The organism is Streptomyces sp. NPDC001204 (assembly GCF_053598035.1).
The window spans coordinates 115,344-172,726 of sequence record NZ_JBSFJL010000008.1; the positions used below are offsets into that span (position 1 = coordinate 115,344).

Consider the following 57,383-nt stretch of genomic DNA (forward strand, 5'->3'; position numbering starts at 1 on the left):
CCCCGGCTGGCCGAGAAGACCGGCGCGGTGACGGCGAGCGAGGTCCGCGCCACCGGGATCCACTGGGACTTCGCGCCCTGCCTGTGCGTCAGCCGCGACGAACGCTGGGGCCGCTCCTACGAGTCCTTCGGCGAGGACCCGGCGCTCGTCGAATCCATGGAGACCGTCATCCAGGGCCTCCAGGGGCGCGCGGACGGGCGCGACCTGAGCCGCGGCGACAAGGTGCTGGCCACCGCCAAGCACTTCGTCGGCGACGGCGGCACCCTGTACGGCTCCTCCACCACCGGCACCTACACCACCGACCAGGGCGTCACCAGGGTCACCCGGCAGCAGCTGGAGGACATCCACCTGGCGCCGTACCAGCCGGCCGTGGACCGCGGCATCGGCTCGGTCATGCCCTCGTACTCCTCGCTGGACGTCGTCGGCGACGGGCAGGGCCCGGTCAAGATGCACGCCCGCGGCGACATGATCAACGGTGTGCTCAAGGGCCGCATGGGCTTCGACGGCTTCGTCATCAGCGACTGGGCCGCCATCGACCAGCTCCCCGGCGACGCCGCCGCCCAGGTCCGAGCGTCGGTCAACGCCGGCGTGGACATGATCATGGTGCCGTACGCGTACCAGGAGTTCCGGGCGACCCTGATCGCCGAGGTGAAGGCGGGGCGGATCAGCTCCCAGCGGATCGACGACGCGGTCTCCCGGATCCTCACCAAGAAGTTCGAACTGGGCCTCTTCGAGCACCCCTACGCCGATACGGCCGGCGCCTCCCGGATCGGCTCCGCCGAGCACCGCGCCGTGGCCCGGCAGGCCGCGGCCGAGTCCCAGGTGCTGCTGAAGAACAAGGGCGGCCTGCTGCCGCTGAAGAAGAAGGCGAAGGTCTACGTGGCCGGGTCCAACGCCGACGACCTCGGCAACCAGACCGGCGGCTGGACCATCACCTGGCAGGGCGCCTCCGGCACCCACACCCAGGGCACCACGATCCTTCAGGCCATGCGCAAGGCGGGCGGGAACGTCACCTGGTCCAAGGACGCCTCGGCCGCGACGGCCGGTCACGACGTGGGGGTGGTCGTCGTCGGCGAGACCCCGTACGCCGAGGGCGTCGGCGACGTCGGCAACGGGCACGACCTCCAGCTGTCGGCCGCCGACCGGGCCGCCGTGGACAAGGTGTGCGGGGCCATGAAGTGCGTGGTGCTGGTCGTCTCCGGGCGCCCGCAGCTCATCGGCGACCGGCTCGGGAAGATCGATGCCCTCGTCGCCTCCTGGCTGCCGGGAACCGAGGGCGACGGCGTGGCCGACGTGCTTTACGGCACCCGGCCCTTCACCGGGCAGCTCCCGGTGACCTGGCCGAAGTCGCAGGAGCAGCTCCCGATCAACGTGGGCGACACGGCGTACGACCCGCAGTTCCCCTACGGCTGGGGCCTGACCACGCTCACCGGCGTCCCGGCCGGCGGCACGGCGACGCTCAAGGCGCTGGGTCTCGCGGCACGGGCGGCCGAGCGGGTGGGCGCCGACGCCGTGGGCCGCGAGCTGGTCACCAAGGCCCGGCTGATCGTCCAGCAGAAGGCGGACGGGCGGATGAGCGCGGCGGTGGCGAAACCCTTCGCCGACGCGGATCACCTGCTGCTGACCGGACGGTACGGGGCGGCGGTGGAACAGCTCACGAAGGCCTGCTCGGCCGCGTGACCCGTGAATGGTGGGGGCGTCCCGCGCGGGTGCGCGGGACGCCCCCACCATGTGCGCAGCCACGGTCCGGAGAGCCGGTTCTGTCCGCCTTCGGGTAGCTTCGAAGCATGAAGGTCGTCGCCCCGGCCCGAGTTCTTCTGCGCCCGCTGCTCACACTCGCGGCCGCCGTGATGGCCGTGGCGGCGCCGGCCTCCGTCGCGGCGGTGGGACCGGCGGGCGCCGGGACGGAGGCGGCCGGCACCCCCCGGACCGTGACCGCCCCGGTCGTGAACGTCCCGCCCGACGCACCGGTCGTGAACGTCCTGCCGGACGGCGTGGCCCGGGTGCCGGCGCCGGGCGGCGTGCCGCGGGTCTCGGCGGCCACCAGCGTCTCCGCGATCGCCGAGGCGCTCCGCAAGGGTCCGGTCTACGTCGACCCGGCCGCGTCCGCCCAGCTGCCGCCCGCCGACGCCGCCGCGCTCACCCGGCGGATCAAGGACGCCGGAAAACCCCTGTTCATCGCCGTCCTGCCCGCGAACTACCCGACGCGGAACCTGTTCACCGAGCTGCGCACGGCCACCGGCATCACCGGCGCCTACGCCGTCCGCCTCGGCGACCGGTTCGACGCCCGCGCCGATTCCCCGGTGCTGTCGCGCACCGCCGTGAGCAATCTCGTCACCAGCGTCCAGGGCGAGAACGCCCGGACCCAGCTCACCGACTTCACCGACCGGGCCCTGGCCAACATGGGCGGCTCGGCGCCCTCCACCTGGGGCGGCCCCGGGCACGGCGGCACGGTCTCGAACACGGCGCTGATCACCGCCGGCGCGGTCCTGGTGGCGGGCGGTGTGGGCGCGTACGCCCTGGTCCGGCGCGGCAGGAGCCGCCGGGAGGCGGAGCAGCGGGCCGGGCTGGAGAAGCTGCGGGTCGTCGTCGACGAGGACATCACCGCCTTCGGCGAGGAGCTGGACCGCCTCGACTTCCATCCGGCGGAGGCCGGCGCGGACGACGCCATGCGCGCGGACTACGAGCGCGCTCTGGACGCCTACGAGCAGGCCAAGCAGTACATGGCCGACGCCCGCAGGCCGGAGGACGTGCGGGCGGTGACCCAGGCACTGGAGGACGGGCGCTTCTCGCTCGCCCAGCTCGCCGCGCGGCGCGAGGGCCGTCCGCTGCCCGAGCGCCGGCCGCCCTGCTTCTTCGACCCGCGCCACGGTCCCTCGGTGACCGACGCCACCTGGACGCCCCCGGGCGGATCGCCCCGTCAGGTCCCGGTGTGCGCCGCCGACGGGGCCCGCCTGGCCGACGGCCGCGACCCGCACGTCCGCGAGGTCGACACCGACTGGGGCCGCCGCCCCTACTGGGACGCCGGCCCCGCGTACGGTCCCTGGGCGGGCGGCTACTTCGGCGGCGGCCTCCTGCCCGGCCTCCTGGTCGGCACGCTGCTCGGCAGCATGATGGCCACCCCGTCGTACGCGGCCGGCTACGGCACCGGCTACGGCGACTTCGGCGCCTACGACGGCTACCAGGGCGGTGACCTGTCGGGCGCGGACTTCGACCCGGGTGACTTCAGCGGCGGCTTCGGTGACGGCGGGGGAGGCGACTTCGGCGGAGGAGGCGGCGACTTCGGGGGCGGCTTCTGAGCCCGGCTCAGGCGTTCTTGACGGCCGAGATGTCGAAGTTCAGCTTGATCTTGTCGGAGACCAGGACGCCACCGGTCTCCAGGGCCGCGTTCCAGGTCAGGCCCCACTCCGAGCGCAGGATCTCGGCCTTGCCCTCGAAGCCGACGCGCTCGTTGCCGAACGGGTCCTTGGCGGCGCCGTTGAACTCCAGGTCGATGGTGAGCGGCTTGGTCACGCCGAGGATGGTCAGGTCGCCGGTGATGCGGTAGTCGTCGCCGCCCACGGCCTCCGCCTTGGTGGAGCGGAAGGTCATCTGCGGGAACTCCTCGGTCTTGAAGAAGTCCGCGCTCTTCAGGTGGCCGTCCCGGTCCGCGGAGCCCGTGTCGATGCTGTCCATCGTGACGTCGATGGACGCGGTGGACGCGGCGGGGTCGGTGCCGTCCAGGTGCAGGCTGCCGGTGAAGTCGTTGAACTTGCCCTTGACGTTCGTGACCATGGCGTGCCGCGCGACGAAGCCGAGCGTGGAGTGGGCCGGGTCGATCGTGTAGTCGCCGGTGAGCGCGGCCAGGTCGGGGTTCACGGCGGCCGGGGCGGCGGTGGTGGTGGTGCCGGCGGTGTCGTTCTTGCGGCCGAAGATGCCCATGAGGTGCTCCTTGAGGATGGCGGGTCGCTCGGCGCGGAGACAGAGCGCCGAGTAAGTTGAAGATTCAACGAAGTGAACGACTACGACAGTAGACCTATTCCGTTCGACTTTCAACATCATCCGGGGCGTGTTTGCCGGATCGCGCACAGTAATCGCCTACGCCCTCTGGCGGACGCGCGTAGACCTCGGGCACTATCTCCCTGCACCACCTGCACAGCCGCCCCACAGGACGCACGGCCGACAGCAGGAAGGTTCCCCCAATGAAGACCACGAAGGTCAGCAAGCTCACCAAGGCCCGCGCGGCAGTCACCGCCCTCGCCCTGATCGTCGCCCCCGGCGTCGCGGTCATCGGCACGGCCACCGAGGCCTCCGCCGCCACCAAGATCAGCCACGCCACCGCCACCCAGATGTTCCGTGACGTGGGCATCACCTGGTCCTCGTCCGGCAACTGCTCCGACCGCAACGTCTCGACCTGCACGTCCTTCGACCAGCTCAACCTCGCCACCGCGCAAGGGGCCCAGACCCTCAAGCGGGCCAGCGGCTGCGCCCTCAACGTCACCGGCGGCACCGAGACCGGTCACGCCTCCGGCACCTACTCCCACTGGAACGGCTACAAGCTCGACTACGGCAAGAACACCTGCGTGACCAACTACATCAAGAACTACTTCGCCTACATCGGCCTGCGCGGCGACGGCGCCCCCCAGTACCAGTCGGGCTCCGGCAACATCTACGCCGACGAGGGCAACCACTGGGACGTCCTGTACTACAACTGCGGCGGCTGCTGACCCGCCGCCGTCCCGCCCCCGGACGGCGGCTACGCTCTGTGCGAGCCCACCGCCGTCCGGGTCTGCGCGTCACTCCAGCGATGGCATGTGCCTGATCCGAATGTGAGCAGGCTCCCATGTCGTGACTTTGTGGCATCCCCACAACGCGGAAGCCCTCTGAACAGTTGGAAGGGCTGCAAGCCGTCATGGTTCTGTTCAGTGGCACCAGGAAAACGGGTCGGAGACTGTACGGAGTCAACGGCCCGCTTTCCCAGGTGTCCTTCGTAAGGTCGCTACATGACCGTTTTGGAAGAGACGACGGGTGAGCCGGCGGACGCGCGCGGGCGGGTCGCCGAGCTGCACGGGATCCGTGCGCAGGCGGTGGCGGGCCCCAGCGAGAAGGCGACCGCGGCACAGCACGCCAAGGGCAAGCTGACCGCGCGGGAGCGGATCGAACTGCTCCTGGACCCGGGCTCCTTCCAGGAGGTCGAGCAGCTGCGCCGGCACCGGGCGAGCGGCTTCGGCCTCGAGTCCAAGAAGCCGTACACCGACGGTGTGATCACGGGCTGGGGCACGGTGGAGGGCCGGACGGTCTTCGTCTACGCCCACGACTTCCGCATCTTCGGCGGCGCGCTGGGCGAGGCCCACGCCACGAAGATCCACAAGATCATGGACATGGCCATCGCGGCCGGTGCCCCGCTGGTCTCCCTCAACGACGGCGCCGGCGCCCGGATCCAGGAGGGCGTCTCCGCCCTGGCCGGATACGGCGGCATCTTCCAGCGCAACACCAAGGCCTCCGGGGTCATCCCGCAGATCAGCGTGATGCTCGGCCCGTGCGCCGGCGGCGCCGCCTACAGCCCCGCGCTCACGGACTTCGTGTTCATGGTCCGCGAGACCTCGCAGATGTTCATCACCGGCCCGGACGTGGTCAAGGCGGTCACCGGCGAGGAGATCACCCAGAACGGCCTGGGCGGCGCGGACGTGCACGCCGAGACCTCCGGTGTGTGCCACTTCGCCTACGACGACGAGGAGACGTGCATCGCCGAGGTGCGCTACCTCCTGTCCCTGCTCCCGCAGAACAACCGGGAGAACCCGCCGCGGGTGGAGTCGGCCGACCCGGTCGACCGCCGCTCCGATGTCCTGCTCGACCTGGTCCCGGCCGACGGCAACCGGCCCTACGACATGGTCAAGGTCATCGAGGAGATCGTCGACGACGGCGAGTACCTGGAGGTCCACGAGCGCTGGGCGCGGAACATCATCTGCGCGCTGGCCCGTCTGGACGGTCAGGTCGTCGGCATCATCGCCAACCAGCCTCAGGTCCTGGCGGGTGTCCTGGACATCGAGGCCAGCGAGAAGGCCGCCCGCTTCGTACAGATGTGCGACGCCTTCAACATCCCCATCGTCACTCTTCTGGACGTACCCGGCTTCCTGCCCGGCGTCGACCAGGAGCACGGTGGAATCATCCGGCACGGCGCCAAGCTGCTCTACGCCTACTGCAACGCCACCGTGCCGAGGATCTCGCTGATCCTGCGCAAGGCGTACGGAGGTGCCTACATCGTCATGGACAGCCAGTCGATCGGGGCCGACATCACCTACGCCTGGCCGACGAACGAGATCGCCGTGATGGGCGCCGAGGGCGCGGCCAACGTCATCTTCCGCCGTCAGATCGCCGGGGCCGAGGACCCCGAGGCCATGCGGCAGAAGATGGTCAAGGAGTACAAGGCCGAGCTGATGCACCCGTACTACGCGGCCGAGCGCGGCCTGGTGGACGACGTCATCGACCCGGCGGACACCCGCGAGGTCCTGGTCAAGTCCCTGGCGATGCTGCACGCGAAGCACGCCGACCTGCCCTCCCGCAAGCACGGCAACCCCCCGCAGTAACCCAGCGGACGAGCCGCGGCCATCCCGCGGACCCCTCAGCCACGGAGACTGACACCCATGGACAACGTAGACATCCGCGTCGAGAAGGGCCACGCCGAGCCCGAGGAGGTCGCCGCCATCACGGCCATCCTCCTGGCCCGCGCCGCGGCCCGGCCCGCCGACACGACCCCGGCCCACCGCGGCCGCGCCAAGGCCGGCTGGCGCCGGCTGGAGCGCGAGAACGGCTTCCGCGCCCCGCACAGCTGGCACGGCTAGGCCGGCCCGCCGGTAGAGCCGGCCGCCCACGACGGAAGAGGGCCCCTCCGCTTGGAGGGGCCCTCTTCCGTCGTACCCGTGCCGTGGTCGAGCCCTTGCGACGGCAGAAAACAGGCGGCCCTCCCCGTGTGGGAGGGCCGCCTGCCCGTTCGTCCCGAGTGCTAGCGGAGCCGGGCCATGAGGGCGTGTTCCACCAGGGTGATGAGGGCGGACTTGGCGTCGGCGCGGTGGCGGGCGTCGGTGGTGATGATGGGGGCGTCGGGGCCGATCTGGAGTGCTTCGCGGACCTCGTCGGGGTTGTAGGGCTGCTGGCCGTCGAAGCCGTTGAGGGCGATGACGAAGGGCAGTCCGCTGTTCTCGAAGTAGTCGACGGCGGGGAAGCAGTCGGCGAGCCTGCGGGTGTCGACGAGCACGATGGCGCCGATGGCGCCGCGGACGAGGTCGTCCCACATGAACCAGAAGCGGTCCTGGCCGGGGGTGCCGAACAGGTAGAGGATCAGGTCCTGGTCGAGTGTGATGCGGCCGAAGTCCATGGCCACCGTGGTGGTGGTCTTGTCCCCGGTGTGGGTGAGGTCGTCGATGCCCGCCGAAGCGGACGTCATCACGGCCTCCGTGCGCAGCGGGTTGATCTCCGAGACGGCGCCGACGAACGTGGTCTTGCCCACGCCGAAGCCGCCCGCCACCACGATCTTCGCGGAGGTGGTGGAGCGGGAAGGACCGCCGCTAGAGCTTGCGAAGTCCACTGAGCACCCTTTCGAGCAGTGTCACGTCTGGCTGGCCACCGGCGTTCTCGTCGCCGCCGGGCTGATGGATGGCGACCAGGCCCGCCTCCGCCAAGTCGGCGACGAGGATCCTGGCCACGCCGAGAGGGATCGAAAGCAGGGCCGAGATCTCGGCCACCGATTTGATCTCGCGGCACAAATGGCAGATCCGCTGATGTTCGGGCAGCTGGCCCTGCATCTGGTGCGGCTGCGCGGTGGTGTGCACCAGTGCCTCTATGGCGAGCTGGTACCGCGGCCTGGTGCGGCCGCCCGTCATGGCGTACGGGCGCACCAGGGGGTTGTTCGACGCCCCCGCGGGCGCCGGTTCAGGGGTGCGTCGCTGCGGCTGGACCGGCTGGATACGCGGCGCGGGCGGCTGGTCGTACGGTGACGGACCGGGGCCCTGCGGCGCGTATGGCTGCCGGTGGTGGGGGGTGGAGGGGAAGCCGTACGGATTCGCCGAGCCGTCGTGCGTGCCCTGGGCAGGGCCGTACGACCAGTTGCCCGAAGACGAACCGCCTGGGGGTGTTGCCACGTTCTCTCCTCCTCCGACTGTGCCGGGCATCCAACGGGTGGAAGCCGCGTCCCGAAACCTTACGGCCCCGGGACGCCAAAACGCACCGGCTGTCTGTTAGTTGAGAAGGCTCCCCTGGAGTTCCGCACGAAGATCCGGCGTCAGGACCGTGCCCGCACGGTCCACCAGAAGGGCCATCTCGTACCCGATGAGGCCGATGTCCGCATCGGGGTGTGCGAGGACCGCGAGTGAAGAACCGTCGGAAATGGACATGATGAAGAGGAATCCCCGCTCCATCTCCACAACCGTCTGGTTCACGCTGCCGCCCTCGAAGATGCGCGAGGCACCGGCGGTCAGCGAGGTCAGACCGGAGGCGACGGCCGCGAGCTGGTCGGCGCGGTCGCGGGGGAAGCCTTCGGACATCGCCAGAAGGAGTCCGTCGGCGGAGACCACCACGGTGTGGGACACCCCGGGGGTGTTGTCCACGAAGTTGGTGATCAACCAGTTCAGGTTCTGCGCCGCCTGGCTCATCGGGCTCACACTAACGCTCCTGGTTGTAGGTGCTGTCAGGACCACTGTGTTCATTCCTTGTGGCCTGGCCGTTCTTGTCAATTCCTGCGCTGCGTCCCCGTTGGACGCCCCGGCGCAGGTTGCTCAGCCTGCCCCGGATGTCCTCGGGGGCGCGGGAGACCTGTGGGCCTCCCTGCGGGGTTGATTCCGCGGTGCCTTCGACCAGGTTGGCCTTGGGCACACGCCGCGGCAGCCCGGAGGAGGTCACTCCGCCTGCCTTGGGCTTGCGGAGCTGCGAGGCCTGCTGCCAGCGCTTGTCGTTCGCCGAACGCCAGGCGTCGCCGTCGCTCTCCGGAGTATGGGTCGGTGCTTCCTGGTCCAGGGGCCCCGCGCCGTTCGAACCGCTCGCGACCGATCCGCGGCGGGGCAGCCCGGCGTCGGTCAGCTCGTGGACGGCGGAAGGGGCCGGTCCCGGACGCTCGAAGCCTACGCGGTCCGCCTCGGTCACGTCAGCGGCCTGCGAGGATTCCGCTTCCGGAGCGTACTGGTCCGGGTAGCCGTTCCGGTACCCGTCCCGCTGCGGCCAGTCGTCCTGGTAGGACTGCTCCTGGAAGCCGGCGAACGCCTCCGGCGCCGCGGCGTGCGCCGACGCGTGCTCCTGCTGCCCGGGCTCCGCATAGCCGGGGTCGGGGTAGCCGCCGTTGGACGAGTAGGCATCGCCCTGCGGCGTACCGCCGTTCGGCGCGTAGTACCCCTCGTCGTACGCAGGCCGGCCCTGCTCGCCGTACGCCGTCTGCTGCTGGTCGTACGCAGAGTGCCGCGGTTCCTCGTACGACGTCTGCGGGTCGTACCCGCCCTGCTCCGGGAAGGGCATCTGCCCGGTGTCGTACTGCGGTTGCTGCCCGGCGTGCTCGTCGGGGAACCCGGCCGGCTCGGCCGTCTCCGGGCCCGCCGGCCGGTCGTGCGTCTGGGCCTCCAGGGCGGCGCGGCGCTCCTCGCGCTTGAGGGAGCGGCCGACGGGGTCCAACTCCCGGGACCCGTCCGGCGCGTCGGCGTACCGGCTGTCGTCGAAGCCGAGCTCCGCGGCGGTGAGCATCGGCTGGGGAGCGCCGAAGTCCTCGCCCTGGAACTCCTGTTCCGGGATGATCTGCGAGACGGTGAAGTCGTCGCGGTCCAGCGCCTGCTCGCCGCCACCGCCGTGGGTGATCGCGTCCGGCAGCATGACCAGCGAGGTGGTGCCGGCCTGCTCACCGGAGGGGCGCAGCTGCACGCGGACGCCGTGCCGGTCGGCGAGGCGGCCGACCACGAACAGACCCATGCGCTGGGAGATCGCGGCGTCCACGGTGGGCGGATTGGCCAGCTTGTGGTTGATGTCCGCGAAGTCCTCGGCGGTCAGGCCGATGCCCTTGTCGTGGATCTCGATCATGATCCGGCCGTCGGGCAGCCGGGTCGCGGTGACCCGGACCTTGGTCTGCGGCGAGGAGAACGTGGTGGCGTTCTCCAGCAGCTCGGCCAGCAGGTGCACGAGGTCGGTCACGGCGCGGCCGTGGATCTCGGCCTCGGGCACGCCGGACAGCTCGATGCGCTCGTACTGCTCCACCTCGGAAGAGGCGGCGCGCAGCACGTCGACCAGCGGGACCGGCTGGTCCCAGCGGCGGCCGGGCTCCTCGCCGGCGAGGACGAGGAGGTTCTCGCCGTTGCGGCGCATACGGGTCGCCAGGTGGTCCAGGCGGAAGAGGTTCTCCAACTGGTCCGGGTCGGCCTCGTTGTTCTCCAGGTCGGTGATCAGGGTCAGCTGGCCCTCGATCAGCGACTGGTTGCGGCGCGAGAGGTTGGTGAAGATCGCGTTGATGTTGCCCCGCAGCAGGGCCTGTTCGGAGGCGAGCCGGACGGCCTCGCGGTGCACCTGGTCGAAGGCGCGGGCGACCTCGCCGATCTCGTCGGTCGAGGTGATCGGGATCGGCGCGACCCGGGTGTCGACGCGGCCGGGGTCGGTGCGCGAGAGCTGGTCGACCAGCATCGGCAGGCGCTGCTCGGCGATGCCGAAGGCGGCGTTGCGCAGCCGGCGCATCGATCGGCTCATCTGACGGGCCACCAGACCGGCCAGGATGAAGGCGGCGAGCAGGGCGACCAGGACGATCGCGCCGGTGATGAACGTCGACTGCTTGGCGTTGTCGGCGATCGAGGCCGCCTCGTTCACCGCGGTGTCGGCCATGTCCGACTCGATCTGGCGGTAGGCGTCGAACTTGAGGGTGTTGACCGCCCACCAGTTCTCGGGCGTGATGCCCTGCTGTGCCAGAGCCGCGCGCTCGGCCGGGTCCGTGCTGCCCAGCGTGGCCAGCGCCGTGACCATCTGGGTCGGGTCCTGCGGCGGGGCCACGTAGTTCGGGTCCTTGGCCTTGGCCTGCTGGGCCATGGTGGCCGCGTTGGCCTGGATCTCCTTCTTCAGCGCGTCCAGCTTGTCCGCGTCCTCCTGGGTGCCGCCGCCGATGTACTCCTCGACGGCGATGCCCTCGAGGTAGGCGTAGGAGGACAGGGCGACGCGCTGCCCGGCCAGACCGGCGGCGTCGGGGCCGGGCTTGATCAGCAGGTGCATGCCGATCGAGCGCTCCAGCGACAGCGCGGCCTTGGTCAGCGAGATGGCGTAGACGGTACGGCCGTAGGAGGTGATGTTGCCGGTGCCCAGGCCGAGTTCGTTGGCGAACTCCATCAGCGGGTGGGCGACCTTGACGTAGCCCTCCTCGGTCTGCACGCCGGGCAGCTTGGAGCTGAACGCCGCGGCACGCAGCTTCTGCAACTCGGGCTCGGCGTCGCGGAACAGCTTGAGCCGGCGATCCAGACCGGCCTTGTGCGGCATGGACTGCGCGGCCCGGTCGAAGGCGTCCGCGGCCTTGTCGGTGACCCCGCGGGCCTCGGCGACGGTCGGGTCGTTCTGGCCCTTGCCCTGGAGCAGGGGGGCCGCGCTGACGTCGCGCTCGTGATACAGGGCGTCGGCGTAGGCCAGCGAGGCCTGCACCAGGCGAGCGGTGTGCTCGGCGTCCTGCGCGTCCTGCCACGTGTTGATCGAGCTGTTGACCTGGAAACCGCCCATGACCAGGCCGACCAGCACGGGCAGGAGCAGGATGGCGTTCAGCCGGGTCGGCACCCGCCAGTTGCGCGGGGAGAACCGGCCACCGCTCGCGGTGGGCGCGGCCGTCGGTTCCGAACCGGGCACGCGCGCGGGCGCCGCACCGCGCGGCGGCGGGGTGAAATTGCCCCGGGCCGACGGCTCGGGGCCGTTCTTGCTTCGCCTCACTCGACCAACAACCTCTCGGCGGTCGGCACCTACGTTGTGCCGCAATGTCTCAGAACCCTGTCCGCCATAGGCGGCCCACTACCGGTGAGTACGTCTTTGACCATTGGGTAGTTCAGGCATTCCAGCACGTCGACATGCGCTCTTCCAAACAGTGGAAACGGGTGGTTCCACGTGACGCACGTCCCACATAAAACGGGCATAAACAACTAGCCCTGGCAAAAAACCGGGGGAATGTGCGCACAGCGGCACCGTATGTGCGCGACGCGTGGCCATACCACGCGATTCCTCTGCCGAAACGTTATGAACACCGGGGCCGACCATGTCAAAGGACACAGCCGGCTCCGGTGCATCTACGACAACTTCCGTATGGCGCTGCCGATTTGAGGGCTACTCGTGGTGCCTCGGTTACCTCAGCCGGGCCATGAGGGCGTGTTCCACCAGGGTGATGAGGGCGGACTTGGCGTCGGCGCGGTGGCGGGCGTCGGTGGTGATGATGGGGGCGTCGGGGCCGATCTGGAGTGCTTCGCGGACCTCGTCGGGGTTGTAGGGCTGCTGGCCGTCGAAGCCGTTGAGGGCGATGACGAAGGGCAGTCCGCTGTTCTCGAAGTAGTCGACGGCGGGGAAGCAGTCGGCGAGCCTGCGGGTGTCGACGAGCACGATGGCGCCGATGGCGCCGCGGACGAGGTCGTCCCACATGAACCAGAAGCGGTCCTGGCCGGGGGTGCCGAACAGGTAGAGGATCAGGTCCTGGTCGAGTGTGATGCGGCCGAAGTCCATGGCCACCGTGGTGGTGGTCTTGTCCCCGGTGTGGGTGAGGTCGTCGATGCCCGCCGAAGCGGACGTCATCACGGCCTCCGTGCGCAGCGGGTTGATCTCCGAGACGGCGCCCACGAACGTGGTCTTGCCCACGCCGAAGCCACCCGCCACCACGATCTTCGCGGAGGTGGTCGCCCGGCCCCCGTCAGAGCTTGCGAAGTCCACTGAGCACCCTTTCGAGCAGCGTCACATCCGGTGCGCCACCGTTGTTCTCGTCCCCGCCCGGCTGGTGGATGGCCACCAGGCCGGCCTCCGCGAGGTCCGCTACGAGGATCCTGGCCACGCCCAGCGGCATGGCGAGGAGCGCAGAGACCTCGGCCACGGATTTCACCTCGCGGCACAGGTGGCAGATCCGCTGGTGCTCCGGGAGCAGTCCCATCAGCGCTGCCGGATCGGCCGTCGTACTGATCAGTGCCTCGATGGCGAGCTGGTAGCGCGGCCGGGTCCGGCCGCCGGTCATCGCATAGGGACGTACCAGCGGCTGGTCGCCCTCATCCCCGTACGGCTCAGCGTACGGATCATGAGAGGCGGGGGGCGGGGTCATGAATCCTCCGGGCGGGACAGCAAGTCGGTCAGTCAAGCCGTCTGACGGGGCCGGTGGGGGGATTGTGGCGGCCGGACGGTGATTTGGTGAGGTGGATGGTGCCGGAGCCGGTCAGTGCAGCAGACTGCCCTGTAGTTCGGCGCGCAGGTCGGGTGTGAGGACCGCCCCCGCGCGGTCGACGAGCAGCGCCATTTCGTAGCCGACGAGGCCGATGTCGCACTCCGGGTGGGCCAGCACCGCCAGGGACGACCCGTCGGAGACGGACATCAGGAAGAGGAAGCCGCGCTCCATCTCGACGACCGTCTGCGAGACGCTGCCGCCCTCGAAGATCCGGGAGGCCCCCGCGGTCAGCGAGGTCAGACCGGATGCCACGGCCGCGAGCTGGTCGGCGCGGTCGCGGGGGAAGCCTTCGGACATCGCCAGTAGGAGTCCGTCGGCGGACACCACGACGGTGTGGGACACCCCGGGGGTGTTGTCCACGAAGTTGGTGATCAACCAGTTCAGGTTCTGTGCCGCCTGGCTCATCGGACTCAACTAACGCTCCTGCTGGTGAGTGGGGCTGGGGAAACTGCCCGTCTGACCTGTGCCGGCCTGACGGCCCTGTGCGATGCCCCGACGGAGATTGGTCAGCCGGCCGCGTACGTCGTCGGGCGAACGCGAGACCTGCGGACCGCTCTGGTGCTGTTGCTGCTGAGCCGTGCCCGGGACGAGGTTGGCCCGGGGCACCCGGCGCGGCAGGCCGGAGGTGGTGACACCGCCCGCAGCCGGCTGCCTGACACGCTCGGCCTGCCGTACGAGGTCGTCGTTCGGCGAGGTGCGCCAGGCGGAGGCGGCGGGACGCTGGGGGGCCGCAGGAGTCTGCGGCTGCTGCGGCTGCTGCTGCGGCGGCGAGGCCGGAGCCGGTTCGCCGCCCTGCTGCTGCCCACCGCGGAACCAGTTGGTCTCCAGGGTGTCGTACAGCGGTGTACGGCCGTCGCCGGCACTCGGGGCCGGCGGCAGGGCCCAGGCGTCGTCCGGCCGATGCTGCGGGGCACCCGCGTTGCCCGGTTCCGGGCGTGCGGGACGCTGCTGGGGCCGCTGGGCGGCCGGACCGCGCAGTCCGCCGAAGTCGGCGCCGCCCGGGTGGGCGTTGCGGCCGGGCGCACCGTTGTCGTGTCCGGGCTGGGCGAACTGGCCGGTGGAGCCGCTGTCGTGACCGGGCTGGGCGAACTGGCCCGTGGAGCCGTTGTCGTATCCCTGCTGGGCGGCGAACTGGCCGGTCGAGCCGTTGTCGTATCCCTGCTGGGCGGCGAACTGGCCCGTGGAGCCGTTGTCGTATCCCTGCTGGGCGGCGAACTGGCCGGTCGAGCCGTTGTCGTACCCCTGCTGGGCCGCGAACCGGCCGGTGTCGGCGGGGTTGTGCTGCCCGGCCGGACCGTAGACGTCCGAGCGGACGAACTCGCCCGTGCTCTGGGCGTCGTTGGCACCCGGGTGAGGGGCGTTGAAGTCGGGGCGGGGAAATGCCGAGGTATCCGCCGCGGAGCCCGGTCCCTGACGGTCGTCGAAGCGGGGCATCTCGGCCGTCGAACCGGGTCCCTGACGGTCGTCGATCCGCGGCATCCGGGAGGTCTGCGACGGGTCCTGCTCGTCGTGGCCGCGCGGCGCGTCCAGAGCGGCCCGGCCCTGAGCGTTCTCGTCGCCCCAACCCGAGGTACGGGACGGCCCGTTGCCGCCCGGCAGTTCGGCGCGCGGGCCACCGCGCGGCGGCAACTGCGGCTGTCGGCCCGTCTCCGCGCCGTTTCCGCGCTGCGGGGGAACTCCACCGTGTGGGCCGCCGAAGGCGTCCTGGCGGCGTCCGTCGCCGAAGCCCTGCGAGGCGGCCGGGTGCCGGCCGTCGCCGAAGCCCTGCGGAGCGCCCGCACCGGGACCCTGCGGACCCTGCGGACCCTGCGGCCCGCCGGGTGCCTGGCCGCCGAAGCCGCCGGCCATGCCCGGAGCGGCCGGGCGGCCCTGCTGCGGCTGCCCCGGACCCTGCTGGCCACGCGGTCCGTTCGGACCGCCCTGGCGACCGGTGCCGGGCAGCGCGGCGCGCGGACCCTGGCCGGCACCGACCTGGCCGCGCGGAGCGGCTCCGGGACCGAGCCGGCCGGCCCCGCCCTGCTGACCGCCCGCGCCGAGGGCTCCGCCGCCCTGCTGACCGCCCTGCCGGCGGGCCGCTGCGGCGCCGGCGGCGGCAGCCGCGGCCGCCGGACCACCCGCGGACGGGCCGCCGGGCTTGCCCGCGCCCGGCTTCTTGCCTCCCTGGGCGACGTCGACGGGCAGCATGACCAGAGCCGTCGTACCACCGGAGTCGGAGGGGCGCAGCTGGATGCGGATGCCGTGGCGCTGGGACAGACGACCGACCACGAAGAGGCCCATGCGGCGGGAGACCGACACGTCCACGGTGGGCGGCGAGGCGAGCCGCTCGTTGATCGCGGCGAGGTCCTCCGGGGACAGACCGATACCGGTGTCGTGGATCTCGATCAGCACCCGCCCGTCGGGCAGCGCGTGACCGGTGACCTTGACCTTGGTCTGCGGCGAGGAGAACGAGGTCGCGTTCTCCAGCAGCTCGGCGAGCAGGTGCACGAGGTCGTTGACGACCCGGCCGGCGACCTCGGTGCCGGGCACCGAGGCCAGCTCGATGCGCTCGTACTGCTCCACCTCGGACGCGGCGGCGCGGAGCACGTCGACCAGCGGGACCGGACGGGTCCAGCGGCGGCCGGGCTCCTCACCGGCGAGGACGAGGAGGTTCTCACCGTTACGGCGCATGCGTGTGGCGAGGTGGTCGAGCTTGAACAGCGAGGACAGCTGGTCCGGGTCGGCCTCGCGGGACTCGAGTTCGGAGATCAGCGACAGCTGGCGCTGGATCAGACCCTGGGAGCGGCGCGAGAGGTTGGTGAACATCGCGTTGACGTTGCCCCGCAGCAGGGCCTGCTCGGCGGCGAGGCGGACCGCCTCGCGGTGCACGTCGTCGAAGGCCGCGGCCACCTGGCCGATCTCGTCCCGGGAGTGCACACCGACCGACTCCACGGACGTGTCCACGTCCTGCGGGTCGGACTCGGACAGCTGCCGGACCAGCTCGGGCAGGCGGTCCTGGGCGACCTTGGTGGCGGTCTCCTGGAGCCGGTGCAGCGAGCGGATCATGGAGCGGGCCACGACGAAGGCGCCGACCAGCGACACGCCGAGCACGAGCAGGATCAGCGCACCGGAGACGATGGCGTCGTACTCGGTGGCGCTGCGCAGCTCGCGGGCCTTCTGCTCCATCTCCTCGAGCAGCGTGTGCTCGATGTTCTTCATCTGCGAGATTTTGGTGGAGCTGTCGTCGACCCAGTCGCGGTAGGAGCGCTTGTTCGCCTGCTTCAGGCCCTCGGGGTTGTCCAGGACGCGCTTGGCGTAGGTGTCCGCGGACAGGATCGTCGGGTTGCCCTCTTCGATGGGCTTGATGAGCTCCTCGGAGCCCTCCCCGTAGATGTTGCGGAAGCTGTTGAGGTCGGAGGTCTGGCTCTCCAGCGCCTGCTGGGCGTAGAGGCGGTCGTTCTCCGAGAGCTTGCCGGCGCTGGTGTTGTTGGCCGGCAGGGCGGCGGCGATGACGGCGCGCTGGACGGACGCGTACTCCTTGGCGGAGGAGAAGGCGGCCAGCGCACGCGTCCGCTGGATCATCTGCGGGTTGCTGGTCGCCTCGGCCATGTCCTGGGAGAGGGCGAGCAGCTCGGTGATGAGCCGGTGGTAGCTCTCGACCGTCCGGGCCGAGTTCTCCTCGGACTTGTACGCGTCCTTGCGGATCTTGGTGAGGCCGTTGAGGTCGCTCGCCAGGCCGACGAGGGTGTCGCGGACGCCGAGGAGGTTGCCGTCCTTGCTGGCGGCGTCGATCTCCTCGGACGCGGAGACGAAGTTGTCCCGGGCCCGGTCGGTCCGGTCCCGGTAGCCCTTGATGGTGATGGCGGCCGCGCTGGAGCGCTGCGCCAGCGGGCCGGCGGACTGGTCGCGCTCCTCCTGGAGCGCGGCGGCCAGTTCGGTGGCCTGCTTGGTCATCTCCGTCAGCAGCTTCATGTTGTCGAGCTGCTGGATGTCGTCCATGCTCTGGCTGATACGCATCCCGCCCAGCGAGGTCGCAGCGACCACGGGCAGGGCGAGCAGCGACACCAGTCGCGTGGAGATGCGCCAGTTGCGCAGGGCCATGCGCGAGCCGGGGCCCGACGGCCCCTGGCTCCGGGTCTGCTTGGCCGCCGGAGCCTGGCTCGACGACGCCGACGCACCCGCCGGGCCGGTCGTGCCCGAGCGTCCGGGGCGCTCTGCGCCGTCGCCGGCCGGGGCCGGGTTCTGGGCGTGCTGGGGCGAGGAGCTGACGGCCATGGGGCCAGTCCCGCCGTGCGGCTCCGGCTCCGCCGAAGCGCTGCCATCCCTCTTGAAACGTCCCTGCACTAGCGTCGCAACCTCTGGACCAGGCGCCCCTCCGCGCGAGCGGAAGGACGGTGTCGGCGTTGTGGGAAGAGCCCTGAACACACTTCCCGGATGGTCGTGAGTGACCGGCGCTGGTTCCCCCTTCTCACCGCCGCTCGGCGCTGCGTTGCGCCCCCTGCGCCGGCTCGATCCTGCAGCGGTCCGTGGCATTCCAGCACAGTGCTGGATCTCCAACAAGGCATGTGGACCAGGCTGTGACCTCCGTGACAGCCCGTGAGTGACGGATTACCTGATGTGGAAAGTGATCTCCCGTATAGGGGACATTTCGCTACGTACCCGCGAGTCACTTGAGGTGTCCCAGTCGCCATGATCGGGAGCGGAATGATGGCTTCAGTGGGTCAATGTCCGATTCGGCGACAGAGAACGCGCTCATGAATTGTCTGGATTGTCGAGGCGTTCGTGAGCAAACTCACACCGACATCACGGGCTCTTCACGTCTTCGGCCGGGAATTGAATGTTTAGCCTGACGCTTTACAGGGATGGCAAATCCGACAACCGGCGCCCACGCGGGGGTCATGCGGACCTCCCGGTGCCCGAAGACGACAAGGTCTCGTACAACCGTGAAGACGACGATGATGTTCCGCACCATAGCCAACCCCCGGCGCACGACGCTGATGCACCTCGAAGGAGCCGACGCGCTGCCGACGCCGGAGCAGCCGGAGCACTCCGTCTCCCTCCCCGGGCAGACCGCCAACCCCCGGCGCACGGTCCTCATGGAGGCGCCCGTCGCGGCCGCCGTCGCGGAGTAGCACGCGCTCCGGCCGCGCCGGAGATCCAGGGGCGTCCCGCACTCGGGGCGCCCCGCCTTCGTGCCCCGTGCGCCGTAATGGCGCGAGGTCCGGGGCCCCGGCCGCGTTAGCCTGGAGCGTCAGACTCCAGCCGCTTCAGTCAAGGGGCCAAGCAACCCGTGCGCATCGCCAGGTTCTCCATCGACGGGAACGTCGCCTTCGGCGCGGTCGAGGGCGACAAGCCGGACGAACTCGTCCTCGACATCATCAAGGGCATCCCGTTCGCGGACTTCGAGCTCTCCGGCACCAGGGTGCCGCTGAGCAAGGTACGGCTGCTGCCGCCGGTGCTCCCCAACAAGGTCGTGGCCTTCGGCCGCAACTACGCCGAGCACGCACGCGAACTCGGCAACGAGGTGCCCGACGCGCCGTTCGCCTTCTTCAAGCCGTCCACCTCGGTGATCGGCCCCGGCGACCCGATCCAGTACCCCTCCTTCTCCCAGGAGCTGCACCACGAGGCCGAGCTGGCCGTGGTCATCGGCCGCATGTGCCGCGAGGTCCCGCGCGAGCGCGTCAAGGACGTGATCTTCGGCTACACCTGCGCCAACGACGTCACCGCCCGCGACGTGCAGCGGCGCGAGAAGCAGTGGGCCAGGGCCAAGGGCTTCGACACCTCCTGCCCGCTCGGCCCCTGGGCGGAGACGGACATCGACCTCACCGCCGCGGCCGACCTGACCATCCAGCTCACCGTCAACGGCGAGCAGCGGCAGCTGGGCCGCACCAGCGAGATGATCCACCCGATCGAGGATCTGATCGTCAACATCTCCGAGGCCATGACGCTGCTCCCCGGCGACGTGATCCTCACGGGCACCCCGGCTGGGGTCGGCCCCCTCAACGTCGGCGACGAGGTCGCCGTCACCATCGAAGGCATCGGCACTCTCACCAACAAGGTTGTCAAGCGTGGCTAGCGCATCCGACTCCCCCGTACGCGTCCGTTTCTGCCCGTCTCCCACCGGTAACCCCCATGTGGGCCTGGTCCGCACCGCCCTGTTCAACTGGGCGTTCGCCCGGCACCACCGGGGCACTCTGGTCTTCCGCATCGAGGACACCGACGCGGCCCGCGACTCCGAGGAGTCCTACAACCAGCTGCTCGACGCGATGCGCTGGCTGGGCTTCGACTGGGACGAGGGCCCCGAGGTCGGCGGACCGCACGCGCCGTACCGGCAGTCGCAGCGCATGGACATCTACCAGGACGTCGCCCACAAGCTGCTCGAGGCCGGCCACGCCTACCACTGCTACTGCTCCCAGGAGGAGCTGGACAGCCGCCGCGAGGCCGCCCGCGCGGCCGGCAAGCCGTCCGGCTACGACGGCCACTGCCGCGAGCTGACCGCCGCGCAGGTGGAGGAGTACAAGGCCCAGGGCCGGGCGCCGATCGTCCGCTTCCGCATGCCCGACGAGACGATCACCTTCACCGACCTGGTCCGCGGCGAGCTGACCTTCACCCCGGAGAACGTCCCGGACTACGGCATCGTCCGCGCCAACGGCGCCCCGCTGTACACCCTGGTCAACCCGGTCGACGACGCGCTCATGGAGATCACCCACATCCTGCGCGGCGAAGACCTGCTCTCCTCCACCCCGCGCCAGGTCGCCCTGTACAAGGCGCTGATGGAACTGGGCATCGCCAAGGAGATCCCGTCCTTCGGCCACCTGCCGTACGTGATGGGCGAGGGCAACAAGAAGCTCTCCAAGCGCGACCCGCAGTCGTCGCTGAACCTCTACCGCGAGCGCGGCTTCCTGCCCGAGGGCCTGCTCAACTACCTGTCCCTGCTCGGCTGGTCGCTCTCCGCCGACCGGGACATCTTCTCCGTCGAGGAGATGGTCGCGGCCTTCGACATCGCGGACGTGAACCCCAACCCGGCCCGCTTCGACCTGAAGAAGTGCGAGGCGATCAACGCCGACCACATCCGGCTGCTCGACGCCAAGGACTTCACCGAGCGCTGCCGTCCCTGGCTCCAGGCCCCGTTCGCCCCCTGGGCCCCGGAGGACTTCGACGAGACCAAGTGGCAGGCGATCGCCCCGCAGGCACAGACGCGTCTGAAGGTCCTGTCCGAGATCACGGACAACGTGGACTTCCTGTTCCTGCCCGAGCCGGTCTTCGACGAGCCGAGCTGGACCAAGGCGATGAAGGAGGGCTCGGACGCCCTGCTCCGCACCGCCCGGGAGAAGCTGGAGTCGGCCGACTGGACCTCCCCCGACTCCCTGAAGGAGGCCGTCCTGGCCGCCGGCGAGGCGCACGGCCTCAAGCTCGGCAAGGCCCAGGCCCCGGTCCGCGTGGCCGTCACCGGCCGCACGGTCGGCCTGCCCCTCTTCGAGTCCCTCGAGATCCTGGGCAAGGAGAGGACCCTGGCCCGCATCGACGCGGCGCTGGCGAAGCTGGCGGCGTGAGCGTGCGGCGCTGACACGGATACGGCTGTCACAGGTACGCGCGAGGGGCGGCACCCGGCCGGGGTGCCGCCCCTCGGCGTTCGGCGCCGCTGCCGGGAACGGATCTTTCAGCGGCCCGCCCCCGCGCGGCCGTCCGGACGGTACCGTCGGTGGCATGGCGATCAGAGCGGTCCTGTGGGACGTCGACGACACCCTCTTCGACTACACGACCGCCGACCGGGCCGGCATGCGCGCGCACCTGGTGGCCGAGGGACTGCTGGACGGGTACGGGACCGCGGAGGAGGCCCTGGCCCACTGGCGGCGGATCACCGAGGCGCAGTGGGCGCGGTTCTCGGCGGGGGAGGCGACCTTCGAGGAGCAGCGGCGGGACCGGGTGCGGGACTTCCTCGCCCGGCCGGAGCTGACCGACGACGAGACCGACGAGTGGTTCGAGCGCTACCTGGGCCACTACGAGGCCGCATGGGCGCTCTTCCCGGACGTGCTGCCCGTCCTGGACGCGCTCGCCGCCAGCCACCGGCACGCCGTGCTGTCCAACTCCAGCATCCACGTCCAGGAGCGCAAGCTGCGCTCCCTCGGCGTGCGCGACCGCTTCGAGACCGTGCTGTGCGCCGCCGAACTCGGGGTGTCCAAGCCGGAGCCGCGGGCGTTCCACGCGGCCTGCGAGGCACTGGAACTCGGCCCGCACCAGGTGGCGTACGTCGGCGACCACCCGGAGATCGACGGGCGTGGCGCCGCCGAGGCCGGACTGCTTTCGGTCTGGATCGACCGCGCGGGCGTGCACGCCGGAGACCACGACGGCGCGGGCCGGCACCGGATCGCCTCGCTCGCCGAACTGCCCGCGATCCTCGGCTCCGATACTCGTTTTGGAGCCCCGTCCACCTTCAGGTAATGTTCTTCCTGCGCCGCGGGGCGCGGGCCGAAGGTCCGGAACCGCGGGTGCAACACTAAAACAGGATCCCCACAAGATCTTGCTTTTCAGTGGCCTATGGTGTAATTGGCAGCACGACTGATTCTGGTTCAGTTAGTCTTGGTTCGAGTCCAGGTAGGCCAGCTCGCAGAGCTCATCTGCACCGCGGATTTCATCCGCAGGCCCCCGTTGTGTAGCGGCCTAGCACGCCGCCCTCTCAAGGCGGTAGCGCCGGTTCGAATCCGGTCGGGGGTACAGATCCTTCTCGCGGAGACAATCCGGGTCGCACCCGTTGTCGCCGATGCAGGATCGCTAGGGCCCCCGTTGTGTAGCGGCCTAGCACGCCGCCCTCTCAAGGCGGTAGCGCCGGTTCGAATCCGGTCGGGGGTACGACTGGTCTAAACCATCATTGGTCTATGGTGTAATTGGCAGCACGACTGATTCTGGTTCAGTTAGTCTTGGTTCGAGTCCAGGTAGACCAGCTCGGACCTGCGGAAACGCAGTGTCCACGCCCCCGTTGTGTAGCGGCCTAGCACGCCGCCCTCTCAAGGCGGTAGCGCCGGTTCGAATCCGGTCGGGGGTACGCAGTCGGAAGGGCCCTCCCTCGGGAGGGCCCTTCGGCGTTTCCGCAGAGTTCCCGCTCCCCGCCCCCGTGGGCTGCGGAGGGGCGGGTGCCTGCTCGTCGTGGGTCTCGGCCGGAGCGGTCGGTGGGTCGGCGGGTGGGGGAGTCGTGCCGGAAGGGCCTGCCGCGGCGTTGAGGCCGGCCCTCGCGGTTTCTCGCGTCAGCCGGAGCGGCGCAGGGCCTCCGACAGGCGCGCGGCGGCGTCGATGACCGCCTGGGCGTGCATGCGGCCGGGGTGGCGGGTGAGGCGCTCGATGGGGCCGGAGACCGAGACGGCGGCCACCACGCGGTTCGAGGGGCCGCGCACGGGCGCGGAGACGGACGCGACGCCCGGCTCGCGCTCGCCGATGGACTGGGCCCAGCCGCGGCGCCGTACGCCCGACAGGGCCGTCGCCGTGAAGCGGGCGCCCTGGAGACCGCGGTGGAGCCGCTCCGGCTCCTCCCAGGCCATCAGGACCTGGGCCGAGGAGCCCGCCTTCATCGTGAGCGTGGAGCCGACCGGGACGGTGTCCCGAAGGCCGGACAGGCGCTCGGCCGCGGCGACGCAGATGCGCATGTCGCCCTGGCGGCGGTAGAGCTGCGCGCTCTCGCCCGTCACGTCCCTCAGGTGCGTGAGCACCGGCCCGGCGGTGGCCAGCAGACGGTCCTCGCCCGCGGCCGCGGCCAGTTCCGCGAGGCGCGGGCCGAGGATGAACCGGCCCTGCATGTCGCGCGCCACCATGCGGTGGTGTTCCAGCGCCACGGCCAGCCGGTGGGCCGTGGGTCGTGCCAGTCCGGTGGACGCGACCAGGCCCGCGAGGGTGGCCGGACCGGACTCCAGAGCGCTCAGGACAAGGGCTGCCTTGTCCAGAACGCCGACGCCGCTACTGTTGTCCATGCAACGATACTTGCGTCTCACTCTGTGAAACGCAAGTTCAATTTTCCGTGGAACACGCCACTCTGGAAGTCATGGCGGCCCGTGGACCGACGGGCTCGGCGGCGGACGCCCGGAGGGGGGCGCGGGTGCCGCATCCTCAAGATCTCTAGTTGGGCCGGCGCCCTTGGCGTCCGGCCGGAGGGAAAGCGATGGGTAGGACACTCGCGGAGAAGGTCTGGGACGACCACGTCGTCCGGCGCGCCGAGGGCGAGCCCGACCTCCTCTTCATCGATCTGCACCTGCTGCACGAGGTGACCAGCCCCCAGGCCTTCGACGGCCTGCGCAAGAGCGGCCGGACCGTGCGCCGGCTCGACCTGACCATCGCGACCGAGGATCACAACACCCCGACCCTCGACATCGACAAGCCCATCGCGGACCCCGTCTCCCGTGTCCAGCTGGAGACGCTGCGCAAGAACTGCGCCGACTTCGGGGTGCGGCTGCACCCGCTGGGCGACGTCGAGCAGGGCGTCGTCCACGTGGTGGGACCGCAGCTGGGCCTGACTCAGCCGGGCACCACCGTGGTCTGCGGTGACTCGCACACCTCCACGCACGGCGCCTTCGGCGCGCTGGCGTTCGGTATCGGCACCTCCCAGGTCGAGCACGTGCTCGCCACCCAGACCCTGCCGATGGCCCGCCCGAAGACCATGGCGATCACGGTCGAGGGCGAACTGCCCGAGGGCGTCACGGCCAAGGACCTGATCCTGGCGATCATCGCGAGGATCGGCACCGGCGGCGGCCAGGGCTACGTCCTGGAGTACCGCGGCTCCGCCATCGAGAAGCTCTCGATGGAGGCCCGCATGACCATCTGCAACATGTCCATCGAGGCCGGCGCCCGCGCGGGCATGATCGCCCCCGACGAGACCACCTTCGCCTACCTCCAGGGCCGCCCGCACGCCCCCCGGGGTGAGGACTGGGACGCCGCCGTGGCGTACTGGAAGACCCTGCGCACGGACGACGACGCCGTCTTCGACGCCGAGGTCGTCATCGACGCCGCCGCACTGTCCCCGTTCGTCACCTGGGGCACCAACCCCGGCCAGGGCGCACCGCTTTCGGCCGCCGTCCCCGACCCGGCTTCGTACGAAGACGCATCGGAGCGCCTGGCCGCCGAAAAGGCCCTGGAATACATGGGGTTGGCGGCCGGACAGCCGCTGCGTTCCATCAGTGTGGACACCGTCTTCGTAGGCTCCTGCACCAACGGCCGCATCGAGGACCTGCGCGCCGCCGCCGAGATCCTGCGGAGCCGCAAAGTCGCCGACGGCGTACGGATGCTGGTCGTCCCAGGCTCCGCGCGCGTGGGTCTCCAGGCCGTCTCCGAGGGCCTGGACGTGGTCTTCAAGGAGGCCGGCGCCGAATGGCGGCACGCGGGCTGCTCGATGTGCCTGGGCATGAACCCCGACCAGCTGGCCCCCGGCGAGCGGTCCGCCTCCACCTCCAACCGCAACTTCGAGGGCAGGCAGGGCAAGGGCGGCCGCACGCACCTGGTCTCCCCGCAGGTCGCCGCGGCCACCGCGGTCCTCGGCCACCTGGCCTCCCCGGCCGACCTGTCCGACGCCCCCACGCCCGCTGGAGTCTGAGAATCATGGAAGCCTTCACCACCCACACCGGCCGGGCCGTCCCGCTGCGCCGCAGCAACGTCGACACCGACCAGATCATCCCTGCCCACTGGCTCAAGAAGGTCACCCGCGACGGGTTCGAGGACGGGCTGTTCGAGGCCTGGCGCAAGGACCCCGGGTTCGTGCTGAACCGTCCGGAGCGCCACGGCGCCACGGTCCTGGTCGCCGGCCCCGACTTCGGCACCGGCTCCTCCCGCGAGCACGCCGTCTGGGCGCTGCAGAACTACGGCTTCAAGACCGTGATCTCCTCCCGCTTCGCGGACATCTTCCGGGGCAACTCGCTGAAGAACGGTCTGCTGACCGTGGTCCTGGACCAGAAGGTCGTGGATGCGCTGTGGGAGCTCACCGAGAAGGACCCCGAGGCCGAGGTGACCGTCGACCTGGTCGCCCGCGAGGTGCGCGCCGAGGGGATCACCGCCTCCTTCGAGCTGGACGAGAACTCCCGCTGGCGGCTGCTGAACGGGCTGGACGACATCTCCATCACCCTCCAGAACGAGAGCGACATCGCCGTCTACGAGGCGAAGCGCCCAGCCTTCAAGCCGCGCACCCTGCCGGTCTGATCCAGGGCCCCGGCCGATGACCGGCCGCCGGGCCGGACACCGCTCCCCGGCGCCGTGACAAGTCGACTTTCGGCCACCGTACGACCCCGCTGTACCCCCGATCGAGGCGATCGGGGGTACAGCCGTTTTGGCGCCCGTACCACCCGGCGCGCCGCCGTCGAGGCACTCAACTTCCCACGTTAAGCGGGTGATTGCCGGGGTAGACGAGGTTCCGGCCCCCGCCCGCCGCAGCCGCCCGGATGGCCGTCACAGGCGTCAGTTGCCCCCCAGCGCAGGCGACAACTCGCCCCAGATGGCACAATCTGTGCATGGACAACGACGGCCAACTCGAGCTCTATACGGCGGTCGCGGCCCAGCTCAAGGAAGCGCACGAAAGAGTGCGCGCACTGCAAGTCCCGGAGAGCGTACGGATGGCGCTGACCCGGAAGCTGCTGGTCATTACGGCCGCGGCCAAGCACGATCTCGCCGGTGCGACAAGGCGTCTGGAGCGGTTCACGGCAGACCTCGACCAGGGGCGAATCCCCGGCGGGGAAGGCTGAACAGCCCGAGGCTGTCGAGTCCGTTGCGGCACAAGGGTGATTAGCCCGTTTCGTGTTTGATTTGCGGTATATATCTGCCTAACGTGCGAAAACGCTTGAACACTTTCGTTCTGGCAAGGTCTCCGAAGGGGAAGACGTGAACAAGGCGCAGCTCGTAGAAGCGATTGCCGACAAGATGGGCGGCCGCCAGCAGGCCGCCGATGCGGTGGACGCGGTTCTGGACGCCGTCGTCCGCGCTGTCGTCGCGGGAGACCGGGTCTCGGTCACCGGCTTCGGGTCCTTCGAGAAGGTCGACCGTCCCGCCCGTTACGCGCGCAACCCGCAGACGGGTGAGCGGGTGCGGGTCAAGAAGACCTCCGTTCCCCGCTTCCGGGCCGGCCAGGGCTTCAAGGACCTGGTGAGCGGCTCGAAGAAGCTCCCGAAGCACGACATCGCGGTCAAGAAGGCGCCCAAGGGCAGCCTGTCCGGCCCGACCGCCACCATTGCCAAGGCCGTCGGCAAGAAGACCGCGGCGAAGAAGGCCACCGCGGCTGCGAAGAAGACCGCGGCGAAGAAGGCCACCGCGGCTGCGAAGAAGACCGCCGCCAAGAAGGCCACCGCGGCTGCGAAGAAGACCACGGCGGCCGCCAAGAAGACGACGGCCACGAAGGCCGCCGCCAAGAAGACCACGGCCAAGAAGGCGCCGGCGAAGAAGGTGACGGCCAAGAAGGCCCCCGCCAAGAAGTCGACCGCCCGCAAGACCACCGCCAAGAAGACCACCGCCCGCGGCAAGTAGCGGCGCAGGGTACTCACGCGCCGGGCCGGACTCCCGAGGGAGCCCGGCCCGCGGCGTGTTCGGGCACGCTCGGCCCGGTCCGCCCGGTGGGGAAGGCCTCTCGCGCCGACCGGACGGCCTTCCTGCCTGGTCAGAAGGTCTGCAGCGTCACCAGGGTGATCCGCAGGCCGTTCCCCTCGCCCTCGGTCTCGATCCGCACTCGCTGCCCCGGCCGCAGCAGCCGCAGGCCGCCCGCGTCGAACGCCGGCGCGTCGAAGGGCACCGGGGTGCCGTCGTCCAGGAGCACCTGCCCGCTGCGGCTTTCGGGGTCGTACGTGTATGCGGTCGCGTGCATGACGGCAGCCTACTGTCCCGGGACCGGCAGTCGCGCGGCGGCGGCGGCCGTCCGCGGTCCCACGCCGAGGGCCAGCGCGGCCCGCAGGTCGTGCCCGGTGTCCACGTCCCGGCGCACGGATTCCACCGCCTGAAGGGACAGTTCCACCGCGCCGGACGCCCGGTGGCGGGCCCGGGAATCGGCGCCGAAAGCCGGGAGCAGCGGATGCCCGGGGGACGCCGCCAGCAAAGTCGTGCCGATGGCCGCGGAATCCGCGAGAAATGCCCGTGGGAATTGCGCGGCCGCCTCCAGAACCCGGGCCAATTCCATGGGCCGCAGTGCGGGAAGATCGGCGTTCAGGGCCGCCACCGGACTTCGGGGGCGCGAGGCCCGTACGACCGCCGCTCCGTGCGTGAGCGCGGCGTTCAGGCCGGCCCGCGGCTCGTCGGCGACGATCCGGGCGCCCAGCGCCGCCAGCTCCCGCCCGGCCCCGGCGTCGTCCGTGACGACCGCCACATCCGCCACCGCGGGGCAGGCCAGCGCGGCCGCCACCGTGTCCACGGCGAAGGCGAGGGCCAGGCCGGGACGCACCCCGTCGCCGGCGGTGTCCGAAAGCCTGCTCTTGGCCCGGGTCAGGGGCTTCAGGGGGATGACCAAGGTCCACTGCACCGGCGTTCCGCCCCTCTCGTGTGGTCGTCATTGTCTCCCGGAGTCCCCCCGGACCGTCCGGGGGACCGGGAAGGGGAGGGGCGCGAAGCTCCTTCCAAGAGCGCTCCCCGGTGACGTGCGGGCGTACGGTGTTCTCGACAGACAGGCGGCCTGGGGCGACACTTGTGCGGCCCCCCAGGCCCTAGAGGAAGGTGTCCGCGTGCCCCGCCGCAGAATCGGCTTCTGGTATCGCTTCGCAGCGGTGATCTGCAAACCGCCACTGGTGGTTCTGATCAAGCGGGACTGGCGCGGAATGGAGAACATTCCTGCCGACGGCGGATTTATCACCGTGGTGAACCACAATTCGCACGTCGACCCCTTCGCGTACGCCCACTTTCAGTACAACACCGGCCGCGTGCCGCGATTCCTGGCGAAGAGCGGGCTTTTCAAGAAGGGATTGGTGGGTGCCGCGATGCGCGGCACCGGGCAGATCCCCGTCTACCGCGAGAGCACGGACGCGCTGAGCGCGTTCCGGGCCGCCATCGACGCCGTGGAGCGCGGCGAGTGCGTCGCCTTCTACCCCGAGGGCACCCTCACCCGCGACCCCGACGGCTGGCCGATGACCGGTAAGACCGGCGCCGCCCGGGTCGCCCTCCAGACCAAGTGCCCGGTGATTCCGGTCGCCCAGTGGGGCGCCAACGAACTGCTGCCGCCCTACGCCAAGAAGCCCCATCTGCTGCCCCGCAAGACCCACCACGTGCAGGCCGGACCGCCCGTGGACCTCTCCCGCTTCTACGACCAGGAGATGACCCCGGAACTGCTGAAGGAGGCGACCGAGGTCATCATGGCGGCCATCACCCGCCACCTGGAGGAGATCCGCGGCGAGAAGGCGCCCGCCGAGCCGTACGATCCGCGCCGGGAGCGGATCGAGCAGCGCCGCCGCACCGAGTCGCAGAACCAGGGCAGGACCGTGCCGGCCGCGCAGCGCGGGCCGGCCGTGCGGGAATCCGTACAGGAAGAGGGGCAGGGCACGTGAGCAAGCCGGTCAAGGCGGCCGTCTTCGGTACCGGATCGTGGGGCACCGCCTTCGGCATGGTCCTCGCCGACGCCGGTTGCGAGGTGACCCTGTGGGCCCGCCGCGCCGAACTCGTCGACGCGGTCAACTCCACCCGGACCAACCCCGACTACCTGCCCGGAGTCGAACTCCCGGAGAACCTGCGGGCCACGGCCGACGCCGCCGAGGCCGCCCGCGACGCCGACTTCACGGTGCTCGCCATCCCCTCGCAGACCATGCGGGCGAACCTCGCCGAGTGGGTGCCGCTGCTCGCCCCGGACACGGTCCTCGTCTCCCTGATGAAGGGCGTCGAACTCGGCTCGGCCATGCGGATGAGCGAGGTGATCGAGGACGTCGCCAAGGCCGGCGCCGACCGCGTCGCCGTCGTCACCGGGCCCAACCTGGCCCGGGAGATCGCCGCCCGCATGCCGGCCGCCGGCGTGGTCGCGTGCACCGACGAGGCGGTGGCCCGGCGGTTGCAGGCCGCCTGCCACACCCCGTACTTCCGGCCGTACACCAACACCGACGTGGTCGGCTGCGAACTCGGCGGCGCCGTCAAGAACGTGATCGGCCTGGCCGTCGGCATCGCGGACGGCATGGGGCTCGGCGACAACGCCAAGGGCTCGCTCATCACCCGCGGCCTCGCCGAGACCACCCGGCTGGGCATGGCCCTGGGCGCCGACCCGCTGACCTTCTCCGGACTCGCCGGCCTCGGCGACCTGGTGGCCACCTGCTCCTCGCCGCTTTCGCGCAACCACACCTTCGGCACCAACCTCGGCAAGGGCATGACCCTCCAGGAGACCATCGCGGTCACCAAGCAGACCGCCGAGGGCGTCAAGTCCTGTGAGTCGGTGCTGGATCTGGCCCGCCGGCACGGCGTCGACATGCCCATCACGGAGACCGTCGTCGGCATCGTGCACGAGGCCAAGCCGCCGGTGGTGGCCCTCCGGGAGCTGATGTCGCGCAGCGCCAAGCCCGAACGCCGCTGAAACCGGCGCCGTTCGGCCGTCCGCATCACGTTGCGCGACCGTCCGTGCGACGCTGAGCTACGGTGCCCATGCGGGCACTGACGTCGTGGATACCAGCGGGTACTCTCATCGCGATATGAGCAGCGAGAACCTCCCCCAGAGCCCCGAGCAGCCGTCCCGCAAGCCCCGCGTGGCCGTCGTGTGCGGCGGCCGCAGCTCCGAACACGGGATCTCCGTGGTCACCGCGGGCGCGGTGCTGCGCGCCATCGACCGGACCAAGTACGAGGTCCTGCCGATCGGCATCACCCGCGACGGCCGCTGGGCCCTGACCGCCGACGAGCCGGAGCGCATGGCCATCACCGAGGGCCGCACCCCGAACGTCGAGGAGCTCACCGACTCCGCCGAGGGCGGCGTGGTGCTCCCCGTGGACCCGGCCAACCGCGAAGTCGTCTACAGCGAGCCCGGTTCGGTGCCCAAGGCGCTCGGCGAGGTCGACGTGGTCTTCCCGGTGCTGCACGGCCCCTATGGCGAGGACGGCACCCTCCAGGGCCTCCTGGAGCTGTCCGGCGTGCCGTACGTGGGCTCGGGCGTGCTCGCCTCGGCCGTCGGCCAGGACAAGGAGTACATGAAGCGGGTGTTCACCTCCTTCGGGCTCAAGGTCGGCCCGTACGTGGTGATCCGGCCGCGCGAGTGGGCGCGGGACCCGTCCGCCGCCCGCAAGAAGATCGTCGACTTCGCCGGCGAGCACGGCTGGCCGCTGTTCGTGAAGCCCGCGCGTGCCGGTTCGTCGATCGGCATCACCAAGGTCGACGACCTCTCCGGCCTGGACGAGGCGGTCGAGGAGGCCCAGCGGCACGACCCGAAGGTGCTCGTGGAGGCCGCGCTGCGCGGCCGCGAGATCGAGTGCGGGGTGCTGGAGTTCGAGGACGGCCCGCGGGCCTCCGTGCCGGCCGAGATCCCGCCGCCCGAGGCGCACGCGTACTACGACTTCGAGGCCAAGTACATCGACTCGACGCCCGGCGTCGTGCCCGCCCCGCTGACCGACGAGGAGACCGCCGAGGTGCGGCGGCTCGCGGTGGAGGCGTTCGAGGCGGCCTCCTGCGAGGGCCTGGTCCGCGCGGACTTCTTCCTCACCGAGGACGGCGAGTTCGTGATCAACGAGATCAACACCATGCCCGGCTTCACGCCCATCTCGATGTACCCGCAGATGTGGCAGGCGAGCGGCATCAGCTACCCGGAGCTGGTGGACCGGCTGATCCAGGCGGCGCTGCGCCGCTCGACGGGCCTGCGCTGAGGACGTGCGCCCAGGGGGCGGCGGGTGCCGGCGGGCGTCCGGGGCCCCCACGGCGCGTGCCGTGCGCTCAGTCGGCGATCCCCTTGGGGATCGCCTTCTTCACGGCCGGGGCCAGATCGACCAGCGGCGCCACCCCGTGGTTCGTGCGCCCCGCGGGGATCGTCACCTCCACATAGGCCAGGCGCAGCGTGGTGGTGAAGCGGAACGACCCGTCCCCCTGCTTCTGCAGCAGCCAGCCCACGTCGTTCACCTCGGCCCCGTCGGCCTCCGGATCGTCCATCGCGGCGGGCCGCGGGACACCGCAGCGCAGTATGATCGCCGGGCTTCCCCAGCCCGCGGTCAGCGCGGAGGCGGGCCGGGGATCCTCGCGGCTCAGTCCGTCCACTTTCCCAGGCAGTTCCCTGTCCAGATTCCGGCACAGTCCGGCAACCGACGGCCGTGGGCCGGGAACCGCCACGGTGGCGCTGTCGTCGCCTGGGGAGCAGCCCGCGGCGGCGATCAGCGCGGCGAGAACGGGCAGGCCGAGAAGCCGGTGACGGAAGAAGCTCACCGGCCAAGGGTAGACGGGGGCTACAGATGCACGACCGGGCAGGTCAGGGTGCGCGTGATGCCGTCCACTTGCTGGACCTTCGCGACCACCATGCGGCCCAGGTCGTCCACTGTGTCGGCCTGGGCCCGCACGATGACGTCGTACGGTCCCGTCACGTCCTCGGCCTGGATCACCCCAGGGATCTTGCTGATCGTCTCGGCGACGGTCGACGCCTTGCCGACCTCCGTCTGGATCAGGATGTACGCCTGTACCACGGAACCTCCAGGGCGGCCACGAGGATCATGTGGGGGAAAAGGAACGCCACGGTATCGCGTCGTCACACGCTGTGGGGAGACCCGGGAAGACCGTGACGCACGCGCCGGGGTGCAGGTAGGACAGAAGTTGACGGTCATCTCGACCGTAGCGAGGACCGCGTTGAAGCGCGACCGGGAACGTACAGGGACAGAAGGGGCGAAAGGTCGATGAAGGGCACTGTTGGTGAGCTCGGCGAGTTCGGGCTCATCAGGGAGCTCACCTCCCGTCTCACCACCACCCCGGCGGTCCGGGTCGGCCCCGGCGACGACGCCGCGGTGGTTGCCGCCCCCGACCGCAGGGTCGTGGCGAGCACAGACATACTCCTGGAGGGGCGGCACTTCCGCCGGGACTGGTCCACGGCCTACGACGTGGGCCGCAAGGCGGCCGCCCAGAACCTCGCGGACATCGCCGCCATGGGCGCCGTGCCGACCGCGCTGCTGCTCGGCCTGGTCGTCCCGACCGAGCTCCCGGTCACCTGGCCCACCGAGCTGATGGACGGCCTGCGCGACGAGTGCCAGGTCGCCGGGGCCGCCGTCGTCGGCGGCGACGTGGTGCGCGGCGACACGATCATGGTGTCGATCACCGCGCTCGGCGATCTGCGCAGCCACGAGCCCGTCACCCGCGCCGGCGCACAACCCGGCGACCTGATCGCGGTGACCGGCTGGCTGGGCTGGTCCGCGGCCGGGTACGCGGTGCTCTCCCGGGGCTTCCGCTCGCCCCGCGCCTTCGTCGAGGCCCACCGCCGCCCGGAGCCGCCGTACCACGCGGGTCCCGCGGCCGCCGGTCTCGGCGCCACCGCGATGTGCGACGTCAGCGACGGACTGATCGCCGACCTCGGGCACATCGCGGAGGCCAGCAAGGTCCACATCGACATCCGCTCCGGAGCCATAGACATCCCCTCGCAGATGAACGACATCGGGCAGGCCGTCGGGGTCGACCCGTTGCAGTGGGTGCTGACCGGGGGAGAGGACCACGCGATCGTGGCGGCCTTCCCCCCGGACGTGAAGCTGCCGGCCCGCTGGAAGGTGATCGGCGAAGTGCTCAGCCCCTCGGCCATGCCTCAGGTCACGGTCGACGGCGCGCCGTGGACCAGCAAGGGCGGCTGGGACCACTTCGGGGACATCGAGTCATGACCGCCGCCCCTCCCCGGGTGCTGACCGTCGCGGGCTCCGACTCCGGCGGCGGCGCCGGCATCCAGGCCGACCTGAAGACGATGCTCGCCCTGGGCGTGCACGGCATGAGCGTGATCACCGCGGTCACCGCGCAGAACTCCCTCGGAGTGCAGGGCGCGTGGGAACTGCCCGTGGAGGCGGTCCGGGCCCAGTACCGCAGCGTCGTGGACGACATCGGCGTCCAGGCGGTCAAGACCGGGATGCTGGCCTCGGCGGAACTGGCCGGGGCCGTCGCCGAATTGATCGCCGGGACCGACGCGCCCGCGGTCGTCGACCCGGTCGGCGTCTCCAAGCACGGCGACCCGCTCCTGGCCGCGTCCGCGCTTCGGACCGTACGGACCAGGCTGCTGCCGGTGGCGACCCTCGCCACGCCGAACCTCGACGAGGTGGCCCAGCTGACCGGCGTCCGGGTCCGGACGGAGGAGCAGATGCGGGAGGCCGCGGAGGCGGTGCTGGCGTTCGGGCCGAAGTGGGTGCTGATCAAGGGCGGCCACCTCACCGGGGACGCCAGCGGGAAGGGCGGGAACCAGGCTGAGGGCGGGGACCAGGCCGTGGACCTGCTCACCGACGGCGCCGAGGAGCACTGGCTGCGCGCCCCCCGGTACGACAACCGGCACACGCACGGCACCGGCTGCACCCTCGCCTCCGCGATCGCCTCGCACCTGGCGAAGGGCGACTCCGTGCCGGAGGCCGTGGCGGCGGCCAAGGAGTACGTCACCGGGGCGATCGCGGCCGGCTTCGCGCTCGGCGGGGGGATCGGGCCCGTGGACCACGGGTGGGCCCTGCGCGGCTCTGGGGCGGGGTAGTCGCGCGGCCCGCGCACCGGCCGGTCCCGGTGCGCGGGTACGGCTTGTACGGGCCACGGCTTGTGCGGGCCTGGCGTGCGCGGGTACGGCAAAAAGCCGGTCCACCGAGGTGGACCGGCTCAGTGCAGCGAACCAGCGGTGGCCGCGCGCTTAGCTGTTGCTGTGCGTCAGCGCGAGACCTTGCCGGCCTTGATGCACGAGGTGCAGGCGTTCACGCGCTTCGGCGTCCCGCCGACCACGGTACGTACACGCTGGATGTTCGGGTTCCAGCGACGGGACGTACGGCGGTGCGAGTGCGAGATGTTGTTGCCGAAGCCCGGCCCCTTGCCGCAGACGTCGCAGTTGGCAGCCACGGGTCACTCCAAAGACTTCAGATGCACTTACGGTTGATCCCGGCATGCCGGGATCAAGATCTCAGGCTCAGAGACTGCTCTTGAAACTTGAAATCCGAGTGGCGTTGCCAGGGGAGAGCCCGATCAGGATCGGGCAACCGGAGCAGCATACAACGGCTGCGTCCGTAGGGCGAAACTACCACGGTGGCTCCGGGGCCCGCGCGGGCCCTCTTCCGTCAGGCACCGCCCCGGGGTCTACGCTGCGTCCAGTCCAGCAGCTCAGGGAGGCGCAGGTGGCGCAGGTGCCGCAGACGTTCGACGCGCCGGCGGTGCGCACCTGGTGCGGACTGGCGCTGCGGGCGCTGGGACGCGCGCGCGAGGAGATCGACGCGATCAACGTCTACCCCGTGGCCGACGGGGACACCGGCACCAACCTGTATCTGACCGTGGAGTCCGCCGCCGCGGCGGTGGAGGCCGTGTTCGCCGCGCACGAGGTGGGCGGCGGGACCGGCGGGACGGAGGGGACTTCCTCCGGCCCCTCCCTGGCCGACGCCGCGCGGGCGATGGCGCACGGCGCGCTGATCGGGGCCCGCGGCAACTCCGGGACGATCCTCGCCCAGCTGCTGCGCGGCATGGCCCAGGTGTTCGCCGCCGACGGCGACCGCGCGCACACCGACGGGCGCGGCCTGTGCCTGGCCCTGCGGCGCGCGGCCGACTCCGCCCGGCAGGCCGTGGCGCACCCGATGGAGGGCACGGTCCTGTCGGTGGCCTCGGCCGCCGCGGACGCGGCCACCGGGGCGGAGGGAGACTGCGGGACTGTCGCGCTGGCCGCCTACGAGGGAGCGTGCGCGGCCCTCGCCGCGACCCCCGGCCAACTGGCGGTCCTGGAGCGCGCCGGGGTGGTCGACGCCGGCGGGCGAGGGCTGGTGGCGGTCCTTGCGGCCCTGGTGGAGACGTTCACGGGACGGACGCCGGAGCCGGGCGCGTCCCCCTCGGCAACCGCTGTGGCGGCTGACGGCCGGCCGCTCGTGCCTCACGCGCGCGTGTGCCCCGCCGAGGACGACGGGCCCGGCGCCTGCGTGCCGCCCGCGAGCGGTCCCGCCTTCGAGGTGATCTACCTGCTGGACGCCGAGGACGCGGCCGTCGCCCGGCTGCGCGAGCGGCTCGACGGGCTCGGGGACTCCCTCGTCGTCGTCGGCGGCGACGGCCTGTGGAACGTGCACGTGCACGTCGACGACGCCGGGGCCGCCGTGGAGGCGGGCGTGGAGGCCGGACGGCCGCACCGGATCCGGATCACGCACTTCGGCGCCGGTGACGCGCACACCGGCGGGTCCGGACGGCCGCACCGGGAGCGGGCCCAGCGCGCCGTGGTGGCCGTCGTGCCCGGCGAGGGCCTGGCCGGGCTCTACACCGAGGCCGGGGCGACCGCGGTGCTCGCCCGGCCCGGGGAGCAGCTCGCGAGCGGGGAGCTCGTCGAGGCCGTACGGCGGGCACACGCGCGCGAGGTGGTCCTGCTGCCCAACGACCCCGAGCTGCGCCACACCGCGTCCGCCGCGGCCGAGCAGGCCCGCGGGGAGGGCGTCCGCGTCGCCCTGATCCCGACCCGCTCGGCCGTGCAGGGCATCGCAGCCCTCGCCGTGCACGAGCCGGGGCGCCGCTTCGACGAGGACGTCGTCGCCATGACCTCGGCGGCCGGAGCCACCCGCCACGCCGAGGTCACCGTCGCGGAACGCCAGTCCTGGACCACGGCCGGCATCTGCCAGGCCGGTGACGTCCTCGGCCTCATCGACGGCGACGTGGCCGTGATCGGCTCGGACGTCGCGGCCACCGCCGAGACCGTCCTGGACCGCATGCTCTCGGCGGGCGGCGAGCTGGTCACCCTCGTCCTCGGCGACGAGGCCCCCGACGCGATCGCCGACCGCCTCCAGACCCGCGTCCGTGAGTCCTACCTCGCCGTCGACACGGTGGTCTACCAGGGCGGCCGGCAGGGGGCGCCGCTGCTCATCGGGGTGGAGTGAAGCCTCAGTCCGCGGATCCCTCCTCGAGGGCTCGCAGGAGTCTTTCGGCCTCCGTACGGCGGGTGGGCGGCCGGCCGTCCTCGTCGTCCGCGTGCTCGTAGGCCGCCAGCACGGCACGCGCGCGTGCCGTGGCCTCGGCGGGGCGGCCCAGGCCAGCCGCCCGCCATCCCGCGGCGAGTTCCGCTCCGGTCCGGTCGTACACGGCGGCCGGACCCAGCAGGGCGAAGGCGGCGATCGCCTGCTCCAGCCTGGACAGGGCCTCCTCGGACGCGGCCCCGTCCCCCTCGACCTCCGTGCTGTCCGCGTTGCTGACGCTGTCCGCGAGCAGATCACCGAACTGCCGGTGGGTTTGCCCGAGTTCGGCGACGAGCCGCTGCCGTGCCGCCGTGTCGTCCACCGCGTCCAGCGCCGCCTCGCACTCGGTGACGGCGGCCTCCATCAGCTCCCGCGCCGCGTCCAGGCCGCCCTCGGTGCCCAGCGCGAGCCACGCGCGTGCGCGCAGGGCGGGGATCAGACCGTGCAGGTCGCCCAGGGAGCGCCACAGGTCGCCCGCGCGCGTGTAGGCACGGTCCGCCTCGTCGTGCAGCCCGGCCCGGCTCAGCGACTCGGCGGCCAGATGGGCGAGGGTCGCGTGGTCCTGCTGCTCGGGCCAGTGCCGGGCGGTCTCGGCGGCCTGCAGCCTGCGTTCGGCTGCCGCACGGTGCTCCCCGAGCTGGCTCAGACAGTCGCCGAGCCACCACTGCGTCTGTACGACGGCCCCGTCGCCGTGCGTCTCGGCGGACAGGTCGGGCAGCGCGGACTCCAGCACCTCGGCTGCCTCCGCCCACCGCCCCAGCCGCAGCAGCAAGCCGCCGAGCTGCTGCCGGGCCCAGGCCCCGAGCGCCGGTCCCTCGTCCGCCTCGTCGGCCCAGTGCGCCGCCTCCAGGGCGTGTTCCGCCGCCTCCCCGGTCCGGTCCAGCCCACCGAGCACCTCGGCGAGCTGAAGGTGCAGCTGGGCCCGGCCCACGGCCTCCAGATGCCCCCCGCCGTGCTCCAGGGCCACCCGCAGGGCCCGCTCGGCGCCCTCCGGATCGCCCAGGTGGTGCGCGAGCGCCGCCAGCCGGGCCTCGTACTCCACCGCGAACCACGGCAGCCCCGCCCCGACGTACTCGTCCGCCGCCCGCCCGAACAGCTCCGCGGCCCCCCGGAGGTCCTCGGTGCGCGCGGCGGTCTCGGCGAGCATCGCCCGCGCCTCGGCCGCCCGGGACGCGATCCGCACATCGTCCCCGGCGCGCCCCTCCACGAGGGCCAGGACCTCCCGCGCGGCTTCCTCGGCGGCGGACAGCGTCCCCGGGTCCACGGGCCCTTCGGCCTCGTACACCGGCCGCATCAGGATCCGCGCCCGTCCCATCACCACGGACGCGGCCTGCCGCAGGCCGGTGCCCTCCTCGGCGTACAGCGCGAGGACCCGCTCGTAGGGCTCGGCGACCGCGGTGAGCGCCCCGTCCACGTCGCCGGTCAGCGCCCTCACGTACGCCGCGCGCGAGCGTGCCGCCAGCGCCTCGCCCGGATCGCCCGCCCGCGCGTACCACTCGGCGGCCCGCTCGAACAGCGCGGCGCCCTCGGGGCCCCGGTCCATCGCCTCGTGGTCGGCGATCTCGGCCCGGTCCCGGGCCTCCAGCTCGACGCCCTGCGCGGCCCGCGCGACCGCCGCCCACGCCTCCATGGCGTGCGGCCGCAGGGTGTCCGACAGCCGCCGTGCCTCGGCGATCAGCGCGGGCAGGCCGGCTTCCTCGGGCGCCGCCGCTTCGGCCGCCGCCTCGACGGGGACCCGCACGGCGGGAGCCGGAGCGGTGCCGGCGGGCCGTGCCGTGCGCACGCCCAGCGGCAGCCGGTCCACCAGCGGGCGCCGCGCCATGCGCGCGCGTACCCGATCGCCGACCCGGGACGTGCCGTTGCGCTCGTCGAAGCGGGCCGCCAGGGCCGACGCCTCCGCGCGCGCGTGCACGGCGAGTTCGCCGGCCGTCCAGGCGCGCCCCGCCGGACCGGGCACCGGCTGCCCGTCCCACCCCAGCTCGACCAGCCGGTCCATGAGCCGGGCCGCCACCGTCAGGAAGTCCAGCCTGCCGAGCGGGTTCCCGTCGTCCGTGAAGTACGCCGGCCGCTCGGCCAGCAGCTCCAGGGCCCGCGCCTCGTTGCCGGTCAGCGCGCAGAACTCCACGTGGTCGGCGTAGGCGCCGCGCAGGCTCTCCATCGGCCGCACCATCCGCAGGCCCCGCAGATGGTGGGCGCGCGCCTCGTCGAGACGGCCCAGCCGCAGCAGCGGCATCAGAGACGAGGCGAGGACGCCGTGCGGCTCGTGGGCGCAGGAGAACTCGCCGTCCAGCACCGGCCGCCACAGCTCGACCGCCTCCGCGTCGCGGCCGCACTCGGCCTGCCACCCGCCCTGGTCGTGCAGTTCGCAGGCGTGGCAGTCCGCCATGCGGTCCCGGTCGGCGGCCAGCCACGCCGCGTACGCCCGCTCCGCCCGCGCGAGGTCACCGATGTGCCGGGCGATGCTGAACTCGGCGCTGCGCACGGCGCGTTCGGAGTGGCCGGCGAGCCGGTAGCGGTGCTCCATCTCGCCGAGCCACTTCTCCACCGCGGCCAGCGGGATGTGCGGCCGGCCCAGCATGCCCGCCGACATCCACTTGAAGACCCAGTGCAGCGAGTGGGTCTCGTACTCGTCGAAGTCCTCCGGGCGTTCGTCCCACATGCGCAGCAGCCGCGCGAACGGGACGAACATCTTGTCCTTCTCGGAGCTGTAGTTGTAGACCTTCAGCTGGTGTCCGAGCGCCTCGATCACGGCAAGCGGGATGTTCAGCCTCTCGGCCTCGGCGAGCAGCAGCTCCGCGCGCGCGTTGCGGGCCGGGCCCTCCGGCCGCTCGCCGTTGGCGGCGATCTCCCGGCGCAGCGAGTCGAAGTCGGTGATCTCACTCATGCCGGCCGTCCCCCGTCGAGTCGGTGCCGCTGTGCGTGGCCCACTCCAGCAGGCCGATGAACGCCCGGTTCAGCAGTGCCGAGTCCGCCGGCCGCAGGGGCCGCTGCGCCATCAGCAGCGCCTGTCCGTACAGCGACTCGGTCGCCGTACCGATCAGCTCCGGGTCGCCCAGCGAACCGATCCGGCGGATCAGCGGGTTGAGGTGGTTGAGCACCAGACGCGCGCGCGGGGCACTGCCCCGCAGCGAGCCGAGGATGCCCGCCCACAGGTCGTCGGCCTGCGCCTCGGCCTCGGCGCGGGCCTGCTCGTGCCGGGCCGCCCGGTCGTCCAGGTGCAGCGCGGGCACGGACAGCGGGTGGAAGGCGCGCAGCACGACGTCGCAGCCCAGCGGGTCCAGCCGGTCCCGCGCGGCGGCCAGGAAGCCCGACAGGGCCAGCTCCTCGGCCGGGTCGACGGAGTCCAGGTGCGCGGTCACGATGTCCGCGTCCAGCTCGGCCACCGGAGTCCCCGGGCGCACCGTCGGCAGCGCCTCGACCAGCTCGCTGTCGTAGGTGTAGCCGCCGTTGACGACGCCGATGCCCTGCGCGGAGGCGATCGGCGCGACCTGCCGGTACTCCTCGACCGTGCGGGTGAAGTGCACGACGGGGTGGCGCTGCGCGAACTCCTCCAGGGAGAGCCGCCCGTCGGTCGTCTCGAAGGGCAGCCACGGCAGCATCGTGCGCAGCATCTCCGTGTCGTGCCGGGCCAGGGACTTCACGCCCAGGAAGTGCACCGAGAGGAACGCCGCCAGCCGCTCCGGATCGCCGGCCGCGAGAGAGGCCAGCCAGGTCCGGATCCGCTCCCCGAGCGCCTCGCGCACGGCGGCCAGCGTCTCGTCCTCGTACAGCGCCTCCCGCGAGGCCGTGGGCCGCAGGCTGTCGGTGTCGAGCACGCAGCGCACGAAGAACGCCCAGTCGGGCAGCAGCTGTTCGGCCCGTTCGGTCAGCAGCATGCCCTTCAGGTGCACGCGGTGACCCGCCCGCTGCGCCGGGCTGACCGCCGACGGCAGCACGTACGCCACCCCGCGGATCCCGGCCAGCGGCACGTCCAGGCCGATGGTGTCCAGCGGGGTGAACCCGAACGCCTCGTGGCAGTACCGGGCCAGGGCGACCCGGCGGGCCGCGGGGGAGGGGTACGCCCGCTCCCAGGGCGCCGGCAGGTCGGTGACCGGCTCCTCGCCCACCCGGACGTCGTACGGCAGCAGCGACCCGAAGTCCCGTGCCAGCGCGAGCACACGCTGCTCGGTGAGCCACTCGCCCGCCCCGGCCCGGGCCTGGAGGTGCACGGTGGTGCCGGGTTCCGGGCGGGCGGAGTCCGGGAGGGCCCGCACGGTGTACGAGCCGTCGTCGCGCGCCGTCCACTCCACGGGCGGGGCGTCGGGCGTACGGGCGCTGCGGCTGACCACCCGGATCCGCTCGGCCACCACGAAGCAGGCCAGCAGGCCGATGCCGAACTGGCCGAGGAAGTCCGAGCGCGCCTCCCGCAGGCCGTCGGCCCGCTTGGAGCTGCGGCCGATGGTGGCCAGCAGTTCGTGCACGTCGGACTCGGTGAGACCGATGCCGGTGTCCTCCACCCGCAGGGAGTCGCCGTCCGCGAACAGCCGTACGCGCGCGGGGGCGCCGGGCTCCTCCGCGCGCCGGGCGGTGATGGCGTCCACGGCGTTCTGGAGCAGTTCGCGCAGGTAGACCTTGGGACTGGAGTACAGGTGGTGCGAGAGCAGATCCACCAGACCCCGCAGATCGACCTGGAACATATGGGCCGAGCCGGGCTGGCGGGACGACTGTGGTGAGTGGGATGCCTGTGCTGACTGTGAGGTCTGGAAGTCCATCGTCGCAGCGCCGGTGGGGGGACTTCGCGTCGGCGCGGGGTAGGGCGGCACCTGTGAGGCGGCTGCCGCGGGCATGGCCGGAGCGCGTCATCCTAGGGCCCGGACGGACCGGCTGACCAGGGGTTTCCCGGGAGGTTTACGGCATTGTCGGTGCCGTGGTGTGCAATGGATCTCGTGCCCGCACTGCAAGAACCACTGAAACAGCCACTGAAGTCAGTGCTCGGCCCCGCCACCGCGAAGGTGATGGCCGAGCACCTCGGCCTGCACACCGTCGGCGACCTCCTGCACCACTACCCGCGCCGGTACGAGGAGCGGGGCCAGCTCACCCACCTCGCCGACCTGCCCATGGACGAGCACGTCACGGTGGTCGCCCAGGTCGCCGACGCCCGCCTGCACGCGTTCGCCTCCGCCCGCGCGCCCCGCGGCAAGGGCCAGCGCCTGGAGGTGACGATCACCGACGGCAGCGGCCGGCTCCAACTGGTCTTCTTCGGCAACGGCGTGCACAAACCCCACAAGGAACTCCTGCCGGGCACACGCGCGATGTTCGCGGGCAAGGTCTCGGTCTTCAACCGGCGGCTGCAACTGGCGCACCCTGCGTACGAGTTGCTGAAGGGGGAGGACGGAGAGGCGGTCGAGAGCTGGGCCGGCGCCCTCATCCCGATGTACCCGGCCACCGCCAAGCTGGAGTCCTGGAAGATCGGCAAGGCGGTCCAGACCGTCCTGCCCAGTGCCCAGGAGGCGCTCGACCCGCTGCCCGAGTCGCTGCGCGCGGGCCGAGGGCTGGTCGCCCTCCCCGAGGCCCTGCTCAAGATCCACCGGCCGCACAGCAAGGCGGACATCGCCGACGCCCACGCACGCCTGAAGTGGGACGAGGCCTTCGTCCTCCAGGTCGCGCTCGCCCGCCGCCGCCACGCGGACACCCAACTCCCCGCCGTCGCCCGCGTACCCGTCCCGGACGGCCTCCTGGCGGCCTTCGACGACCGCCTCCCCTTCACGCTCACGGAGGGGCAGCGGAAGGTCTCCCGCGAGATCTTCGCCGACCTGGCCACCGAGCACCCGATGCACCGCCTGCTCCAGGGCGAGGTCGGCAGCGGCAAGACGCTCGTCGCCCTGCGCGCCATGCTCGCCGTCGTCGACGCGGGCGGGCAGGCCGCGATGCTCGCGCCCACCGAGGTGCTGGCCCAGCAGCACCACAGGTCGGTCACCGAGATGATGGGGGAGCTCGCCGAGGGAGGCATGCTGGGCGGCGCCGAGCTCGGCACCAAGGTGGTGCTGCTCACCGGGTCCATGGGCGCCGCGGCCCGCCGGAAGGCCCTGCTCGACCTGGCCACCGGCGAGGCGGGCGTCGTCATCGGCACACACGCGCTGATCGAGGACAAGGTCCAGTTCCACGACCTGGGACTGGTCGTGGTGGACGAGCAGCACCGGTTCGGCGTCGAGCAGCGCGACGCCCTGCGCGGCAAGGGCAGGCAACCCCCGCACCTGCTGGTCATGACCGCCACGCCCATTCCGCGCACGGTCGCGATGACCGTCTTCGGCGACCTGGAGACCTCCGTCCTCGACCAGCTCCCGGCGGGCCGCTCGCCCATCGCCAGCCATGTCGTCCCGGCCGCCGACAAACCGCACTTCCTCGCCCGGGCCTGGGAGCGGGTGCGCGAGGAGGTGGCCAAGGGCCACCAGGCGTACGTGGTCTGCCCGCGCATCGGGGACGAGGAGGACGACCCGAAGAAGGCCGCCGCGAGGAAGTCCGCCGAGGACGAGGCGGAGAAGCGCCCGCCGCTCGCCGTGCTGGACATCGCAGACCGGCTGGGCAAGGGCCCCCTGCACGGCCTGAAGGTCGAGGTGCTGCACGGGCGTATGCAGCCCGACGACAAGGACGCGGTCATGCGCCGCTTCGCCGCAGGCGAGACCGACGTCCTGGTCGCCACCACGGTCATCGAGGTCGGCGTGAACGTGCCGAACGCCACAGTGATGGTGATCATGGACGCCGACCGCTTCGGCGTCTCCCAGCTGCACCAGCTGCGCGGCCGCGTCGGCCGCGGCGCGGCGCCCGGACTGTGCCTGCTGGTCAGCGAGATGCCGGAGGCGAGCGCCGCCCGGCAGCGGCTGAACGCGGTGGCCTCCACCCTCGACGGCTTCGAGCTCTCCCGCATCGACCTCGAACAGCGCCGCGAGGGCGACGTCCTCGGCCAGGCCCAGTCCGGCGCCCGCTCCAGCCTGCGGGTGCTCGCCGTCATCGACGACGAGGAGATCATCGCCGAGGCCCGCGAGGAGGCCGCCGCGCTGGTGGCCGCCGACCCGGACCTGGAGCACCTGCCCGGACTGCGCACGGCGCTGGACGCGTTGCTGGACGAGGAGCGGGAGCAATACCTGGAGAAGGGCTGACAGACTGGGACCGGCCCGCACCCGAGCCGCCACCGACAAGGCCGCCACCGACAAGCAAGGACCCAGACATGACCCGCGTGATCGCCGGCCGGGCCGGCGGACGCCGTCTCGCCGTACCGCCGGGCAGCGGAACCCGCCCCACCTCGGACCGGGCGCGCGAAGGCCTGTTCTCCACCTGGCAGTCCCTCCTGGGCGGCCCGCTGGACGGCGAACGCGTCCTGGACCTGTACGCCGGCTCGGGCGCCGTCGGCCTGGAGGCGCTGTCCCGGGGCGCCGGGCACACCCTGCTCGTGGAGGCCGACGCGCGAGCGGTCCGCACCGTCCGGGAGAACGTGAAGGCGCTCGGCCTCCCGGGCGCCGACGTACGGGCGGGCAAAGCGGAACAGATCGTCCGGACGCCTGCTCCGGCGGATCCGTACGACATCGTCTTCCTCGACCCGCCGTACGCGGTCTCCGACGACGATCTTCGCGAGATTCTGCTCACACTCCGCACCGAGGGGTGGCTCGCGGAGGGCGCTCTCGTCACCGTGGAGCGCAGCACCAGGGGCGGGGAGTTCACGTGGCCGCGAGGATTCGACGCGATCAGGGCCCGTCGCTACGGCGAAGGGACGTTTTGGTACGGTCGCGCCGCCTCTACGTGCGAAGACGCACGATGACCGGACCGGAGAGCGAGGGATCTCAAGTGCGCCGCGCCGTCTGCCCCGGGTCGTTCGACCCCATCACCAACGGACACCTGGACATCATCGCCCGCGCCTCCCGTCTCTACGACGAGGTCTACGTCGCGGTGATGATCAACCAGTCGAAGAAGGGCCTGTTCGAGATCGACGAGCGGATCGACCTCATCCAGCAGGTCACCGCCGAGTACGGAAACGTCCGGGTCGAGGCCTTCCACGGCCTCCTGGTCGACTTCTGCAAGCAGCGCGACATCCCGGCCATCGTCAAGGGCCTGCGCGCCGTCAGCGACTTCGACTACGAGCTGCAGATGGCCCAGATGAACAACGGCCTCTCCGGCGTCGAGACGCTGTTCGTGCCCACCAACCCCACCTACAGCTTCCTGTCGTCCTCCCTGGTCAAGGAGGTCGCGGCATGGGGCGGAGACGTCTCCCACCTGGTGCCGCCGCAGGTCCTCGAGGCCCTCACCCAGCGGCTGAAGAAGGACTGAGACGGCTGACGGCCCGTCACCCGGTGTCCGGCGATCACCTCATGGACGTACAGTCGTCCCGTCCGTCTCCGACACATCGGTAGTCCAACACACCTGTAGAGAGTGGCGAGCACACGGTGGACGTGCAGAACAAGCTCGACGAGATCGTGGCCACGGTCTCCAGCGCCCGGTCCATGCCCATGTCGGCGTCGTGCGTGGTCAACCGCGCCGAACTGCTCGCGCTGCTCGACGAGGTGCGCCAGGCCCTGCCCGGTTCCCTCGCCCAGGCCCAGGAGCTGATCGGGGACCGCGACCAGATGGTGCAGGAGGCCCGGCGCGAGGCCGAACGGATCATCGAGGGCGCGCACGCCGAGCGCGGCTCGATGGTCTCCGGCACCGAGGTCGCCCGCCGTTCCCAGGCCGAGGCCGACCGGATCCTCGGCGAGGCCCGGCAGGAGGCCGAGGAGGTCCGCGCCGAGGCCGACGACTACGTCGACTCCAAGCTCGCCAACTTCGAGGTCGTCCTCACCAAGACCCTCGGCTCGGTCGGCCGCGGCCGAGAGAAGCTGCTCGGCACCGGCCCCGGCCTCGACGAGGACGGCTACGAGGACGAGGACGCCCCCGAGCGCAGCCACGACCCCGAGACCCTGCGCCGCAACGCCGACGCGTACGTCGACGCCAAGCTCGGCGCCTTCGAGGCGGTCCTCGCCAAGACCCTGGAGGCCGTCGGCCGCGGCCGCCAGAAGCTGCACGGCCGCATCGCCACCGACGACCTCGGCGCCCTCGCCGACGACACCACCACCGTCCAGCACTCCAGCGACGCCGACTACCTCGCCGACCTCGCGGCCCTGGCCGACGCCCCGGCGGCCCCGCTCTCCCCGGCGGCCCCGCCCGCCGAGCGGCCCGCCCCGCCGCAGTACGAGCCGCAGCCGGCCTACGGCTACCAGCAGCCCGGGCAGGGCGATCCGTACGGCGGCTACCAGCAGGGCTACGGCCAGCAGGACCAGTACGGGTACCAGCAGCCCGACCCGTATGCCCCCACCGCCGGCGCCTCCGGCTACGCCCAGGCGGGAGGCGCGCCCTTCCAGGCCTACGACGCCCAGCAGCCGGCCGGCTACGACCCGAACCAGGCCCAGCAGGGGCAGCAGGACCCCCAGGACCCCCACGGCTACGCACAGCCGCAGGCCCACGCCCTCGACGAGACCAGCCTCTTCGACACCAGCATGATCAGCGCCGAGCAGCTGCGCGCCTACGAACAGGGCCGCGGCCTCTAGCTCGGCCGCCCGATTGGGCCGAGAGCGAAAGGTCAAGTATCCTGGCTCTTCGGTCGTGCATACGTCCGCGATCCGCGCTGCCCGGAACACCGCCGGGAAAGCGTCCCCCCGAGTTCGGAAACCGAAAGCAGGAATGGCTCAGAACGCCCGCCTCGACCACCGCAACCCTCTCGTGTTCGATACGCACGAGCTGGGGCGGCGGCCCGGCGCGCTGCAGCGCCTGACCCGCACGGTCCCCGCCCCCAGAGACCTCGGTCTCCAGGACGTCGTCGGAGTGCCGGAAGGCGCCCCGGTGGAGCTCGAACTCCGGCTCGAGTCGGTCATGGAAGGGGTGCTCGTCACAGGCACCGCCCGTGCACAGGCCGAGGGGGAGTGCGTAAGGTGTCTGGAGCCGCTCGAGCTGGAGCTCGACGCGGACTTCCAGGAGCTGTTCTCGTACCCCGACGCCGACGAGCGGGGCCGTGCGATCGCACGGTCCGACGAAGACGCCGCCGACGACGAGGACGACGAGGACAGGCTCTTCCTCGAGGACGGACTCTTCGACCTCGAACCTCTGCTGCGGGATGCGGTGGTGCTCGCACTGCCGATGCAGCCGGTGTGCCAGGAAGACTGCGCTGGTCTGTGCTCCGAGTGCGGAGCGCGGCTCACGGACGACCCGGACCACCACCATGACGCCGTCGACATCCGTTGGGCGGCTTTGCAGGGACTCGCCGGCACCATGAAGGACGGCGAGAAGGACGAGATGAGCGGCGGCGCGCCTCGATCAGCACGCGCCGACGAGAAGCAGGAGAAGTAGCCGTGGCTGTTCCGAAGCGGAAGATGTCGCGCAGCAACACGCGCCACCGCCGGTCGCAGTGGAAGGCTGCGGTCCCCACCCTGGTTGCGTGCGAGCGCTGCCACGAGCCCAAGCAGCAGCACATCGCGTGCCCGTCGTGCGGCACCTACAACAAGCGCCAGGTCCTCGAGGTCTGAGCGGCTGGTGAGAGGCACTGTGTCCACTGCCAAGAAGGCGGAAGGCGCCGAAGCGGGCAATCACCGCCGACGCGGAGGTGCTCCGTCGGACAACACGGCCTCGTCCCACACGCTTCTGGAAGGGCGGCTCGGCTACAAGCTCGAGTCCGCCCTTCTGGTGCGCGCGCTGACCCACCGTTCCTACGCGTACGAGAACGGCGGTCTGCCGACGAACGAGCGGCTGGAGTTCCTCGGTGACTCCGTCCTCGGTCTGGTCGTCACGGACACGCTGTACCGCACCCACCCCGACCTGCCCGAAGGCCAGCTGGCCAAGCTGCGGGCCGCGGTGGTCAACTCGCGTGCGCTGGCGGAGGTCGGGCGCGGCCTCGACCTGGGCGCCTTCATCCGGCTCGGCCGTGGTGAAGAGGGCACGGGCGGCCGGGACAAGGCGTCCATCCTCGCCGACACCCTGGAAGCGGTGATCGGCGCGGTCTACCTCGACCAGGGCCTCGACGCGGCCTCCGAACTGGTGCACCGCCTGTTCGACCCGCTGATCGAGAAGTCCTCCAACCTCGGAGCCGGCCTGGACTGGAAGACCAGTCTCCAGGAACTCACCGCGACCGAGGGGCTCGGCGTGCCCGAGTACCTGGTCACGGAGACCGGCCCCGATCATGAGAAGACCTTCACTGCTGCCGCCCGCGTCGGAGGCGTCTCGTACGGCACCGGCACCGGCCGCAGCAAGAAGGAGGCGGAGCAGCAGGCCGCGGAGTCCGCGTGGCGGGCCATCCGGGCCGCGGCGGACGAGCGCGCCAAGGCGGTGGGGTCCGTCGACGGCGCCGACGAGGCGCCGGCCTCCGCCTGAGAACCGGGAAACCGAGCGGTCGTGCGGCGGACCTCCGCCCGCGGGCCGCGTCCAGCAGAACGCGACCGAGCGCCCGTCCCCGCCCCGGGGCGGGCGCTCGGCCCGTGACGGCCGCAACGGCCGCGATGTGTGAACGGGGGAGTCATGCCCGAGCTGCCCGAGGTCGAGGTCGTACGGCGCGGACTGGAACGGTGGGTCGCGCGGCGGAGCGTCGCCGGCGTCGAGGTCCTGCACCCGCGTGCCGTACGCCGCCACCCGGCCGGCGCGGAGGACTTCGCGCACCGCGTCAAAGGCCACCGGCTCGGCCTGCCCAGCCGCCGCGGCAAGTACCTGTGGCTGCCCCTCCAGGACAGCGGGCAGGCGATCCTTGCGCACCTCGGCATGAGCGGCCAGCTGCTGGTCCAGCCGCTGAGCGCGCCCGTCGAGAAGCACCTGCGCATCCGCGTCCGCTTCGCCGACGAGCTGGACACCGAACTCCGCTTCGTCGACCAGCGCACCTTCGGCGGCCTGTCGCTGCACGACACCACCCCCGACGGGCTGCCCGACGTCATCGCGCACATCGCCCGCGACCCCCTCGACCCGCTGTTCGACGACGAGGCCTTCCACCAGGCGCTGCGCCGCAAGCGGACCACCATCAAACGGGCCCTGCTCGACCAGTCCCTGATCAGCGGAGTCGGCAACATCTACGCGGACGAGGCCCTGTGGCGCACCCGCGTCCACTACGAACGCCCCACCGCGACCTTCACCCGCCCCCGCACGACCGAACTCCTCACCCACGTGCGGGAGGTGATGAACGAGGCCCTCGCCGTCGGCGGCACCAGCTTCGACAGCCTCTACGTCAACGTCAACGGGGAGTCCGGCTACTTCGACAGCTCCCTGGACGCCTACGGCCGCGAGGGCCTGCCCTGCCGCCGCTGCTCCACCCCGCTGCGTCGCCGCCCGTGGATGAACCGCTCCAGCTACTACTGCCCGAAGTGTCAGCGGGCGCCGCGCGTGGCGTCGTAACGCTCGCGTGCCGCCAGCACGTCGCCCATGCGCCCCTCCACGCAGTGGATGAGGGACAGCAGGCGCTCGGCGACCTCGCGGCCCAGCGCCGTGAGCTCGTAGTCCACCCGGGGCGGGTTGGTCGGCTGGGCCTCGCGACGCACCAGGCCGTCCCGCTCCAGCGCCTGGAGGGTCTGGGACAGCATCTTCTCGCTCACACCGTCGACACGGCGGCGCAGCTCGTTGAAGCGGAGGGAGCCCTCGTACAGGGCGCCCAGCGCGAGCCCGCCCCAGCGCCCCGTGACATGCTCCAGCGTCCCGCGCGAAGGGCAGGCCCTGGCGAACACGCTGTAAGGGAGGTCGTCCTGGGTCGGCGGGGTGCTCATGAGCCAAGCCTACCCGCGCACAGCGCTAACCATCAGACGGCGCTAACCAGGAGTCAGTGCCACCTGGTGATCGGCCGGGCGGGCCCCGCCGGTGCCACGCGAGCATGGCGACGTGGCGGTCCCCATCCGTGATCGACTCGGCGAGGCGAATCCCCGCGTCACCGCACCGCACCCCGCCACGACGAGACAGGCCGAGGCCCTGGCAGGCGATCCCTGCGCCTTCCGACCTGCGGTTGTCTCAGTACCCGAAGTCCTGCGTCCACCACGGACCGCCGGAGCCGAAGTGCACACCGACGCCCAGGGTCTTGAAGTCGCAGTTCAGTATGTTGGCGCGGTGGCCGGGGCTGTTCATCCAGGCGTCCATCACCGCCTCCGCGTCGGCCTGCCCGCGGGCTATGTTCTCGCCGCCGAGGCTGGTGATGCCGAGCCTCGCCGCCCGGTCCCACGGCGAGGCGCCGCTGGGATCGGTGTGGTCGAAGAAGTTCTCGTCGGCCATGGCCTCGCTGAAGTCCTGGGCGAGGCCGGCGAGCGCGCTGCTCGCCGTCAGGGCGCTGCACCCCACCTTCGCCCGCTCGTCGTTGACGAGCCTGAGCACCTCGGCCTCGACGGCGGTCTGCGTGGAGACGGCGGCCGGGGCCCGGGTCTTCGGCGGCGCCTTGGTGGCGGTCTCGGCCGGCGCGGTCTCCGGCTTCTCCGGCGCCGTGGTCGGCTTCGCCTCCGGCGCCTTCGTGGGCGTGGCCGACGCCGGGTCGGCGTCCGGCGCGGTGGCCGGGGCCGACTCGGAGGCGGACAGCTCGGGTGACGTGGACCGGTCCACGTCGCGGCTGGTCGTGGAGCCCCGGGAGGGGCCGCCCGGGTCGACGCCGGCGCTGCCGGAGGTGCCGCCCTGCGGGCTCTCGCTGTTCGTCGGCGAGCCCGCGGCCTGCACCTTGTCGGCGCCGCCGCCGTTCGGGCCGCCCAGCTTGTAGTTCTCGAGCCCGGGCACCGCGCCGGTGGCGACCGCGACGGTGCCGAGGGCGACCGCGGCGGAGACCCCGAGGAGCCCCGTGCGGACCGGCGTCGCGGCCTTCTTCTTCCGGCGGTGCCCCCGCTCCCGCGGTCCGTCCGCCGGGCTGAAGCCCTCGGCCGGGAAGACCACGGTGGTCCTGGCGTGGGCGGCGCCGTCGTCCGTGTCGAAGAGGTGCTCCTGGGGTCTGGCGTACGGGTCGGCGTACAGATCCGGGTTCAGGTAGGGCGCGATGCCCAGGCGGCCGTCGTCGTCCTGCGGGTGGCTGTCCCACGGATCGCGGTCCCGCTCGTACGAGCCGTGCGTCCGACTGTCCCCCGTGGCGCGGCCCGTGGCGGCGCGGCCGGCGTCCGAGCGTCGGTGGCGTCCCATGTGCTGGCCTTCCTTGTCTCTCTCTGCCGACGCGCGCCCTGAGCCGACGCGGTCAACCCAACTCACTCGATCGAGTGAGTTTCAGATGAGATTCATTGGATCGGGACGGTACCGCATGGCGCGAGAGGCGGAGGTGCTCAGAGAGACATTGGCCGGTTAGGTTGCACTCATGAGCGAGGATGTTCGACTGGTCGCCTGGGTCCGCGGACGAGTCCAGGGAGTGGGTTTCCGCTGGTTCACCAGGGCCACTGCGCTGGAGATCGGGGGCCTGAGCGGTTTCGCCCTCAATCTCGGGGACGGACGCGTGCAAGTGGTCGCCGAGGGGGCCCGCGAGGGGTGCCAGAAACTCCTGGACTGGCTGCAGGGCGGCGACACGCCCGGACGTGTGGACGGTGTCACCGAGATCTGGGACACACCGCGCGGCGGGTACGACGGCTTCGCCATCCGCTGATCGTGTGGCGCGGTGCGGGTCCCGCCGGCCGCGGCGGGAACTGCCGGCGGCATCTGCCCGAAGGGAAAAGAGGCAGGTGGTTGCCAAGAAACGCGCGGCGTGGCAGGCTCCGCACAGCGGAATGATCCGCACGCCCCGAGGGGCCCGCAGGAGTAGCAGCGCCACCTGGTTTCCGGTCGCGCGCCCCCGGGACGCCCATGGATACGGGGCGTGATCGTGTTGACCGTCAAACTTTTTGGTGAGACGCTGAAAGCCCGCGCACCTTAGCTGTTTGGCATGGATGAACGGCACCACAACTCAGGCAGTGCCAAGCACCACGGGTGCGAATCCCTCACGACCCACACCGCTTCGGTCGGTCACTCAGTGTGGAGGACCATCCATCATGGCAAAGGCGCTTCTCGGTTACGTCGGCGGCTCCGACCCTCGACTCCTCGCCGAGATGCGACGGCTCCAGCAGCGCGTCCAGGACCTGGAATCCGAGCTTGTGCGGATCCAGGCGGAGAACGACGCCCTGACGGCTGCCGCTTCTCACGACAGGATCATGGAGCGCGTCGACGCACACCAGGCGGAGCCTGCGCTCACCTGATCACTGCATCGCACAACGACACAGGGGTTGGGCTGCCCGTCAACCGCTCAGTTGTCAGAGTTGCAAGGGACGCTTCGGCGTCCCTTCCTTCTTTCCCCCGCCCTTCTTGCCCCGCCTTTGTCGCCCCCGCGCATCCTTTCACGGTCTTTAACTTTTGGTGTGCCCTGCATATTCAAAGGTGAAACCGCGCGGTTGCGGGGGTTCGTGGAGTGGGGTACCGGTGGCCGGTAAAGTCCGGCGGCGTGCACCTCAAGGCCCTGACCCTCCGCGGGTTCAAGTCGTTCGCCTCGGCGACCACGCTCCGGTTCGAGCCGGGGATCACGTGCGTCGTCGGACCGAACGGCTCGGGCAAGTCCAATGTCGTGGACGCGCTCAGCTGGGTCATGGGCGAGCAGGGCGCCAAATCGCTGCGCGGCGGCAAGATGGAGGACGTCATCTTCGCCGGCACCACCGGCCGTCCGCCGCTCGGCCGCGCCGAGGTGTCCCTGACCATCGACAACTCCGACGGGGCCCTGCCCATCGAGTACGCCGAGGTCACCATCACGCGGATCATGTTCCGCAACGGCGGCAGCGAGTATCAGCTCAACGGCGACACCTGCCGGCTGCTCGACATCCAGGAACTGCTCTCCGACTCCGGCATCGGCCGCGAGATGCACGTCATCGTCGGCCAGGGCCAGCTCGACTCCGTCCTGCACGCCGACCCCATGGGCCGCCGCGCCTTCATCGAGGAGGCCGCGGGTGTCCTCAAACACCGCAAGCGCAAGGAGAAGGCGCTCAGGAAACTGGACGCGATGCAGGCCAACCTCGCGCGGGTGCAGGACCTCACCGACGAACTGCGCCGCCAGCTCAAGCCATTGGGCCGGCAGGCGGCGGTCGCGCGCAGAGCCGCGGTCATCCAGGCGGACCTGAGGGACGCGCGCCTGCGGCTGCTGGCCGACGACCTCGTCGGCCTGCGCGAAGCCCTGAAGGCCGAGGTCGCCGACGAAGCGGCCCTGAAGGAACGCAGGGAAACCGCCGAGCAGGAGCTGAAGAAGGCCCTCCAGCGCGAGGCCCTGCTGGAGGACGAGGTGCGCCGGCTCGTCCCGCGCCTCCAGCGCGCCCAGCAGACCTGGTACGAACTGTCCCAGCTCGCCGAACGCGTGCGCGGCACCATCTCGCTCGCCGACGCGCGCGTGCACAGCGCCACCTCCGCGCCGCCCGAGGAGCGGCGCGGCCGCGACCCCGAGGAACTGGAGCGCGAGGCCGACCGCGTCCGCGAACAGGAGGCCGGGCTGGAGGCGGCCCTGGAGGCGGCCCAGCGCGCCCTGGACGACACCGTCGCCCACCGTGCCGAGCTGGAGCGGGAACTGGCCGTCGAGGAACGGCGCCTGAAGGACGCGGCCCGCGCCATCGCCGACCGCCGTGAGGGCCTGGCCCGGCTGGGCGGACAGGTGAACGCGGCACGCTCCCGAGCCGCCTCCGCCCAGGCCGAGATCGAGCGGCTGGCCGCCGCCAGGGACGAGGCCCAGGAACGGGCCGTCCACGCCCAGGAGGAGTACGAGGCGCTCAAGGCCGAGGTCGACGGCCTCGACGCGGGCGACGAGGAGCTGGCCGGGCGGCACGAGGGGGCGAGGACGGCACTGAGCGAGGCGGAGGCCGCCCTCGCCGCAGCCCGGGAGGCGGTCACCGCGGCCGAACGCAAGCGGGCCGCGACCCAGGCCCGGCACGACGCCCTCGCCCTGGGCCTGCGCCGCAAGGACGGCACGGGCGCCCTGCTCGACGCCAAGGACCGCCTCACCGGCCTGCTGGGCCCCGCCGCCGAACTCCTGACGGTCACCCCCGGCTACGAGACCCCTCTGGCCACCGCCTTCGGCACCGCCGCCGACGCCCTGGCCGTGACCACGCCCTCCGCGGCGGCCGACGCCCTGCGCCTGCTGCGCAAACAGGACGCGGGCCGGGCCGCACTGCTCCTCGCGGGCCCCTCACCCGAAACCCCCGCGATCCAAGCGCCCACGCCGCCGGGCGAAGCCCTCCCGAGCGACCCGCGGCCCGGGCCGACGGCGGCCCCGGCGACGCCCGCCACCTCGTCGGGCGCCCCGGATGCCACCCAGCCGGACGAGGTCACGAGCTTGGCGGCCTGTGCCGATCGGTCCGCGGCCGGGGGCGTCACAGCCGCCGAAGCGGGTGGGACCGGTGCGGCGGGAGCCGGGCTTTCCGCGACCGGTGGGCTGGACGGTGCCGCTGCCGGGTGGAGTGGGTCCGAGGACCGTACCGGCGGTGCGGCGGGCGCGCCCGCCACCACCGGCACCCCCGTGCCCGGGCACCCCTTCGCCGCCGGCTTCGTGCGCGGTCCCGCCGAGCTGATGCCCGCCGTGCGGTGGCTGCTGCGGGGAATCGTCGTGGTGGGGACGCTGGAGGACGCGGAGGATCTGGTTCTCGCCCGACCCGAGCTGACGGCTGTGACCGCCGAAGGGGATCTGCTCGGGGCGTACTTCGCGCAGGGCGGCTCCGCCGGGGCGCCCAGTCTGCTGGAGGTGCAGGCCTCCGTGGACGAGGCCGCCGCCGAGCTGGAGCAGCTGGCCGTGCGGTGCGAGGAGCTGACCGAGGACCAGCAGCGGGCCGCCGAGCGGCGCGGCCGGTGCGCGGCGCAGGTCGAGGAGCTGGGGGAGCGGCGGCGGACCGCCGACCGGGAGAAGTCGGCCGTAGCGCAGCAACTGGGCCGGCTCGCCGGGCAGGCGCGCGGCGCCGCCGGGGAGGCCGAGCGGTCCTCGGCCGCCGCCGCCCGCGCCCAGGAGGCCCTCGACAACGCCCTCCAGGAGGTGGAGGAACTCGCCGAGCGGCTCGCCGTGGCCGAGGAGGCGCCGATCGAGGAGGAGCCCGACACCTCGGCGCGCGACCGGCTCGCCGCCGACGGGGCCAACGCCCGCCAGACCGAGATGGAGGCCCGCCTCCAGGTCCGTACGCACGAGGAACGGGTCAGGGGACTGGCCGGCAGGGCGGACTCGCTGGACCGGGCAGCCCATGCCGAACGTGAGGCACGCGCGCGTGCCGAGCAGCGGCGCGCCCGGCTCCGCCACGAGGCGGAGGTCGCCTCGGCGGTCGCCTCCGGCGCCCGGCAGCTGCTCGCGCACGTCGAGGTCTCCGTGGCCCGCGCCGAGGAGGAGCGGGCCGCCGCCGAGGCCGCCAAGGCCCGGCGCGAGCAGGAGCTGACCGCCGCCCGCACCGAGGGCCGGGAGCTCAAGGCCGAACTCGACAAGCTGACCGACTCGGTCCACCGGGGGGAGGTGCTCGGCGCCGAGAAGCGGCTGCGCATCGAGCAGCTGGAGACCAGGGCACTGGAGGAACTCGGGGTCGAACCGGCGGGCCTGATGGCGGAGTACGGGCCGCACCAGCTCGTCCCGCCCTCGCCGCCCGCCGAAGGGGAGCAGCTGCCGGAGGACCCGCAGCACCCCCGCAACCGGCCCCGGCCCTACGCGCGGGCCGAGCAGGAGAAGCGGCTGAAGGCCGCCGAGCGCGCCTACCAGCAACTCGGCAAGGTCAACCCGCTGGCCCTGGAGGAGTTCGCGGCGCTGGAGGAACGCCACAAGTTCCTCAGCGAGCAGCTCGAGGACCTCAAGAAGACCCGCGCCGACCTGCTCCAGGTCGTCAAGGAGGTCGACGAGCGCGTCGAGCAGGTCTTCACCGAGGCCTACCGGGACACCGCCCGCGAGTTCGAGGGCGTCTTCGGCCGGCTCTTCCCGGGCGGTGAGGGCCGGCTCGTACTGACCGACCCCGACAACATGCTCACCACGGGCGTGGACGTCGAGGCGCGCCCGCCGGGCAAGAAGGTCAAGCGGCTGTCCCTGCTCTCCGGCGGCGAGCGGTCGCTGACCGCCGTCGCGCTGCTCGTGTCGATCTTCAAGGCCCGTCCGAGCCCCTTCTACGTCATGGACGAGGTCGAGGCGGCCCTCGACGACACCAACCTCCAAAGGCTGATCCGGATCATGCAGGAGCTTCAGGAGGCCTCGCAGCTGATCGTGATCACGCACCAGAAGCGCACGATGGAGGTCGCCGACGCGCTCTACGGCGTCTCCATGCAGGGCGACGGTGTGTCGAAGGTCATCAGCCAGCGCCTGCGTTAGCGCTGTGTCAGCGCCCCGGCACGTGTGGTGCCGGGGATCCCGCGTGCCTCCGTCACTTCGGGGTAGACGGACCATGTCCGCAGCTTGACTACAACACTTGAATCGAAGTTCAGGGGTCGCCGGGGGATGGAAGCCGGTTGTCGCCCGTGATGCAGGGAAATTGACTTCGACAGGTGAAGGCATAACCTCTGTAGCGTTGTTTTTATCTTCAAATCTCATCGCATGGAGGGGTTGACCCCCACCCCCGGCAGAGCTGCCGGGGTGCCCGAGGAGTACACGTGACCACAACGCAGGCCCCAGGGCCAGGAGCCCGGACGGCTCACCCCGAACATCTCGGGCACGTCATCTTCATCGCCGCGGCCGCCGCCATGGGCGGCTTCCTGTTCGGATACGACAGCTCCGTGATCAACGGCGCCGTCGAGGCCATCCGGAGCCGCTACGGCATCGGATCCGCAGAACTGGCCCAGGTCATCGCCATCGCCCTGATCGGCTGCGCGATCGGCGCCGCGACCGCGGGCCGCATCGCCGACCGCATCGGCCGCATCCGCTGCATGCGGATCGCCGCGGCCCTGTTCACCGTCAGCGCCGTCGGCTCGGCCCTGCCGTTCGCCCTGTGGGACCTCGCCTTCTGGCGGATCGTCGGCGGCTTCGCCATCGGTATGGCCTCGGTCATCGGCCCCGCCTACATCGCCGAGGTCGCCCCGCCCGCCTACCGCGGTCGACTCGGCTCCTTCCAGCAGGCCGCGATCGTCGTCGGCATCGCCATCTCCCAGCTGGTCAACTGGGGTCTGCTCAACGCCGCCGGCGGCAATCAGCGCGGCCGGCTGCTGGGCCTGGAGGCCTGGCAGGTCATGCTCGGCGTGATGGTCGTCCCGGCCATCCTGTACGGACTGCTCTCCTTCGCCATCCCCGAGTCCCCGCGCTTCCTGCTCTCCGTCGGCCGCCGTGACCGGGCCCGCCGGATCCTCGCCGAGGTCGAGGGCGACCACATCGACCTCGACGCCCGTGTGGCCGAGATCGAGACCGCCATGAAGCGCGAGCACAAGTCCACCTTCAAGGACCTGCTCGGCGGCAGCTTCCTCTTCAAGCGGATCGTCTGGATCGGCATCGGCCTGTCCGCCTTCCAGCAGTTCGTCGGCATCAACGTCGCGTTCTACTACTCCGCGACGCTGTGGCAGTCGGTCGGCGTCAACCCGACGGAGTCGTTCCTCTACTCGTTCACGACGTCGATCATCAACATCGTCGGCACCGTGATCGCGATGATCTTCGTGGACCGCATCGGCCGCAAGCCGCTGGCGCTCATCGGCTCGTGCGGCATGGTCGTCGGCCTGGCCCTGGAGGCCTGGGCGTTCTCGTACCCCCTGGTAGGCGGCAAGCTGCCGGCCACCCAGGGCTGGGTCGCCCTGATCGCGGCCCACGTCTTCGTCCTCTTCTTCGCCCTGTCCTGGGGTGTGGTCGTCTGGGTCCTGCTCGGCGAGATGTTCCCGAACAAGATCCGCGCCGCCGCGCTGGGCGTGGCCGCCTCCGCACAGTGGATCGCCAACTGGGCCATCACCGCGAGCTTCCCGTCGCTGGCCGACTGGAACCTCTCCTGGACCTACGTCGTCTACACGGCCTTCGCCGCGCTCTCCATCCCGTTCGTCCTGAAGTTCGTCAAGGAGACGAAGGGCAAGGCGCTGGAGGAGATGGGGTAACCGCCCCCGGTCTCACCCTGCCCCGGCTCACGCACCGAGCCGGGGCAGCACGTGCTCGTGAGGGCGTTACGCGT

At 71.6% G+C, this 57,383-nt stretch carries 50 protein-coding genes and 5 tRNA genes (1 of these 55 only partly in view); 36 read left to right on the forward strand and 19 right to left on the reverse strand.

The features are described from left to right. Positions 1-1,680, forward strand: the 3' portion of a protein-coding gene (locus tag ACWC91_RS13865; RefSeq protein ID WP_450725905.1) for a glycoside hydrolase family 3 protein. 1,347 nt of this gene lie to the left of the window's left edge; 1,680 of the gene's 3,027 nt are visible here — the last part of the coding sequence; its start codon lies off the left edge, out of view; the stop codon is at positions 1,678-1,680. 107 nt (positions 1,681-1,787) lie between these two features. After that, complete coding sequence (locus ACWC91_RS13870) at positions 1,788-3,299, forward strand: hypothetical protein (RefSeq protein ID WP_450725907.1); 1,512 nt, start codon at positions 1,788-1,790, stop codon at positions 3,297-3,299. Between the two features lie 7 nt (positions 3,300-3,306). Here the strand turns inward: ACWC91_RS13870 and ACWC91_RS13875 are convergent, their stop codons facing one another. Then, the gene (locus ACWC91_RS13875) at positions 3,307-3,921 is read right to left on the reverse strand and encodes a YceI family protein (protein ID WP_450644843.1); all 615 of its coding nucleotides are present in this window, start codon (positions 3,919-3,921) and stop codon (positions 3,307-3,309) included. A 260-nt stretch (positions 3,922-4,181) separates the two neighbouring features. Here ACWC91_RS13875 and ACWC91_RS13880 point away from each other — a divergent pair, with 260 nt between their 5' ends. The 3 genes from ACWC91_RS13880 to ACWC91_RS13890 all read left to right on the forward strand — a co-directional run bounded on the left by ACWC91_RS13880 (position 4,182) and on the right by ACWC91_RS13890 (position 6,821). Beyond that, positions 4,182-4,706, forward strand: a complete 525-nt coding sequence (locus ACWC91_RS13880) for a hypothetical protein (RefSeq protein ID WP_141358036.1) — start codon at positions 4,182-4,184, stop codon at positions 4,704-4,706. A gap of 276 nt (positions 4,707-4,982) precedes the next feature. Next, positions 4,983-6,566: an acyl-CoA carboxylase subunit beta gene (locus ACWC91_RS13885; protein WP_225079616.1), complete on the forward strand. Its 1,584-nt coding sequence runs from the start codon at positions 4,983-4,985 to the stop codon at positions 6,564-6,566. A gap of 57 nt (positions 6,567-6,623) precedes the next feature. Next, positions 6,624-6,821 (forward strand): acyl-CoA carboxylase subunit epsilon, encoded by a 198-nt coding sequence (locus ACWC91_RS13890; protein ID WP_225079617.1) that lies wholly within the window; start codon positions 6,624-6,626, stop codon positions 6,819-6,821. Positions 6,822-6,982: 161 nt separating this feature from the next. Here ACWC91_RS13890 and ACWC91_RS13895 read toward each other — a convergent pair whose 3' ends face one another. The 8 genes from ACWC91_RS13895 to ACWC91_RS13930 form a co-directional block, all read right to left on the reverse strand. After that, positions 6,983-7,564 (reverse strand): GTP-binding protein, encoded by a 582-nt coding sequence (locus tag ACWC91_RS13895; RefSeq protein ID WP_100572095.1) that lies wholly within the window; start codon positions 7,562-7,564, stop codon positions 6,983-6,985. Continuing rightward, positions 7,545-8,117: a DUF742 domain-containing protein gene (locus ACWC91_RS13900; protein ID WP_225081028.1), complete on the reverse strand. Its 573-nt coding sequence runs from the start codon at positions 8,115-8,117 to the stop codon at positions 7,545-7,547. Before ACWC91_RS13900 ends, ACWC91_RS13895 begins: the two co-directional genes overlap by 20 nt. Before the next feature lie 96 nt (positions 8,118-8,213). After that, on the reverse strand, positions 8,214-8,627 hold the full coding sequence (locus ACWC91_RS13905) for a roadblock/LC7 domain-containing protein (RefSeq protein WP_055493648.1): 414 nt from the start codon (positions 8,625-8,627) through the stop codon (positions 8,214-8,216). 10 nt (positions 8,628-8,637) lie between these two features. Beyond that, entirely contained in the window at positions 8,638-11,901 is a 3,264-nt protein-coding gene (locus ACWC91_RS13910; RefSeq protein ID WP_450644846.1) for a nitrate- and nitrite sensing domain-containing protein, read from the reverse strand. A 405-nt stretch (positions 11,902-12,306) separates the two neighbouring features. Continuing rightward, a complete protein-coding gene (locus ACWC91_RS13915) occupies positions 12,307-12,882 on the reverse strand; it encodes a GTP-binding protein (protein WP_100572092.1) in 576 nt (191 codons plus the stop codon). After that, positions 12,863-13,261 carry a DUF742 domain-containing protein gene (locus ACWC91_RS13920; RefSeq protein WP_141358025.1) on the reverse strand — a complete coding sequence of 133 codons (399 nt, stop codon included), beginning with the start codon at positions 13,259-13,261 and terminating at the stop codon, positions 12,863-12,865. Before ACWC91_RS13920 ends, ACWC91_RS13915 begins: the two co-directional genes overlap by 20 nt. Positions 13,262-13,372: 111 nt before the next feature. Then, the gene (locus ACWC91_RS13925) at positions 13,373-13,786 is read right to left on the reverse strand and encodes a roadblock/LC7 domain-containing protein (RefSeq protein ID WP_018544706.1); all 414 of its coding nucleotides are present in this window, start codon (positions 13,784-13,786) and stop codon (positions 13,373-13,375) included. A 9-nt stretch (positions 13,787-13,795) separates the two neighbouring features. Continuing rightward, positions 13,796-17,701, reverse strand: a complete 3,906-nt coding sequence (locus ACWC91_RS13930; protein WP_450642537.1) for a nitrate- and nitrite sensing domain-containing protein — start codon at positions 17,699-17,701, stop codon at positions 13,796-13,798. Between the two features lie 599 nt (positions 17,702-18,300). On the opposite strand from ACWC91_RS13930, the gene ACWC91_RS13935 reads away from it, so the two are divergent. The 9 genes from ACWC91_RS13935 to ACWC91_RS13975 all read left to right on the forward strand — a co-directional run bounded on the left by ACWC91_RS13935 (position 18,301) and on the right by ACWC91_RS13975 (position 22,400). Then, positions 18,301-18,489, forward strand: a complete 189-nt coding sequence (locus ACWC91_RS13935; RefSeq protein ID WP_225079410.1) for a hypothetical protein — start codon at positions 18,301-18,303, stop codon at positions 18,487-18,489. A 158-nt stretch (positions 18,490-18,647) separates the two neighbouring features. After that, entirely contained in the window at positions 18,648-19,433 is a 786-nt protein-coding gene (locus ACWC91_RS13940; RefSeq protein ID WP_450642539.1) for a fumarylacetoacetate hydrolase family protein, read from the forward strand. Next, positions 19,426-20,910, forward strand: coding sequence for a glutamate--tRNA ligase (gene gltX, locus ACWC91_RS13945; protein ID WP_281156923.1), 1,485 nt, complete (start codon positions 19,426-19,428; stop codon positions 20,908-20,910). Before ACWC91_RS13940 ends, gltX begins: the two co-directional genes overlap by 8 nt. A 154-nt stretch (positions 20,911-21,064) precedes the next feature. After that, positions 21,065-21,799, forward strand: a complete 735-nt coding sequence (locus ACWC91_RS13950) for an HAD family hydrolase (RefSeq protein WP_450642541.1) — start codon at positions 21,065-21,067, stop codon at positions 21,797-21,799. A 90-nt stretch (positions 21,800-21,889) separates the two neighbouring features. Further along, positions 21,890-21,961: transfer RNA gene (locus ACWC91_RS13955), tRNA-Gln, on the forward strand. A gap of 38 nt (positions 21,962-21,999) precedes the next feature. Beyond that, positions 22,000-22,072 (forward strand) — tRNA-Glu (locus ACWC91_RS13960). Positions 22,073-22,134: 62 nt separating this feature from the next. Beyond that, positions 22,135-22,207: transfer RNA gene (locus ACWC91_RS13965), tRNA-Glu, on the forward strand. Positions 22,208-22,227: 20 nt separating this feature from the next. Beyond that, positions 22,228-22,299 (forward strand) — tRNA-Gln (locus ACWC91_RS13970). A gap of 28 nt (positions 22,300-22,327) precedes the next feature. Then, positions 22,328-22,400: transfer RNA gene (locus ACWC91_RS13975), tRNA-Glu, on the forward strand. A gap of 199 nt (positions 22,401-22,599) precedes the next feature. On the opposite strand, the gene ndgR is transcribed toward ACWC91_RS13975, so the two are convergent. Continuing rightward, the gene (ndgR, locus tag ACWC91_RS13980; protein ID WP_141358015.1) at positions 22,600-23,316 is read right to left on the reverse strand and encodes an IclR family transcriptional regulator NdgR; all 717 of its coding nucleotides are present in this window, start codon (positions 23,314-23,316) and stop codon (positions 22,600-22,602) included. 188 nt (positions 23,317-23,504) lie between these two features. Between ndgR and leuC the strand changes: the two genes are divergently transcribed. The 4 genes from leuC to ACWC91_RS14000 all read left to right on the forward strand — a co-directional run bounded on the left by leuC (position 23,505) and on the right by ACWC91_RS14000 (position 26,842). Beyond that, the gene (gene leuC / locus ACWC91_RS13985) at positions 23,505-24,929 is read left to right on the forward strand and encodes a 3-isopropylmalate dehydratase large subunit (protein WP_225079407.1); all 1,425 of its coding nucleotides are present in this window, start codon (positions 23,505-23,507) and stop codon (positions 24,927-24,929) included. A gap of 5 nt (positions 24,930-24,934) precedes the next feature. Continuing rightward, complete coding sequence (leuD, locus tag ACWC91_RS13990) at positions 24,935-25,528, forward strand: 3-isopropylmalate dehydratase small subunit (RefSeq protein WP_225079406.1); 594 nt, start codon at positions 24,935-24,937, stop codon at positions 25,526-25,528. Between the two features lie 308 nt (positions 25,529-25,836). Then, a complete protein-coding gene (locus tag ACWC91_RS13995) occupies positions 25,837-26,067 on the forward strand; it encodes an SCO5555 family protein (RefSeq protein WP_141358009.1) in 231 nt (76 codons plus the stop codon). A 136-nt stretch (positions 26,068-26,203) separates the two neighbouring features. Next, positions 26,204-26,842 carry an HU family DNA-binding protein gene (locus tag ACWC91_RS14000; protein ID WP_450642542.1) on the forward strand — a complete coding sequence of 213 codons (639 nt, stop codon included), beginning with the start codon at positions 26,204-26,206 and terminating at the stop codon, positions 26,840-26,842. A 130-nt stretch (positions 26,843-26,972) separates the two neighbouring features. Here ACWC91_RS14000 and ACWC91_RS14005 read toward each other — a convergent pair whose 3' ends face one another. Both ACWC91_RS14005 and cofC read right to left on the reverse strand, forming a co-directional pair. Beyond that, the gene (locus tag ACWC91_RS14005) at positions 26,973-27,176 is read right to left on the reverse strand and encodes a hypothetical protein (protein WP_141358005.1); all 204 of its coding nucleotides are present in this window, start codon (positions 27,174-27,176) and stop codon (positions 26,973-26,975) included. 9 nt (positions 27,177-27,185) lie between these two features. After that, positions 27,186-27,824 carry a 2-phospho-L-lactate guanylyltransferase gene (gene cofC, locus ACWC91_RS14010; protein ID WP_281156921.1) on the reverse strand — a complete coding sequence of 213 codons (639 nt, stop codon included), beginning with the start codon at positions 27,822-27,824 and terminating at the stop codon, positions 27,186-27,188. A 199-nt stretch (positions 27,825-28,023) separates the two neighbouring features. Between cofC and ACWC91_RS14015 the strand changes: the two genes are divergently transcribed. The 3 genes from ACWC91_RS14015 (at position 28,024) to ACWC91_RS14025 (ending at position 31,119) form a co-directional block, all read left to right on the forward strand. Continuing rightward, positions 28,024-28,839, forward strand: coding sequence for a lysophospholipid acyltransferase family protein (locus tag ACWC91_RS14015; protein WP_225079402.1), 816 nt, complete (start codon positions 28,024-28,026; stop codon positions 28,837-28,839). Beyond that, positions 28,836-29,846, forward strand: coding sequence for an NAD(P)H-dependent glycerol-3-phosphate dehydrogenase (locus tag ACWC91_RS14020; protein WP_225079401.1), 1,011 nt, complete (start codon positions 28,836-28,838; stop codon positions 29,844-29,846). The genes ACWC91_RS14015 and ACWC91_RS14020 overlap by 4 nt, the downstream gene beginning before the upstream one ends. 115 nt (positions 29,847-29,961) lie before the next feature. Further along, positions 29,962-31,119, forward strand: coding sequence for a D-alanine--D-alanine ligase family protein (locus tag ACWC91_RS14025; protein ID WP_225079400.1), 1,158 nt, complete (start codon positions 29,962-29,964; stop codon positions 31,117-31,119). A gap of 67 nt (positions 31,120-31,186) precedes the next feature. Here the strand turns inward: ACWC91_RS14025 and ACWC91_RS14030 are convergent, their stop codons facing one another. Further along, complete coding sequence (locus ACWC91_RS14030) at positions 31,187-31,669, reverse strand: DUF3515 domain-containing protein (RefSeq protein WP_225079399.1); 483 nt, start codon at positions 31,667-31,669, stop codon at positions 31,187-31,189. 20 nt (positions 31,670-31,689) lie between these two features. Then, complete coding sequence (locus tag ACWC91_RS14035; RefSeq protein WP_003997603.1) at positions 31,690-31,923, reverse strand: Lrp/AsnC family transcriptional regulator; 234 nt, start codon at positions 31,921-31,923, stop codon at positions 31,690-31,692. 207 nt (positions 31,924-32,130) lie between these two features. Between ACWC91_RS14035 and ACWC91_RS14040 the strand changes: the two genes are divergently transcribed. Next, a complete protein-coding gene (locus tag ACWC91_RS14040) occupies positions 32,131-33,096 on the forward strand; it encodes a thiamine-phosphate kinase (RefSeq protein WP_450642545.1) in 966 nt (321 codons plus the stop codon). Then, positions 33,093-33,941 (forward strand): bifunctional hydroxymethylpyrimidine kinase/phosphomethylpyrimidine kinase, encoded by an 849-nt coding sequence (gene thiD / locus ACWC91_RS14045; RefSeq protein ID WP_225079397.1) that lies wholly within the window; start codon positions 33,093-33,095, stop codon positions 33,939-33,941. The genes ACWC91_RS14040 and thiD overlap by 4 nt, the downstream gene beginning before the upstream one ends. 167 nt (positions 33,942-34,108) lie before the next feature. Here the strand turns inward: thiD and rpmB are convergent, their stop codons facing one another. Beyond that, a complete protein-coding gene (gene rpmB, locus ACWC91_RS14050) occupies positions 34,109-34,294 on the reverse strand; it encodes a 50S ribosomal protein L28 (RefSeq protein WP_003993230.1) in 186 nt (61 codons plus the stop codon). Between the two features lie 272 nt (positions 34,295-34,566). On the opposite strand from rpmB, the gene ACWC91_RS14055 reads away from it, so the two are divergent. Continuing rightward, positions 34,567-36,291, forward strand: a complete 1,725-nt coding sequence (locus tag ACWC91_RS14055) for a DAK2 domain-containing protein (protein WP_225079396.1) — start codon at positions 34,567-34,569, stop codon at positions 36,289-36,291. Positions 36,292-36,295: 4 nt separating this feature from the next. On the opposite strand, the gene ACWC91_RS14060 is transcribed toward ACWC91_RS14055, so the two are convergent. Further along, positions 36,296-39,250, reverse strand: a complete 2,955-nt coding sequence (locus tag ACWC91_RS14060) for a tetratricopeptide repeat protein (RefSeq protein WP_450642547.1) — start codon at positions 39,248-39,250, stop codon at positions 36,296-36,298. Further along, positions 39,243-41,117, reverse strand: a complete 1,875-nt coding sequence (locus ACWC91_RS14065) for an HSP90 family protein (protein ID WP_450642549.1) — start codon at positions 41,115-41,117, stop codon at positions 39,243-39,245. The genes ACWC91_RS14060 and ACWC91_RS14065 overlap by 8 nt, the downstream gene beginning before the upstream one ends. A gap of 165 nt (positions 41,118-41,282) precedes the next feature. On the opposite strand from ACWC91_RS14065, the gene recG reads away from it, so the two are divergent. The 8 genes from recG to mutM all read left to right on the forward strand — a co-directional run bounded on the left by recG (position 41,283) and on the right by mutM (position 48,735). After that, a complete protein-coding gene (recG, locus tag ACWC91_RS14070) occupies positions 41,283-43,502 on the forward strand; it encodes an ATP-dependent DNA helicase RecG (RefSeq protein ID WP_281154315.1) in 2,220 nt (739 codons plus the stop codon). 68 nt (positions 43,503-43,570) lie between these two features. Then, the gene (gene rsmD, locus ACWC91_RS14075; protein WP_225079392.1) at positions 43,571-44,158 is read left to right on the forward strand and encodes a 16S rRNA (guanine(966)-N(2))-methyltransferase RsmD; all 588 of its coding nucleotides are present in this window, start codon (positions 43,571-43,573) and stop codon (positions 44,156-44,158) included. A gap of 26 nt (positions 44,159-44,184) precedes the next feature. Then, complete coding sequence (gene coaD / locus ACWC91_RS14080; RefSeq protein ID WP_225079420.1) at positions 44,185-44,664, forward strand: pantetheine-phosphate adenylyltransferase; 480 nt, start codon at positions 44,185-44,187, stop codon at positions 44,662-44,664. A gap of 116 nt (positions 44,665-44,780) precedes the next feature. Further along, positions 44,781-45,917 carry a DivIVA domain-containing protein gene (locus ACWC91_RS14085; protein WP_281154314.1) on the forward strand — a complete coding sequence of 379 codons (1,137 nt, stop codon included), beginning with the start codon at positions 44,781-44,783 and terminating at the stop codon, positions 45,915-45,917. A gap of 133 nt (positions 45,918-46,050) precedes the next feature. Further along, entirely contained in the window at positions 46,051-46,713 is a 663-nt protein-coding gene (locus ACWC91_RS14090) for a YceD family protein (protein WP_225079390.1), read from the forward strand. Between the two features lie 2 nt (positions 46,714-46,715). Next, positions 46,716-46,889 (forward strand): 50S ribosomal protein L32, encoded by a 174-nt coding sequence (gene rpmF, locus ACWC91_RS14095; protein ID WP_003951102.1) that lies wholly within the window; start codon positions 46,716-46,718, stop codon positions 46,887-46,889. A gap of 7 nt (positions 46,890-46,896) precedes the next feature. Beyond that, positions 46,897-47,730 (forward strand): ribonuclease III, encoded by an 834-nt coding sequence (gene rnc, locus ACWC91_RS14100; protein ID WP_225079389.1) that lies wholly within the window; start codon positions 46,897-46,899, stop codon positions 47,728-47,730. 144 nt (positions 47,731-47,874) lie between these two features. Continuing rightward, positions 47,875-48,735: a bifunctional DNA-formamidopyrimidine glycosylase/DNA-(apurinic or apyrimidinic site) lyase gene (mutM, locus tag ACWC91_RS14105; RefSeq protein WP_450642550.1), complete on the forward strand. Its 861-nt coding sequence runs from the start codon at positions 47,875-47,877 to the stop codon at positions 48,733-48,735. Here the strand turns inward: mutM and ACWC91_RS14110 are convergent. Further along, positions 48,708-49,100, reverse strand: a complete 393-nt coding sequence (locus ACWC91_RS14110; RefSeq protein ID WP_225079387.1) for a winged helix-turn-helix transcriptional regulator — start codon at positions 49,098-49,100, stop codon at positions 48,708-48,710. The two genes, mutM and ACWC91_RS14110, sit on opposite strands and share 28 nt — an antisense overlap. 238 nt (positions 49,101-49,338) lie before the next feature. Further along, positions 49,339-50,478 carry a CAP domain-containing protein gene (locus ACWC91_RS14115; protein ID WP_450725910.1) on the reverse strand — a complete coding sequence of 380 codons (1,140 nt, stop codon included), beginning with the start codon at positions 50,476-50,478 and terminating at the stop codon, positions 49,339-49,341. Between the two features lie 169 nt (positions 50,479-50,647). On the opposite strand from ACWC91_RS14115, the gene ACWC91_RS14120 reads away from it, so the two are divergent. The 4 genes from ACWC91_RS14120 (at position 50,648) to ACWC91_RS14135 (ending at position 57,309) form a co-directional block, all read left to right on the forward strand. Next, a complete protein-coding gene (locus tag ACWC91_RS14120; protein ID WP_225079385.1) occupies positions 50,648-50,929 on the forward strand; it encodes an acylphosphatase in 282 nt (93 codons plus the stop codon). Between the two features lie 382 nt (positions 50,930-51,311). Then, positions 51,312-51,515 (forward strand): hypothetical protein, encoded by a 204-nt coding sequence (locus ACWC91_RS14125; RefSeq protein WP_009190853.1) that lies wholly within the window; start codon positions 51,312-51,314, stop codon positions 51,513-51,515. Positions 51,516-51,757: 242 nt separating this feature from the next. Beyond that, a complete protein-coding gene (locus ACWC91_RS14130) occupies positions 51,758-55,615 on the forward strand; it encodes an AAA family ATPase (protein ID WP_450641804.1) in 3,858 nt (1,285 codons plus the stop codon). Between the two features lie 278 nt (positions 55,616-55,893). Continuing rightward, on the forward strand, positions 55,894-57,309 hold the full coding sequence (locus ACWC91_RS14135; protein ID WP_225079383.1) for a sugar porter family MFS transporter: 1,416 nt from the start codon (positions 55,894-55,896) through the stop codon (positions 57,307-57,309). The last annotated feature ends 74 nt before the right edge of the window (positions 57,310-57,383 follow it).

Bases quoted from the DNA above. Each gene is read 5' to 3' on its own strand.
- ACWC91_RS13870 (WP_450725907.1), top strand. From the start codon at position 1,788: ATGAAGGTCGTCGCCCCGGCCCGAGTTCTTCTGCGCCCGCTGCTCACA.
- ACWC91_RS13875 (WP_450644843.1), bottom strand. From the start codon at position 3,921: ATGGGCATCTTCGGCCGCAAGAACGACACCGCCGGCACCACCACCACC.
- ACWC91_RS13880 (WP_141358036.1), top strand. From the start codon at position 4,182: ATGAAGACCACGAAGGTCAGCAAGCTCACCAAGGCCCGCGCGGCAGTC.
- ACWC91_RS13885 (WP_225079616.1), top strand. From the start codon at position 4,983: ATGACCGTTTTGGAAGAGACGACGGGTGAGCCGGCGGACGCGCGCGGG.
- ACWC91_RS13890 (WP_225079617.1), top strand. From the start codon at position 6,624: ATGGACAACGTAGACATCCGCGTCGAGAAGGGCCACGCCGAGCCCGAG.
- ACWC91_RS13905 (WP_055493648.1), bottom strand. From the start codon at position 8,627: ATGAGCCAGGCGGCGCAGAACCTGAACTGGTTGATCACCAACTTCGTG.
- ACWC91_RS13920 (WP_141358025.1), bottom strand. From the start codon at position 13,261: ATGACCCCGCCCCCCGCCTCTCATGATCCGTACGCTGAGCCGTACGGG.
- ACWC91_RS13925 (WP_018544706.1), bottom strand. From the start codon at position 13,786: ATGAGCCAGGCGGCACAGAACCTGAACTGGTTGATCACCAACTTCGTG.
- ACWC91_RS13950 (WP_450642541.1), top strand. From the start codon at position 21,065: ATGGCGATCAGAGCGGTCCTGTGGGACGTCGACGACACCCTCTTCGAC.
- ndgR (WP_141358015.1), bottom strand. From the start codon at position 23,316: ATGGACAACAGTAGCGGCGTCGGCGTTCTGGACAAGGCAGCCCTTGTC.
- leuC (WP_225079407.1), top strand. From the start codon at position 23,505: ATGGGTAGGACACTCGCGGAGAAGGTCTGGGACGACCACGTCGTCCGG.
- leuD (WP_225079406.1), top strand. From the start codon at position 24,935: ATGGAAGCCTTCACCACCCACACCGGCCGGGCCGTCCCGCTGCGCCGC.
- ACWC91_RS13995 (WP_141358009.1), top strand. From the start codon at position 25,837: ATGGACAACGACGGCCAACTCGAGCTCTATACGGCGGTCGCGGCCCAG.
- ACWC91_RS14005 (WP_141358005.1), bottom strand. From the start codon at position 27,176: ATGCACGCGACCGCATACACGTACGACCCCGAAAGCCGCAGCGGGCAG.
- ACWC91_RS14025 (WP_225079400.1), top strand. From the start codon at position 29,962: ATGAGCAGCGAGAACCTCCCCCAGAGCCCCGAGCAGCCGTCCCGCAAG.
- ACWC91_RS14040 (WP_450642545.1), top strand. From the start codon at position 32,131: ATGAAGGGCACTGTTGGTGAGCTCGGCGAGTTCGGGCTCATCAGGGAG.
- thiD (WP_225079397.1), top strand. From the start codon at position 33,093: ATGACCGCCGCCCCTCCCCGGGTGCTGACCGTCGCGGGCTCCGACTCC.
- ACWC91_RS14060 (WP_450642547.1), bottom strand. From the start codon at position 39,250: ATGAGTGAGATCACCGACTTCGACTCGCTGCGCCGGGAGATCGCCGCC.
- ACWC91_RS14065 (WP_450642549.1), bottom strand. From the start codon at position 41,117: ATGGACTTCCAGACCTCACAGTCAGCACAGGCATCCCACTCACCACAG.
- recG (WP_281154315.1), top strand. From the start codon at position 41,283: ATGGATCTCGTGCCCGCACTGCAAGAACCACTGAAACAGCCACTGAAG.
- rsmD (WP_225079392.1), top strand. From the start codon at position 43,571: ATGACCCGCGTGATCGCCGGCCGGGCCGGCGGACGCCGTCTCGCCGTA.
- ACWC91_RS14090 (WP_225079390.1), top strand. From the start codon at position 46,051: ATGGCTCAGAACGCCCGCCTCGACCACCGCAACCCTCTCGTGTTCGAT.
- mutM (WP_450642550.1), top strand. From the start codon at position 47,875: ATGCCCGAGCTGCCCGAGGTCGAGGTCGTACGGCGCGGACTGGAACGG.
- ACWC91_RS14110 (WP_225079387.1), bottom strand. From the start codon at position 49,100: ATGAGCACCCCGCCGACCCAGGACGACCTCCCTTACAGCGTGTTCGCC.
- ACWC91_RS14115 (WP_450725910.1), bottom strand. From the start codon at position 50,478: ATGGGACGCCACCGACGCTCGGACGCCGGCCGCGCCGCCACGGGCCGC.
- ACWC91_RS14120 (WP_225079385.1), top strand. From the start codon at position 50,648: ATGAGCGAGGATGTTCGACTGGTCGCCTGGGTCCGCGGACGAGTCCAG.
- ACWC91_RS14125 (WP_009190853.1), top strand. From the start codon at position 51,312: ATGGCAAAGGCGCTTCTCGGTTACGTCGGCGGCTCCGACCCTCGACTC.